At 71.7% G+C, this 57,671-nt stretch carries 47 protein-coding genes, 2 tRNA genes and 1 riboswitch (2 of these 50 running past the window's edge); of the genes, 30 read left to right on the forward strand and 19 right to left on the reverse strand.

Annotation, left to right across the window (positions count from 1 at the left end; all coding sequences use genetic code 11):
- Positions 1-469, forward strand: partial view of a PQQ-binding-like beta-propeller repeat protein gene (locus FHS39_RS18915; protein ID WP_184350517.1) — the end only. Its footprint begins 1,388 nt before the window's first position; 469 of the gene's 1,857 nt are visible here — the last part of the coding sequence; its start codon lies off the left edge, out of view; the stop codon is at positions 467-469.
- A 249-nt stretch (positions 470-718) separates the two neighbouring features.
- Entirely contained in the window at positions 719-1,435 is a 717-nt protein-coding gene (locus FHS39_RS18920; RefSeq protein WP_184350518.1) for a response regulator transcription factor, read from the forward strand.
- Here the strand turns inward: FHS39_RS18920 and FHS39_RS18925 are convergent.
- Together FHS39_RS18925 and FHS39_RS18930 are read right to left on the reverse strand one after the other, a co-directional pair.
- The gene (locus FHS39_RS18925; protein WP_184350519.1) at positions 1,392-1,673 is read right to left on the reverse strand and encodes a hypothetical protein; all 282 of its coding nucleotides are present in this window, start codon (positions 1,671-1,673) and stop codon (positions 1,392-1,394) included. The genes FHS39_RS18920 and FHS39_RS18925 overlap by 44 nt on opposite strands.
- Before the next feature lie 26 nt (positions 1,674-1,699).
- Positions 1,700-3,376 (reverse strand): sodium:solute symporter family protein, encoded by a 1,677-nt coding sequence (locus tag FHS39_RS18930; protein WP_184350520.1) that lies wholly within the window; start codon positions 3,374-3,376, stop codon positions 1,700-1,702.
- 128 nt (positions 3,377-3,504) lie between these two features.
- On the opposite strand from FHS39_RS18930, the gene galT reads away from it, so the two are divergent.
- The 4 genes from galT (at position 3,505) to FHS39_RS18950 (ending at position 7,752) form a co-directional block, all read left to right on the forward strand.
- Positions 3,505-4,551, forward strand: coding sequence for a galactose-1-phosphate uridylyltransferase (gene galT / locus FHS39_RS18935; RefSeq protein WP_184350521.1), 1,047 nt, complete (start codon positions 3,505-3,507; stop codon positions 4,549-4,551).
- A complete protein-coding gene (gene galE / locus FHS39_RS18940; protein WP_184350522.1) occupies positions 4,548-5,531 on the forward strand; it encodes a UDP-glucose 4-epimerase GalE in 984 nt (327 codons plus the stop codon). Before galT ends, galE begins: the two co-directional genes overlap by 4 nt.
- On the forward strand, positions 5,528-6,658 hold the full coding sequence (galK, locus tag FHS39_RS18945) for a galactokinase (protein ID WP_184350523.1): 1,131 nt from the start codon (positions 5,528-5,530) through the stop codon (positions 6,656-6,658). The genes galE and galK overlap by 4 nt, the downstream gene beginning before the upstream one ends.
- A gap of 305 nt (positions 6,659-6,963) precedes the next feature.
- Positions 6,964-7,752 (forward strand): response regulator transcription factor, encoded by a 789-nt coding sequence (locus tag FHS39_RS18950; RefSeq protein ID WP_343069639.1) that lies wholly within the window; start codon positions 6,964-6,966, stop codon positions 7,750-7,752.
- Here the strand turns inward: FHS39_RS18950 and FHS39_RS18955 are convergent.
- Positions 7,711-8,208, reverse strand: coding sequence for a MarR family winged helix-turn-helix transcriptional regulator (locus FHS39_RS18955; RefSeq protein WP_184350525.1), 498 nt, complete (start codon positions 8,206-8,208; stop codon positions 7,711-7,713). The two genes, FHS39_RS18950 and FHS39_RS18955, sit on opposite strands and share 42 nt — an antisense overlap.
- A 137-nt stretch (positions 8,209-8,345) precedes the next feature.
- On the opposite strand from FHS39_RS18955, the gene FHS39_RS18960 reads away from it, so the two are divergent.
- A complete protein-coding gene (locus FHS39_RS18960; RefSeq protein ID WP_184350526.1) occupies positions 8,346-9,194 on the forward strand; it encodes a trans-aconitate 2-methyltransferase in 849 nt (282 codons plus the stop codon).
- Positions 9,195-9,292: 98 nt separating this feature from the next.
- Here FHS39_RS18960 and FHS39_RS18965 read toward each other — a convergent pair whose 3' ends face one another.
- Both FHS39_RS18965 and FHS39_RS18970 read right to left on the reverse strand, forming a co-directional pair.
- Positions 9,293-9,991 (reverse strand): TetR/AcrR family transcriptional regulator, encoded by a 699-nt coding sequence (locus FHS39_RS18965; RefSeq protein WP_184350527.1) that lies wholly within the window; start codon positions 9,989-9,991, stop codon positions 9,293-9,295.
- A gap of 7 nt (positions 9,992-9,998) precedes the next feature.
- A complete protein-coding gene (locus tag FHS39_RS18970; RefSeq protein WP_184350528.1) occupies positions 9,999-11,003 on the reverse strand; it encodes an acyl-CoA desaturase in 1,005 nt (334 codons plus the stop codon).
- A gap of 207 nt (positions 11,004-11,210) precedes the next feature.
- On the opposite strand from FHS39_RS18970, the gene ppc reads away from it, so the two are divergent.
- Positions 11,211-13,934 carry a phosphoenolpyruvate carboxylase gene (ppc, locus tag FHS39_RS18975; protein WP_184350529.1) on the forward strand — a complete coding sequence of 908 codons (2,724 nt, stop codon included), beginning with the start codon at positions 11,211-11,213 and terminating at the stop codon, positions 13,932-13,934.
- Positions 13,935-14,052: 118 nt separating this feature from the next.
- Here the strand turns inward: ppc and pth are convergent, their stop codons facing one another.
- The 5 genes from pth to FHS39_RS19000 form a co-directional block, all read right to left on the reverse strand.
- Positions 14,053-14,643 (reverse strand): aminoacyl-tRNA hydrolase, encoded by a 591-nt coding sequence (gene pth, locus FHS39_RS18980; RefSeq protein WP_184350530.1) that lies wholly within the window; start codon positions 14,641-14,643, stop codon positions 14,053-14,055.
- Between the two features lie 86 nt (positions 14,644-14,729).
- The gene (locus tag FHS39_RS18985) at positions 14,730-15,299 is read right to left on the reverse strand and encodes a 50S ribosomal protein L25/general stress protein Ctc (RefSeq protein WP_184350531.1); all 570 of its coding nucleotides are present in this window, start codon (positions 15,297-15,299) and stop codon (positions 14,730-14,732) included.
- A gap of 204 nt (positions 15,300-15,503) precedes the next feature.
- On the reverse strand, positions 15,504-16,481 hold the full coding sequence (locus FHS39_RS18990) for a ribose-phosphate diphosphokinase (RefSeq protein WP_184350532.1): 978 nt from the start codon (positions 16,479-16,481) through the stop codon (positions 15,504-15,506).
- 91 nt (positions 16,482-16,572) lie between these two features.
- Positions 16,573-18,027, reverse strand: coding sequence for a bifunctional UDP-N-acetylglucosamine diphosphorylase/glucosamine-1-phosphate N-acetyltransferase GlmU (glmU, locus tag FHS39_RS18995; protein WP_184350533.1), 1,455 nt, complete (start codon positions 18,025-18,027; stop codon positions 16,573-16,575).
- 133 nt (positions 18,028-18,160) lie between these two features.
- Positions 18,161-18,232, reverse strand: a tRNA-Gln gene (locus tag FHS39_RS19000).
- Between the two features lie 163 nt (positions 18,233-18,395).
- On the opposite strand from FHS39_RS19000, the gene FHS39_RS19005 reads away from it, so the two are divergent.
- A complete protein-coding gene (locus FHS39_RS19005; protein WP_184350534.1) occupies positions 18,396-19,769 on the forward strand; it encodes a sensor histidine kinase in 1,374 nt (457 codons plus the stop codon).
- Here the strand turns inward: FHS39_RS19005 and FHS39_RS19010 are convergent.
- Positions 19,766-20,275 carry an SUKH-3 domain-containing protein gene (locus tag FHS39_RS19010; protein WP_184350535.1) on the reverse strand — a complete coding sequence of 170 codons (510 nt, stop codon included), beginning with the start codon at positions 20,273-20,275 and terminating at the stop codon, positions 19,766-19,768. The two genes, FHS39_RS19005 and FHS39_RS19010, sit on opposite strands and share 4 nt — an antisense overlap.
- A 10-nt stretch (positions 20,276-20,285) precedes the next feature.
- A complete protein-coding gene (locus FHS39_RS19015; RefSeq protein WP_045932206.1) occupies positions 20,286-20,825 on the reverse strand; it encodes a YwqJ-related putative deaminase in 540 nt (179 codons plus the stop codon).
- Positions 20,826-21,188: 363 nt separating this feature from the next.
- On the opposite strand from FHS39_RS19015, the gene FHS39_RS19020 reads away from it, so the two are divergent.
- The 3 genes from FHS39_RS19020 to FHS39_RS19030 all read left to right on the forward strand — a co-directional run bounded on the left by FHS39_RS19020 (position 21,189) and on the right by FHS39_RS19030 (position 25,931).
- Positions 21,189-22,166 carry an HNH endonuclease gene (locus FHS39_RS19020; protein ID WP_045932205.1) on the forward strand — a complete coding sequence of 326 codons (978 nt, stop codon included), beginning with the start codon at positions 21,189-21,191 and terminating at the stop codon, positions 22,164-22,166.
- A gap of 7 nt (positions 22,167-22,173) precedes the next feature.
- Entirely contained in the window at positions 22,174-24,837 is a 2,664-nt protein-coding gene (locus FHS39_RS19025) for an SUKH-4 family immunity protein (protein WP_184350536.1), read from the forward strand.
- A gap of 209 nt (positions 24,838-25,046) precedes the next feature.
- Entirely contained in the window at positions 25,047-25,931 is an 885-nt protein-coding gene (locus tag FHS39_RS19030; protein WP_343069641.1) for a coiled-coil domain-containing protein, read from the forward strand.
- Between the two features lie 62 nt (positions 25,932-25,993).
- On the opposite strand, the gene FHS39_RS19035 is transcribed toward FHS39_RS19030, so the two are convergent.
- Positions 25,994-27,769: a lytic murein transglycosylase gene (locus tag FHS39_RS19035; RefSeq protein ID WP_184350538.1), complete on the reverse strand. Its 1,776-nt coding sequence runs from the start codon at positions 27,767-27,769 to the stop codon at positions 25,994-25,996.
- A 466-nt stretch (positions 27,770-28,235) separates the two neighbouring features.
- On the opposite strand from FHS39_RS19035, the gene FHS39_RS19040 reads away from it, so the two are divergent.
- The 3 genes from FHS39_RS19040 to mfd all read left to right on the forward strand — a co-directional run bounded on the left by FHS39_RS19040 (position 28,236) and on the right by mfd (position 35,360).
- The gene (locus FHS39_RS19040) at positions 28,236-29,024 is read left to right on the forward strand and encodes an ABC transporter ATP-binding protein (protein WP_045932201.1); all 789 of its coding nucleotides are present in this window, start codon (positions 28,236-28,238) and stop codon (positions 29,022-29,024) included.
- Positions 29,021-31,588 (forward strand): FtsX-like permease family protein, encoded by a 2,568-nt coding sequence (locus tag FHS39_RS19045; RefSeq protein WP_184350539.1) that lies wholly within the window; start codon positions 29,021-29,023, stop codon positions 31,586-31,588. Before FHS39_RS19040 ends, FHS39_RS19045 begins: the two co-directional genes overlap by 4 nt.
- 211 nt (positions 31,589-31,799) lie before the next feature.
- Complete coding sequence (mfd, locus tag FHS39_RS19050; protein ID WP_184350540.1) at positions 31,800-35,360, forward strand: transcription-repair coupling factor; 3,561 nt, start codon at positions 31,800-31,802, stop codon at positions 35,358-35,360.
- Positions 35,361-35,429: 69 nt separating this feature from the next.
- Here the strand turns inward: mfd and FHS39_RS19055 are convergent, their stop codons facing one another.
- Positions 35,430-36,911, reverse strand: a complete 1,482-nt coding sequence (locus tag FHS39_RS19055) for a DUF2079 domain-containing protein (protein ID WP_184350541.1) — start codon at positions 36,909-36,911, stop codon at positions 35,430-35,432.
- A 212-nt stretch (positions 36,912-37,123) separates the two neighbouring features.
- Between FHS39_RS19055 and FHS39_RS19060 the strand changes: the two genes are divergently transcribed.
- From FHS39_RS19060 to FHS39_RS19115, 12 genes are all read left to right on the forward strand, one after another.
- Complete coding sequence (locus tag FHS39_RS19060; protein WP_246470340.1) at positions 37,124-37,726, forward strand: SurA N-terminal domain-containing protein; 603 nt, start codon at positions 37,124-37,126, stop codon at positions 37,724-37,726.
- 151 nt (positions 37,727-37,877) lie between these two features.
- Positions 37,878-38,846 (forward strand): nucleoside triphosphate pyrophosphohydrolase, encoded by a 969-nt coding sequence (locus FHS39_RS19065; protein ID WP_184350542.1) that lies wholly within the window; start codon positions 37,878-37,880, stop codon positions 38,844-38,846.
- Positions 38,847-38,910: 64 nt separating this feature from the next.
- Positions 38,911-39,342 carry a DUF6479 family protein gene (locus FHS39_RS19070; RefSeq protein WP_045932196.1) on the forward strand — a complete coding sequence of 144 codons (432 nt, stop codon included), beginning with the start codon at positions 38,911-38,913 and terminating at the stop codon, positions 39,340-39,342.
- 65 nt (positions 39,343-39,407) lie between these two features.
- Positions 39,408-40,679, forward strand: a complete 1,272-nt coding sequence (locus FHS39_RS19075; protein ID WP_184350645.1) for a cytochrome P450 family protein — start codon at positions 39,408-39,410, stop codon at positions 40,677-40,679.
- Positions 40,680-40,913: 234 nt separating this feature from the next.
- Complete coding sequence (locus FHS39_RS19080; RefSeq protein WP_343069645.1) at positions 40,914-41,837, forward strand: transglycosylase family protein; 924 nt, start codon at positions 40,914-40,916, stop codon at positions 41,835-41,837.
- Positions 41,838-42,095: 258 nt separating this feature from the next.
- Positions 42,096-42,278: riboswitch (cyclic di-AMP (ydaO/yuaA leader) on the forward strand.
- Positions 42,279-42,282: 4 nt separating this feature from the next.
- Positions 42,283-43,008, forward strand: coding sequence for a LysM peptidoglycan-binding domain-containing protein (locus tag FHS39_RS19085; RefSeq protein WP_184350544.1), 726 nt, complete (start codon positions 42,283-42,285; stop codon positions 43,006-43,008).
- A 220-nt stretch (positions 43,009-43,228) separates the two neighbouring features.
- On the forward strand, positions 43,229-44,509 hold the full coding sequence (gene eno, locus FHS39_RS19090) for a phosphopyruvate hydratase (protein WP_045932192.1): 1,281 nt from the start codon (positions 43,229-43,231) through the stop codon (positions 44,507-44,509).
- 105 nt (positions 44,510-44,614) lie between these two features.
- Positions 44,615-45,085, forward strand: a complete 471-nt coding sequence (locus FHS39_RS19095; protein ID WP_184350545.1) for a septum formation initiator family protein — start codon at positions 44,615-44,617, stop codon at positions 45,083-45,085.
- An 80-nt stretch (positions 45,086-45,165) separates the two neighbouring features.
- Positions 45,166-45,687 carry a DUF501 domain-containing protein gene (locus FHS39_RS19100; protein WP_184350546.1) on the forward strand — a complete coding sequence of 174 codons (522 nt, stop codon included), beginning with the start codon at positions 45,166-45,168 and terminating at the stop codon, positions 45,685-45,687.
- A 115-nt stretch (positions 45,688-45,802) separates the two neighbouring features.
- The gene (locus FHS39_RS19105; protein ID WP_184350547.1) at positions 45,803-46,744 is read left to right on the forward strand and encodes a Ppx/GppA phosphatase family protein; all 942 of its coding nucleotides are present in this window, start codon (positions 45,803-45,805) and stop codon (positions 46,742-46,744) included.
- A 426-nt stretch (positions 46,745-47,170) separates the two neighbouring features.
- Positions 47,171-48,559 (forward strand): NAD(P)/FAD-dependent oxidoreductase, encoded by a 1,389-nt coding sequence (locus FHS39_RS19110; RefSeq protein ID WP_184350548.1) that lies wholly within the window; start codon positions 47,171-47,173, stop codon positions 48,557-48,559.
- 276 nt (positions 48,560-48,835) lie between these two features.
- Positions 48,836-50,149: an SAM-dependent methyltransferase gene (locus FHS39_RS19115; RefSeq protein WP_184350549.1), complete on the forward strand. Its 1,314-nt coding sequence runs from the start codon at positions 48,836-48,838 to the stop codon at positions 50,147-50,149.
- A gap of 318 nt (positions 50,150-50,467) precedes the next feature.
- Here the strand turns inward: FHS39_RS19115 and FHS39_RS19120 are convergent, their stop codons facing one another.
- Together FHS39_RS19120 and FHS39_RS19125 are read right to left on the reverse strand one after the other, a co-directional pair.
- Entirely contained in the window at positions 50,468-53,005 is a 2,538-nt protein-coding gene (locus tag FHS39_RS19120; protein ID WP_184350550.1) for an ABC transporter permease, read from the reverse strand.
- 81 nt (positions 53,006-53,086) lie between these two features.
- The gene (locus FHS39_RS19125) at positions 53,087-53,869 is read right to left on the reverse strand and encodes an ABC transporter ATP-binding protein (RefSeq protein WP_343069646.1); all 783 of its coding nucleotides are present in this window, start codon (positions 53,867-53,869) and stop codon (positions 53,087-53,089) included.
- A gap of 402 nt (positions 53,870-54,271) precedes the next feature.
- Here FHS39_RS19125 and FHS39_RS19130 point away from each other — a divergent pair.
- Both FHS39_RS19130 and FHS39_RS19135 read left to right on the forward strand, forming a co-directional pair.
- Positions 54,272-54,354 (forward strand) — tRNA-Leu (locus tag FHS39_RS19130).
- Between the two features lie 184 nt (positions 54,355-54,538).
- Positions 54,539-55,405, forward strand: coding sequence for a Bax inhibitor-1/YccA family protein (locus tag FHS39_RS19135; RefSeq protein ID WP_184350552.1), 867 nt, complete (start codon positions 54,539-54,541; stop codon positions 55,403-55,405).
- A 91-nt stretch (positions 55,406-55,496) separates the two neighbouring features.
- Here the strand turns inward: FHS39_RS19135 and FHS39_RS19140 are convergent, their stop codons facing one another.
- On the reverse strand, positions 55,497-55,727 hold the full coding sequence (locus FHS39_RS19140) for a DUF4287 domain-containing protein (protein ID WP_184350646.1): 231 nt from the start codon (positions 55,725-55,727) through the stop codon (positions 55,497-55,499).
- A gap of 98 nt (positions 55,728-55,825) precedes the next feature.
- On the opposite strand from FHS39_RS19140, the gene FHS39_RS19145 reads away from it, so the two are divergent.
- Positions 55,826-56,161: a hypothetical protein gene (locus tag FHS39_RS19145; RefSeq protein ID WP_184350553.1), complete on the forward strand. Its 336-nt coding sequence runs from the start codon at positions 55,826-55,828 to the stop codon at positions 56,159-56,161.
- A gap of 10 nt (positions 56,162-56,171) precedes the next feature.
- On the opposite strand, the gene FHS39_RS19150 is transcribed toward FHS39_RS19145, so the two are convergent.
- Both FHS39_RS19150 and FHS39_RS19155 read right to left on the reverse strand, forming a co-directional pair.
- Positions 56,172-56,936, reverse strand: a complete 765-nt coding sequence (locus FHS39_RS19150) for a hypothetical protein (protein WP_184350647.1) — start codon at positions 56,934-56,936, stop codon at positions 56,172-56,174.
- Between the two features lie 248 nt (positions 56,937-57,184).
- Positions 57,185-57,671 carry the 3' portion of an acetyl-CoA C-acetyltransferase gene (locus FHS39_RS19155; RefSeq protein WP_184350554.1) on the reverse strand. The gene runs 734 nt beyond the window's last position, so only the last 487 of its 1,221 coding nucleotides appear in the window; its start codon lies off the right edge, out of view; the stop codon is at positions 57,185-57,187.

Consider the following 57,671-nt stretch of genomic DNA (forward strand, 5'->3'; position numbering starts at 1 on the left):
GTGCCCGGCGACCGACGTCGAGGGCTGCACCAAGGTCGCCATCGACAAGGACACCCTCTACCTGCCGACCGAGGAGCACCAGAGCGGCAATTCGCAGGAGGTCGGCCGCGTCAACGAGGTCGTCGGCTTCGACCTGGCCAGCGGCCAGTCCAAGGGCAAGGCGGAGGGCCAGCCGGGCTCCACGCTGACGCCGCTGTCGGTGGACAAGAACGGCTACGTCATCGGCTACCAGGCGGCCACCTACAAGGCGGGCGGCCAGGTCGTGCGGATCGACCCGAAGACGTACAAGACCGATGTGCTGCTGAAGAATCCGGCCTCCACGGCCGAGGCTGAGGGCTACCTGTCGCCCGACAGCCACCAGGCCCTGTGGGTCCAGAACCGGCTCTTCCTCGGCAACGACTTCGCCGACAAGCCGCGTTCCTACAGCCTCGGCAAGGAGTACCTGGCGATGGTCTTCGGCGGGAGCTGATACTGATCGTTTGAGGAGCGGCTCACGCCGTATCCCTGCCGTATCCCTGTCCGTCGCGCGTACATGCCTGAACGATCCGTTTCAGTCTCGAAGTACACGTGATTGGCAGGGATTTCGGCATTCCGGGGGACTTCTCACCGGTAAGGGGCGCGGAACGTCGAACAAGCGTGTAGCTTCCCGGGCAAGAGGGTGCCGGGGAGACGTGCGCGGGCGACAGTAGTCGGCGGCGGGCGACAGGGGGGAAGCGCAATGGGCGTGCGGCTCATGGTGGTCGACGACCACCGTCTGCTGGCCGAGGCGCTCGCTTCGGCGTTGAAGCTGCGCGGGCACCGGGTGCTGGCGGCGGCCGCGCCGAGTGCGGGCGCGGCCGAGCTGGTGGTGAGCCGGGCCCCCGAGGTGTGCCTGCTGGGCACGGCCGCGCCGGCCGAGCCGGGCGCCTTCGACCCGGTCGTGCGGATCAAGCGGGAGCGCCCGCAGGTCGCGGTGGTGGTGCTGGGCCCGGTGCCGAGCCCGCTGGGCATCGCGGCGGCCTTCGCCGCGGGCGCCTCCGGCTACGTCCGGCACAACGAGCGCATCGAGGGCGTCGAGCGGGCCATGATGAAGGCGCGCGCGGGCGAGGCCGCGGTCGACCCGCAGCTGCTGCAGGGCGCCTTTGCGGAGCTGCTCAACCCCGCCGCCCAGCCGGACGACGAGGGCGCGCGGCTGCTGCAGCTGCTGACCCCGCGCGAGGTCGAGGTGCTGGTGCGGGTAGCCGAGGGCGAGGACACCCGGCTGATCGCGGCGGGCATGGGGATAGCGCCGAGCACCGCCCGTACGCACGTCCAGCGCGTCCTGATGAAGCTCGGCGTGGGGTCCCGGCTGGAGGCGGCCGCGCTCGCGGCCCGTACGGGCCTGCTGGACCGGGCCGCGAGCGGTGTCGCGGCTAGTCCTGCGCGGGGGGCGGCGGGGGCGTCGGGCGGAGGATGAGCCACAGGAAGAAGAGCAGGCCGAGGGCGAGCATGCCCACGCCCGTCCAGAGGTTGAGGTTGATGCCCTGGGCCTTCTTGATGTCGGCGTCCGAGGCGGTGAGCCCGGCGATGGTGACGACCAGCCCGTAGAGCGTGAACAGCCCGCCGATGATCCGCCGCACGTCGAAGAGGCGGGCGGCGGTGGCGGAGGCGCGTTCCAGTTCCTCGACCTCGTGCTGGTACTCATACTCGCTCACGACCGGCTCCTTACGGTGCTGAAGGGTTAGAGGGAGAAGGGGATGTAGCAGGCGGCGGCGAGGATCACGGCGCCCCAGCCGAGCAGCGCGGGGCTGCGGTACCAGGCGTCGTCGCCCTCCGCGGGCGGCTCGGCCATGCCGGGCGAGACGGTCCCGTAGACCAAACCGGCCAGTGACCCGGCGGGTTTGGGCGTGGTGAAGAGCGAGACCGCGCCCATCACCACGGCGCCGACCGCGAAGGCGACGATGGAGGAGACGAAGTTGGCGCCCTGGTCGGAGGGGATGGCGATGACGCCCTGCTTGTAGAACCAGAAGTAGTTGATCATCGCGGCGACCGTGCCGGTCAGCAGCCCCCAGAAGCCCGCGGCGGCCGTGGCGCGCTTCCAGAACATGCCGATGATGAAGACGCAGAACAGCGGGACGTTGAAGAACGAGAACAGCGTCTGCAGGTAGTTCATGATGTTGGAGAAGGAGGAGGCGATGAAGGCCGTCCCCATGCCGGCCACGACGCCGACGGCGGTGACCACCCGGCCGGTCCTCAGGTAGTAGGCGTCCTCGCGGTCGCGTTTGGCGTAGGCGGCCCAGATGTCATTGGTGAAGACCGTGTTGAAGGCCGAGACGTTGGCCGCCATGCCCGCCATGAACGCGGCCAGCAGCCCGGTGACGGCCACGCCCAGCACGCCGTTGGGCAGCAGGTCGCGCATGAGCACCGGAATCGCGTCGTTGTAGCTGAGGCTGCTGCCGGGCTTGCCCAGGGCCGGCTCCATGACCGTGGCGATCAGGCCGGGCACGACCACCACCAGCGGGATGAACATCTTGGGGAAGGCTGCGATGAGGGGCGTGCGGCGGGCGGCGCTGAGGTTCCTGGCGGACAGGGCGCGCTGCACCTCGGCGAAGTTGGTGGTCCAGTAGCCGAAGCTCATCACGAAGCCCAGGCCGAGCACGATGGTCAGCCAGTTGGCGCCCAGCGGGTTGGCGTGGCCGATGCCGGTGCCGCCCCAGGCACTGAGGAAGTCCTCGCCGTGCGTGGCGGTCAGGGAGTCGGACAGCCCGCCCCAGCCGCCCACCCGCTTGAGGCCGACGACCGTCAGCGGGATCAGCGCGGCCAGGATCACGAAGAACTGCAGCACCTCGTTGTAGATGGCCGAGGAGAGCCCGCCGAGCGTGATGTAGGCGAGGACGAAGAAGCCGGCGACGACGATCGCGACCCACTGCGGCCAGCCCAGCAGCGCCTGGAGCACGATCGCCATCGCGTAGAGGTTGACGCCCGCGATCAGCACCGAGGACACGGCGAAGATGACGGACGACAGCAGGTGCGAGGCCGGCCCGAAGCGGTGCAGCAGGAACTCGGGGACGGAGCGGACCTTCGACCCGTAATAGAACGGCATCATCACCAGGCCCAGGAAGACCATGGCCGGGATGGCGCCGATCCAGTACCAGTGCACGGTGTACGCGCCGTACTGGGCGCCGTTGGCCGCCATGCCCAGGATCTCGGTCGCGCCCAGATTGGCGGCGACGAAGGCGAGTCCGGTGACCCAGGCGGGCAGCGAGCGGCCGGAGAGGAAGAAGTCCAGGCTGGTGCGGACCGAGCGGCGGGCGGCGAAGCCGATGCCGAGGACCACGGCGAAGTAGACCGCCAGGATCGCGTAGTCGAGACCGTTGACCGGGAGCCGGAGCCCTTGGGCCAGGGAGTGGGCGGGCATGGGTCACCTCATCGTTCGATGTTGACCGGGCTGTTGAGTCATGATTCCTTGTGTTTGATCGTGTGTGAAGGTGTGTGATGTGAGAAGGCGTTAAGTGCCGTGCCCGGCGTGGTGAGGAGAGGCCCCGCATGAAGAAGACGGCGACCCGGCTGGCGGACGGCCGCGAGCTGGTCTACTACGACTCCCGGGACGACGCCGTGCGCGACGCCGTCGACCGGCGCCCGCCGGCGCCGACCGTGACCACCGGCGAGATCCGCCGCGACGCCCTGCTCGGCGACAGCGTCGCCATCGCCTCGCACCGCCAGGACCGCACCTACCACCCGCCGCCCGACCAGTGCCCGCTGTGCCCCTCGCGGGCCGGGCGCCTCACCGAGATCCCCGCCGCGGACTACGAGGTCGTGGTCTTCGAGAACCGCTTCCCCTCCCTCGCGGGCGACGCGGGCCGCTGCGAGGTCGTCTGCTTCACCGCCGATCACAACGCCTCCTTCGCGGACCTGGGCGAGGACCGGGCGGCCCTGGTGCTGGCGGCGTGGACCGACCGGACGGCCGAACTGGCCGCGCTCCCCGCCGTCGAACAGGTCTTCTGCTTCGAGAACCGGGGGAAGGAGATAGGCGTCACCCTCGGTCACCCGCACGGCCAGATTTACGCCTACCCGTTCGTCACACCGCGCACCGAACGCATGCTCGCCTCGGCCGCCGCGCACCGCGAGCGCACTGCCGGGCGCAACCTCTTCGACGACACCGTGGAGGCCGAGCGCACGGACGGCCGCCGCATCGTCCTCGAAGGCGAGCACTGGACCGCCTTCGTGCCCTACGCCGCCCACTGGCCGTACGAGGTGCACCTCTACCCCCGGCGGCGGGTGCCCGACCTGCTCGCCCTGGACGACGCGGCCCGCACAGAGTTCCCACAGCTCTACCTGGAACTCTTGCGGCGCTTCGACCTGATCTTCGGCTCCGGCGAACCGCCCACCCCGTACATCTCGGCCTGGCACCAGGCGCCCTTCCACCACCCCCACAGGAGTGAATTCGCCCTGCACCTCGAGCTCTTCACCGTCCGCCGTACTCCCGGAAAGCTGAAGTTCCTCGCCGGTTCCGAATCCGGCATGAGCGTGTTCATCAACGACGTGCCGCCCGAGGCCGCGGCCGCGCGACTGCGAGAGGTGGCGAGCGCATGACCAGCACCACGACGGGCGGTTCGTATCTGGTGACCGGCGGGGCGGGCTACGTAGGGAGCGTCGTGGCGGCGCACCTGCTGGCCGCCGGGCACGCCGTGACCGTCCTGGACGACCTGTCCACCGGCCACCGCGACGCCGTGCCCGAGGGGGCGCGCTTCATCGAGGGCCGGGTGCAGGACGCGGCCCGTCACCTGGACGGCTCGTACGACGCCGTGCTGCACTTCGCAGCCTCCTCCCAGGTCGGCGAGTCCGTCGCGCACCCCGAGAAGTACTGGCGCAACAACGTGGGCGGCTCCCTCGAACTCCTCGCCGCGATGCGCGGGGCGGGCATCCGCAGGCTCGTCTTCTCCTCCACCGCCGCCGTCTACGGCGAGCCCGCGGCCGGTCCCCTCACCGAGGACGCCCCGGCCGTGCCCACCAACCCCTACGGCGCCACCAAGCTGGCTGTCGACCACATGATCGGCGCCGAGTGCACGGCCCACGGCCTGGCCGCCGTCTCGCTGCGCTACTTCAACGTGGCGGGGGCGTACGGGCGGCACGGCGAGCGGCACGACCCCGAATCGCACCTGATCCCGCTCGTCCTCCAGGTCGCCCTCGGCGAGCGCGAGGCGGTCTCCGTCTTCGGCGACGACTACCCGACCCCGGACGGCACGTGCGTCCGCGACTACATCCACGTCGCCGACCTCGCCGAGGCCCATCTGCTCGCCCTCGGCGCCGCGCGCCCCGGCGAGCACCTGATCTGCAACCTCGGCAACGGCAACGGCTTCACCGTCCACGAGGTCATCGAGACCGCCCGCAAGGTCACCGGCCACGCGATCCCGCAGCTCGCCGCCGCCCGCAGGCCGGGCGACCCGGCCGTGCTGGTCGCCTCCGCCGAGCGGGCCCGCGCCGTCCTCGGCTGGCGGCCCACCCGGTGCGACCTCGCCGGAATCGTCGAAGACGCCTGGGAGTTCGCGCGGCGGGACCGGGGGCGCGGATGAGCGCCGCGGAGGCCGCGGCCGGCTTCGCGGCCGTCTACGGCACCGCCTGCGAGGGCGTGTGGGAGGCGCCCGGCCGGGTCAACCTCATCGGCGAGTACACCGACGTCAACGACGGCTTCGTGCTGCCGATGGCACTGCCGCACCGCACCCGGGTCGCGGCCGCCGCCCGCACGGACGGGCTGCTGCGCCTGCACTCCGCGGCCGCGCCCGGCACGGTGAGCGAGCTGGCGGTGGCCGACCTCGCACCGGGCGCGGTGCCGGGTTGGGCGGCGTACCCGGCGGGCGTGGTGTGGGCCCTGCGCGAGGCGGGGCACGACGTGTCCGGCGGCGCCGACCTGCACGTGGAGAGCGAGGTGCCGGTGGGGGCGGGCCTGTCCTCCTCGGCCGCACTGGAGGTCGCCACCGCCCTCGCGCTGGACGGGCTGTACGGGCTGGGGCCGGCCCGTCCGGAGCTCGCCCGGCTTGCACAGCGGGCCGAGAACGCCTTCGTCGGCGTCCCCTGCGGGATCATGGACCAGATGGCGTCCGCCTGCTGCACCGAAGGCCATGTGCTGCACCTGGACACCCGCGACCTGTCGTGGCGGCAGATCCCCTTCGACCCCGCCGCCTGGGGCCTTCGGCTGCTGGTGGTCGACACGGGCGTCAAACATGAGGTGGGCGACGGCGAGTACGCGCGCAGGCGCGAGGGCTGCGAAGCGGCAGCGCGTGCGCTGGGCGTGCGCGCCCTGCGGGACATCGCGTACGAGGAGCTGGACGCCGCCCTGGCAAGGCTGCCCGGCCCCGGGGCGCGGGCGCTGGTGCGGCACGTGGTCGGTGAGAACCACCGGGTCGAGCAGGTGGCGGCGCTGCTGGACGCGGGCGATCCACGGCTGGTCGGGCCGTTGCTGACGGCCGGGCACGCCTCGCTGCGGGACGACTTCGCGGTCTCGTGCGCCGAGTTGGACCTGGTGGTCGCGGCCGCCTGCGGGGCGGGCGCGCTGGGGGCCCGGATGACGGGCGCGGGCTTCGGGGGCTCGGCGGTCGTCCTGGCCGAGGAAGCGGACGCGGAGGCGGTGGAGAAGGCGGTGCCGGCCGCCTTCGAGGCCGCCGGGCTCCGGGCGCCGCGGATCTTCGCCGTGCCCGGCTGAGACCGGTGGATCCGGACAACATCACGTCGTTTCCGGACCGTTCACCGCCTCAATACCGAACACAAAGCTCACCATAAACACCCGGGTCAGGCAGTTTTGCCAATCGCCTCCCGTTGTCCGGGCCCCGCCGTACGCTGATGCACAGTGCCGGTGGGGGCCGGCGCTGATCAGGGGGCGAGACAGGCAGGTACGACGCCCGGGGCGGGGCGGTTGTCAGGGCACGGCGGCGGCCGTGCGCGCGTGGCGGCCCCAGGTTCGGGCGCCGTACCCGCACTGCCTCCGCCTACCGGGACATGGGGGTGGTTGTGGCACGTATTCGGGTATTGGTGGTCGACGACCACCGCATCTTCGCCGAGTCGCTCGCCGCCGCCCTCGCGGCCGAGCAGGACGTGGACGTCTCGGCGGCCGGCAGCGGGCCGGCGGCGCTGCGCGCGGTGGAGCGTGCGGCGAGTGAAGGGCGGCGCTTCGACGTCCTGCTGATCGACGCCGATCTCGGCGCGGTCGGCTCGGACGTGGTGCACGTGCCGGGGCAGCTGCGCGCCCCGGGCCAGGACGGGCCCGCGGGCGGCGAGGGTGCCGTCGACGGGATCTCGCTGGTGGCGAGGGTGCGCGCAGGTCACCCGGCCGTCCGCACGGTGGTGCTCGCCGAGCGCGACGACCCGCGGCGGGCGGCGGCGGCGCTGCAGGCCGGAGCGGGCGGATGGGTCGCCAAGGACTGTTCGCTCTCGCGACTGCTGTCGGTCATACGAGGCGTGCTGAGGGATGAGACGCATCTGCCGCCCGCCCTGCTGACCGGGGTGCTGCGGGAGCTGACGGCCGCGCGCAAGCACCGCACCGAGAGCGAGCGGCTGGTGGAGTCCCTGACGCCGCGTGAGCGCGAGGTGCTGCGCTGCATGGTGGCCGGGCTGGGCCGCAAGGCCGTCGCCGAGCGCCTCTACCTCTCCCCGCACACCGTGCGCACCCACATGCAGAACGTGCTGGGGAAGCTCGGCGTGCACTCCACGCTGGCCGCCGTCGCGCTGGCCCGCCGGGCCGGGGTGGGGCCGGCGGACTTAGCCGGGGACGTTGTCGAACGGGGCGGTCAACTGGCGTAGCAGGGCGGCCAGTTCGGCCCGCTGGGCGGCGGACAGCTCGGCGAGGATCGCGCGCTCCTGGGCGAGCAGCCCGGCGAGGGCCTGGTCGGCGCGGTCCTGGCCCTCGCCGGTGAGGCGCACGAGCACGCCGCGCCGGTCGCTGGGGTCGGGCTCGCGCTGGACGAGGCCCTTCTTGGCGAGCCGGTCGATGCGGTTGGTCATGGTGCCCGAGGTGACCAGGGTCTGAGTGAGCAGCTGCCCGGGAGAGAGCTGGTAGGGCGCGCCGGCGCGCCGCAGCGCGGTCAGGACGTCGAACTCCCAGGGCTCCAGCTCGTGCTCGGAGAAGGCGATGCGCCGCGCCCGGTCGAGGTGGCGGGCCAGCCTGCTGACGCGGCTGAGCACCTCGAGTGGTTCCACGTCGAGGTCAGGGCGCTCCCGGCGCCACGCTGCGACCAGCCGATCGACCTCGTCCTCCATGCGATCAGTGTAGTTGGTCTGTCGACATGAAGTCTCTTGACGTCAAGATAAATATGTGGAGATCCTGGGGTGCCGGCGGGGGAATGTCTCCCGCAGCGGCCGATCCCGCACGTCCGCACCCTCCGGGAGGCTCCACCGTGCACCGCTCACCCGCCTGGGACCCCGGGCAGTACCTGCGCCACTCCGGGCACCGGACCCGCCCCTTCCACGACCTGCTCGCCCGCATCCCCGAGCCGCCCGGCCGCGGCCGCCCGCTTCGCATCGCCGACCTCGGCTGCGGTGCGGGCAATGTCACCGCGCTGCTCGCCGAGCGCTGGCCGGCCGCCCGCATCACCGGGCTCGACAACTCGGCCGACATGCTGCGCGAGGCCCGCGCCCACGCCGGGCCCACGCCCGGTGGCGGCCGGCTGGACTTCGCCCCCGCGGACCTCACCGACTGGGTCCCGGACGAGGCGTACGACCTCATCGTCTCGAACGCGGCCCTCCAGTGGGTGCCGGGCCATGCCGAGTCCTTCCCGGCGTGGCTGGCGGCGCTGGCGCCCGGCGGCACGTTCGCCTTCCAGGTGCCGGGCAACGGGGACGCGCCGAGCCACGCCCTGCTGCGGGAGCTGTGCGCCTCGCCGCGCTGGCGCGACCGGCTCGGCGACGCCGGCCGCCGTACGGTCGAGGTCCTCGACCCCGCCGACTACCTGGCCCGCCTTGCCGCGCTGGGCTGCGCGGTGGATGCCTGGGAGACGACGTACGTACACGTGCTGCCGGGTGCGGACCCGGTCCTCGACTGGGTCAAGGGCACGGGCCTGCGCCCGGTGCTGACGGCTCTAGCCGACGACCCGGAGGCGACGGAGGAGTTCCTGACCGCTTACCGGGCTCGCCTGCGCGAGGCGTACCCGGCCGGCCCGCACGGCACGGTCTTCCCCTTCCGCCGAGTCTTCGTGGTGGCCGTCACGCCGAGCGGTGCCCGGCATGCGGGGCACCCCACGGCTTGAGGCCGGTCCGGCACCGCCGGACTCCGCCGTCATGGCCGGTCGCCGCTGCGGCGGAAAGAAGGGTGCGGACCGCACCCTTCACCCCGCGGGACGGGCCGTCAGGCCTTGCGGTGGCCCACCAGGCGTGGCTTCGCCTCCAGGCCGTCCAGGCCGTGCCACGCCAGATTCACCAGGTGCGCCGCCACCTCCGCCTTCTTCGGCTTGCGGACGTCCAGCCACCACTGGCCCGTCAGGGCCACCATGCCGACCAGCGCCTGGGCGTAGAGCGGGGCGAGCTTGGGGTCGAAGCCGCGGGCCTTGAACTCCAGGCCCAGGATGTCCTCGACCTGGGTGGCGATGTCGCTGATCAGAGAGGCGAAGGTGCCCGTCGACTGTGCGACGGGGGAGTCGCGGACCAGGATGCGGAAGCCGTCCGTGAACGTCTCGATGTAGTCCAGCAGGGCGAACGCCGCCTGCTCCAGCAGCTCCCGCGGGTGCCCGGCCGTCAGCGCGCCCGTCACCATGTCCAGCAGCTGCCGCATCTCGCGGTCGACCACCACCGCGTACAGCCCCTCCTTGCCGCCGAAGTGCTCGTAGACCACCGGCTTGGAGACCCCGGCCTTCGCCGCGATCTCCTCCACGGACGTGCCCTCGAAGCCCCGCTCGGCGAAGAGCGTGCGACCGATGTCCAGCAGCTGCTCCCGGCGCTCCGCACCCGTCATCCGCACCCGGCGGGGCCGGGAGCGTCTGGTACCCGGCTTCGGGGCCTGGTTCTTGTCACCGGTGGTACTGCTGTCGATCGCCACGCCGTCAATCATGCCTCCCTCAGCTGCCACCGGGGGCACCAGCGGCAGCTTCCCGCTTCCCTGCGGGGGTGCGGCGGGACTCGATGCGGCCGGCGTCCGGCCAGCGCACGTCGTACGCCCAGCCGGCCCGTTCGAACCAGCGGATGAGGCGGGCGCTGGAGTCCAGCTGGCCCCTCAGCACGCCGTGCCGGGCCGAGGTCGGGTCGGCGTGGTGGAGGTTGTGCCAGGACTCGCCGCAGGAGAGCACGGCCAGCCACCACACGTTGCCCGAGCGGTCGCGGGACTTGAAGGGGCGCTTGCCGACCGCGTGGCAGATCGAATTGATCGACCAGGTCACGTGGTGCAGCAGTGCCACCCGCACCAGCGAGCCCCAGAAGAAGGCCGTGAGCGCCCCCTGCCACGACCAGGTGGCCAGGCCGCCGACCAGCGGCGGGACCAGCAGCGAGACCGTCGTCCACAGCACGAACTGCCGGGAGACCGCCCGGATCGCCGGGTCCTTGATCAGATCCGGGGCGTACTTCTGCTGCGGCGTCTGCTCCTCGTCGAACATCCAGCCGACGTGGGCCCACCACAGGCCCTTCATCAGCGCCGGAACCGTCTCGCCGTAGCGCCACGGGGAGTGCGGGTCGCCCTCGGCGTCGGAGAACTTGTGGTGCTTGCGGTGATCCGCCACCCAGCGCACCAGGGGTCCTTCCACCGCCAGCGACCCCATCACCGCCAGCGCGATCCGCAGCGGCCGCTTGGCCTTGAAGGAGCCATGGGTGAAGTAGCGGTGGAAGCCGATCGTGATGCCGTGGCAGCCGATGTAGTACATCGCCACCAGCAGGCCGAGATCCAGCCAGCTCACACCCCAGCCCCAGGCCAGCGGGACGGCGGCGAGCAGTGCGACGAACGGAACGGCGATGAAGAGCAGCAGCGTGATCTGCTCGACCGAACGCTTGCTGTCACCACCCAGCGTGCCGATGGGCAGCGGGGTCTCCTGGGCCTTCGGCGCAGATTCGATCACGTCGGGGCTTGCAGTCATGGGTTCCCTCAGGGGGGTCGGGACATGGCTACGGTTCCGTAACCTACGGCTTCGTAAGTATGGCAGGGCGAAGCCCATGGGCAAGAGGGCTGCGGCACAGGCTGCGCGTCGGTCGCGCGGACGGGGGAGACCTATGCTGGTGCCGTCGGACAGCGCGGTCCGCCACCCCTCCAGACGTGCTCGGAAACACCGCAAGGAGCCGCACCTGTGAGCAGTGCCGACAACACCAACGCCGCCCTGCGCGCCGACATCCGCCGCCTTGGTGATCTCCTCGGCGAGACCCTGGTCCGCCAGGAAGGTGACGAACTTCTCGATCTGGTCGAGCGCGTCCGCGCCCTCACCCGCACCAACGGCGAGGCCGCGGCCGAGCTGCTGGGCGCCACCGACCTGGAGACCGCCGCCAAGCTCGTACGGGCCTTCTCCACCTACTTCCACCTGGCGAACATCACCGAGCAGGTGCACCGCGGCCGCGAGCTGCACGCCCACCGCGAGGCGGAGGGCTCGATCCTGGCCCGCACCGTCGACCAGCTCAAGGACGCCGACCCCGACCACCTCCGGGAGACCGTGCGCCACCTGGGCGTACGCCCCGTCTTCACCGCCCACCCGACCGAGGCCGCGCGCCGCAGCGTGCTGAACAAGCTGCGGCGGATCGCCGGGCTGCTCGACGCGACGGCCGCCGGACCGGCGGACCGGCGCCGCTCCGACCTGCGCCTCGCCGAGAACATCGACCTGCTCTGGCAGACCGACGAGCTGCGCGTGGCCCGCCCGGAGCCCACCGACGAGGCCCGCAACGCCATCTACTACCTCGACGAGCTGCACGCCGGCGCCGTCGGCGACGTCCTGGAGGACCTCGCCGCCGAGCTGGAGCGCGTCGGCGTCGACCTGCCCGCCACCACCCGCCCGCTGACCTTCGGCACCTGGATCGGCGGCGACCGCGACGGCAACCCCAACGTCACCCCCCAGGTCACCCGGGACGTGCTGCTGCTGCAGTACGAGCACGGCATCACCGACGCCCTCGAACTCGTCGACGACCTGCGCGGCGCCCTGTCCAACTCCATCCGCAACAGCGGCGCCAGCGAAGAGCTCCTCACCTCCCTCCAGCGCGACCTCGAACTGCTGCCGGAGATCAGCCCGCGCTACAAGCGGCTCAACGCCGAGGAGCCCTACCGCCTCAAGGCCACCTGCGTCCGGCAGAAGCTCGTCAACACCCGCGAGCGGCTCGCCAGGAACACCCCCCACCAGGAAGGCCGCGACTACCTGGGCACCGGCGAGCTCCTCGCCGACCTCCAGCTCATCCAGGACTCGCTGCACGCCCACCGCGGCGGCCTGATCGCCGGCGGCCGCCTGGAGCGCGCCATCCGCACCCTCGCCGCCTTCGGCCTCCACCTGGCCACCATGGACGTCCGCGAGCACGCCGAGGCCCACCACCACGCCCTCGGCCAGCTCTTCGACCGGCTCGGCGAGGAGTCCTGGCGCTACGCCGACATGCCGCGCGACTACCGCCGCAAGCTGCTGGCCAAGGAGCTGCGCTCGCGCCGCCCGCTGGCCCCCCGCCCGGCCCCCCTCGACGCCGCCGGGGTCAAGACCCTCGGCGTCTTCGACACCATCGGCGATGCGCTCGCCTGCTTCGGCCCCGAGGTCGTCGAGTCCTACGTCATCTCCATGTGCCAGGGCGCCGACGACGTCTTCGCCGCCGCCGTCCTCGCCCGCGAGGCCGGCCTGATCGACCTGCACGCCGGCTGGGCGAAGATCGGCATCGTGCCGCTGCTGGAGACCACCGACGAGCTCAAGGAAGCCGACCGGCTCCTCGACGAGATGCTCGCCGACCCCTCCTACCGCCGCCTGGTCGCCCTGCGCGGCGACGTCCAGGAGGTCATGCTCGGCTACTCCGACTCCTCCAAGTTCGGCGGCATCACCACCTCGCAGTGGGAGATCCACCGCGCCCAGCGCCGGCTGCGCGACGTCGCCCACCGCTACGGCGTGCGGCTGCGCCTCTTCCACGGCCGCGGCGGCACCGTGGGCCGCGGCGGCGGCCCCACCCACGACGCGATCCTCGCCCAGCCCTGGGGCACCCTCGAAGGCGAGATCAAGGTCACCGAGCAGGGCGAGGTCATCTCCGACAAGTACCTGCTGCCGGCGCTGGCCCGGGAGAACCTGGAGCTGACGGTCGCCGCCACCCTCCAGGCCTCCGCCCTGCACACCGCGCCCCGCCAGTCCGACGAGGCCCTCGCCCGCTGGGACGCCGCGATGGACACCGTCTCGGACGCCGCCCACGGCGCGTACCGCCGGTTGGTCGAAGACCCGGACCTGCCCGCCTACTTCTTCGCCTCCACCCCCGTGGACCAGCTCGCCGAGCTGCACCTGGGCTCACGCCCCTCCCGCCGCCCCGACTCCGGCGCCGGCCTCGACGGGCTGCGGGCCATCCCCTGGGTCTTCGGCTGGACCCAGTCCCGGCAGATCGTCCCCGGCTGGTTCGGCGTGGGCTCCGGCCTCAAGGCCGCCCGCGAGGCGGGGCTGGACACGGTCCTGGACGAAATGCACGAGCACTGGCACTTCTTCCAGAACTTCCTCTCCAACGTGGAGATGACCCTCGCCAAGACGGACCTGCGCATCGCGCAGCACTACGTCGACACGCTCGTCCCGGACGAGCTGCGGCACGTCTTCGACACCATCAAGGCCGAGCACGAGCTGACGGTCGCGGAGGTGCTGCGCATCACCGGCGAGAGCGAACTGCTGGCCGCGAGCCCGGTGCTGAGCCAGACGTTCCACATCCGTGACGCGTACCTGGACCCGATCTCGTACCTCCAGGTCTCCCTGCTGCACCGGCAGCGGCAGGCGGCGGAGCAGGGCGAGGAGGCGGATCCGCTGCTGGCGCGGGCGCTCCTGCTGACCGTCAACGGCGTGGCAGCCGGGCTCCGTAACACGGGCTGAGGCCGGTGGGGTGGGGCCCCGGCCCCACCCCTTCGCCGTTTCCCGGGGCTGCGCCCCGGACTCCCTCATCGCGGCTCCGCCGCTCGGCCTCAAACGCCGGCCGGGCTGAAGTTGCCTCTTACGAGTTGTACGTGCCCTGCGCCCGCTCGAGCCCGTCCAGGATCAGGGACTCCACCGCGTCGGCGGCCCGGTCGACCTGGTAGTCGAGCTCCTTGCGCTCCGTGGAGGAGAAGTCCTTGAGGACGAAGTCCGCGACCGGCATGCGCCCCGGCGGCCGCCCGATGCCGAACCGCACCCGGCAGTAGTCCGGGCCCATCGCCTTGGTGATGGACTTCAGGCCGTTGTGCCCGTTGTCACCGCCGCCGACCTTCAGCCGCAGCGTGCCGTAGTCGATGTCCAGCTCGTCGTGGACGGCGACGATGCGGCCCACCGGCACCTTGTAGAAGTCGCGCAGCGCCGCCGTGGGCCCGCCGGACAGATTCATGAAGGACATGGGCTTGGCGACGACCACCCGGCGGCCGGTGGGGCCCGGGGCGCCGAGGCGGCCCTCCACGACCTGTGCGCGCGCCTTGTGTGCCTTGAACTTGGCGCCCATCCGCTCCGCGAGCAGGTCGGCCACCATGAAGCCCACGTTGTGGCGGTTGCCCGCGTACTCGGGCCCGGGGTTGCCGAGGCCCACGATCAGCCAGGGGCTGGAGTCGTCCGTCATCTGCATGTCTCCTTCATAGCCAACCGCCGCCCCGCTCCAACGGGAGCGGGGCGGCGGTTGCAAAGAAAAGCCGGGAAGGGCGAGGCTCAGGCCTCGACGCCCTCGGCCTCGGCGGCCTGGCCGGCGACGACGTGCAGCACGACGGCCTCGGCGTCAACGGCGAGGGAGACGCCGGCGGGCAGGGTGACGTCCTTGGCCAGGACGGAGGCACCGGCCTCCAGGCCCGCGACGGAGACGGTGACGGCCTCGGGGATGTGGGTGGCCTCGGCCTCGACCGGCAGGGCGGTCAGGGTGTGCTCCAGCAGGTTGCCGCCCGGGGCCAGCTCGCCCTCGGTGTGGACCGGAACCTCGACGGTGACCTTCTCGCCGCGCTTGACGACCAGCAGGTCGACGTGGACCAGGAAGCCCTTGAGCGCGTCACGCTGGATCTGCTTGGGGATGACCAGCTCGTTGCGGCCCTCGATGTCCAGGGAGAGCAGGACGTTGGGGGTCTTGAGCGCCATCATCAGGTCGTGGCCCGGCAGGGTCACGTGAACGGGCTCGCCGCCGTGGCCGTAGACGACGGCGGGGACCTGGCCGGCGACGCGGGCGCGGCGGGCGAAGCCCTTGCCGAACTCGGTGCGGACCTGGGCGGGGATCTTGACCTCGGCGGTCATGGTGCACTCCTCGTGAACAGACGGACTGTGGATCGGTTACCCGGCCCACGACAGGCCTGCTACGAAGAGCGCGTCGATAACGGACAGCCGCACAAAAGCGGACGGCCTCCCTCGCCGAGCAACTCGAGGAGTCTACCCGGCGGGGAGGCCGTCCAGAAATCGATCAGTACGTCAGTGCGAGACGCCGGTACGACCGAATGATCGTTACGCCTGCTCGTCGAAGAGGCTCGTGACCGAACCGTCCTCGAACACCTCGCGGACCGCGCGCGCGATCGTCGGCGCGATGGAGAGCACCGTGATCTTGTCGAGCTCGAGCTCGTTCGGCGTGGGCAGGGTGTTGGTGAAGACGAACTCGCTCACCTTGGAGTTCTTCAGGCGGTCCGCGGCCGGGCCGGAGAGCACGCCGTGCGTGGCGGTGACGATGACGTCGGCGGCGCCGTGCGCGAAGAGCGCGTCGGCGGCGGCGCAGATGGTGCCACCGGTGTCGATCATGTCGTCGACGAGCACGCAGACGCGGCCCTCGACGTCACCGACGACCTCGTGGACGGTGACCTGGTTGGCCACGTCCTTGTCACGGCGCTTGTGGACGATCGCCAGCGGCGCGCCGAGGCGGTCGCACCAGCGGTCGGCGACGCGCACCCGGCCGGCGTCGGGGGAGACGACGGTGAGCTTGTCGCGGTCGACCTTCGCGCCCACGTAGTCCGCGAGGATCGGCAGCGCGAACAGGTGGTCCACGGGTCCGTCGAAGAAGCCCTGGATCTGGTCGGTGTGCAGGTCGACCGTGAGGATGCGGTCGGCACCGGCCGTCTTGAACAGGTCGGCGATCAGACGGGCCGAGATGGGCTCGCGGCCGCGGTGCTTCTTGTCCTGGCGGGCGTAGCCGTAGAACGGCACGATCACGGTGATGCTCCGGGCCGAGGCCCGCTTGAGAGCATCGATCATGATCAGCTGCTCCATCACCCACTTGTTGATCGGAGCGGTGTGGCTCTGCATGAGGAAGCAGTCCGCACCGCGGGCCGACTCCTGGAAGCGGACGTAGATCTCACCGTTGGCGAAGTCGAAGGCCTTGGTCGGGACCAGGCCGACCCCCAGCTGGTGAGCGACCTCCTCGGCAAGCTCGGGGTGGGCGCGGCCGGAGAAGAGCATCAGCTTCTTCTCGCCGGTCGTCTTGATCCCGGTCACAGTGCAGTCTCCTTGAGAGCTGATTTTTCGAAGAAGGGCACTTTGTGTGCGCTTATCACGGTACGCCGTGCGCGGCCGTCCCGTGTCACGCTCACTGCTCGCCGTCGGTCTCCCGGCGAGCTTCGGAAGCGGCCTGTGCGGCGGCGCTCCCGGGGCGCTTACGAGCCACCCAGCCCTCGATATTCCGCTGCTGGCCGCGTGCGACGGCCAGCGAACCCGGGGGCACATCCTTGGTGATGACCGAGCCCGCGGCGGTGTAGGCGCCGTCCCCGATCGTGACAGGAGCCACAAACATGTTGTCCGAGCCGGTGCGGCAGTGCGAGCCGATGGTGGTGTGGTGCTTGTTGACGCCGTCGTAGTTCACGAAGACGCTGGCGGCACCGATGTTGCTGTACTCGCCGATCGTGGCGTCGCCCACGTAGGACAGGTGCGGCACCTTGGTGCCCTCGCCGATCTCGGCGTTCTTCATCTCGACGTAGGCGCCGGCCTTGGACTTCACGCCGAGCCGGGTGCCGGGGCGCAGGTAGGCGAACGGGCCGACGGTGGCGTCCTCGCCGATCAGTGCGGAGTCGGCGACGGTGTTGTCCACGCGGGCGCCGGCGCCGACGGAGGTGTCCTTGAGGCGGGTGTTGGGGCCGACCTCGCAGCCCGCCGCCAGGTGGGTCGCGCCCAGCAGCTGGGTGCCGGGGTGGACGAGCGCGTCCGGGCCGAAGGTCACGGTGACGTCGACCCAGGTCGACGCCGGGTCCACGACGGTCACGCCGCTCATCATCGCGGCGTGCAGCAGGCGCTCGTTGAGCAGCTTGCGGGCCTCGGCGAGCTGGACGCGGTTGTTGATGCCGAGGATCTCGCGGTGGTCGGCCGCCACGGCCGCCCCGACCCGGTGCCCGGCCTCGCGCAGGATGCCCAGGACGTCGGTGAGGTACTCCTCGCCCTGGCTGTTGTCGGTGCGGACCTTGCCGAGGGCGTCGGCCAGCAGCTGGGCGTCGAAGGCGAACACACCGGAGTTGATCTCGCGGATGGCGCGCTGGGCGTCGGTGGCGTCCTTGTGCTCGACGATCGCGGTCACGGCGCCGCTGTCGTCGCGGACGATGCGCCCGTAGCCGGTGGAGTCCGGCACCTCGGCGGTGAGCACGGTCACGGCGTTGCCGTCGGCGGCGTGGGTGCCGGACAGGCGCGCGAGGGTCTCGCCGGTGAGCAGCGGGGTGTCGCCGCAGACGACGACCACGGTGCCGTCGAGGGTCACGCCGTCGCGGGAGAGCTCTTCCAGGCCCATGCGCACGGCGTGGCCGGTGCCGTTCTGCTCGTACTGGACGGCGGTGCGGACGCCGGGGTCGATCTCGGCGAGGTGCGCGGAGACCTTCTCGCGGGCGTGCCCGACGATGACGACGAGGTGCTCGGGGTCCAGCTCGCGGGCGGCGGCGACGACGTGCCCGACGAGGGAGCGGCCGCAGATCGCGTGCAGGACCTTGGGGGTCGCCGACTTCATGCGGGTGCCCTCACCCGCTGCGAGGACGACGACGGCTGCCGGGCGGTTGGCGCTCACGGGTGTGCCCTTCGGCTTCGAGGGGGTGGACACCCGCAGGATACCGGGGCTTAAGAGGGGGGAAACGCGCGCGGGTCCCGGCCAGTGCGGCCGGAACCCGGTGAGGCGGTCTTCGGGCTCCCCTGCCAGGAAGCTCCCCCGCCAGGACTCGAACCTGGAAAGACGGCACCAAAAACCGTTGTGTTGCCAATTACACCACAGGGGATGGAAAAGCGGCCTAAACCGGACACCTTGTCAGGCTGTCGACCTTGCTGGCAACACTATGCCGTACCGTCGGCCCTCGACGCGACGGTATGCGGGCGGACGGCCGGTTCCGGCCCCCCGAGGTCGTCGGAAAACCGATGGCGGCCGCCCGTAGTCTGGGTGGTATGACCACAACGGGGGCAAACGCGGATGCGGGCGCGCGGGGCGCGCCCGCGGGGCCGTGGTGGTGGGGGCGGCGGCGCAGTCTGGTGCTGGATGCGGTGCTGGCCCTGGTGTCGGCGCTCGAGTGCATGGTGGAGGGGGTCTCCTTCGCCCGCGAGGTGGGGCTGCCGGGGGCGCTGGGCGGCCTGAGTGGGCTGCCCGCGGGGGCCTCGCTGCTGCTGCGGCGGCGCTGGCCGGTGGCCGTGGTGCTGGTGTCGATCGCGATCACCCCGGCGGAGATGGGGTATCTGCTCAGCATCGTCGCCCTGTACACGCTGGCCGCCTCCGAGGTGCCGCGCCGGATCATCGGGGCGCTGTCCGGGGCGTCGCTGGCGGGCACGCTGATAGTGACCTACGCGCGCTTCGACAAGGACATGGCCCAGGACGGCTACCACCCCGGCATATGGCTCGTGGCCGTCTTCTCCGTGGTGATGGCGCTGGGCCTGACCGCCCCGCCCGTGCTGCTGGGCCTCTACGTCGGCGCCCGGCGGCGTCTGGTGGAGAGCCTGCGCGAGCGGGCCGACGGCCTGGAGCGGGAGCTGTCGCTGCTGGCCGACCGGGCGGAGGAGCGGGCCGTGTGGGCCCGTAACGAGGAGCGCACCCGCATCGCCCGTGAGATGCACGACGTGGTGGCCCACCGGGTCTCGCTGATGGTCGTGCACGCGGCCGCGCTGCAGGCGGTGGCCCTGAAGGACCCGGAGAAGGCGTCGAGGAACGCGGCCCTGGTCGGTGACATGGGGCGGCAGGCGCTGACCGAGCTGCGCGAGATGCTCGGCGTGCTGCGCACGAACCCGGTCGGCGCGGTCGGCACGGACGGCGGTTCCGCCCAGTCCGAGCGGCTGGCGGCGGTCGCCGCGGCGGCCTCGGCCCGGGTGCGGGCCTCGGCCGGCGGCGCGGAGGCGGAGGCGGAGGCCGTGGACGGGCCGTGCCTGGACGGCCTGGAGGACCTCGTGGGCCAGTCCCGGGCGGCCGGGATGGCCGTGGAGCTGCGCGTGCAGGGCGAGGAGCGCAGTTACGGGGCGAAGGTGGAGCGGACGGCCTACCGCGTGGTGCAGGAGGCGCTGACCAACGTCCACAAGCACGCGCCCGGCGCGAAGGCGGTGGTGCGCGTGGCGCACCGCGAGGGCGAGGTCGCGCTCCAGGTGGAGAACGGCCCGTCGGACCTCGGGGCCGGGGCGGGCCCCGGCCTGCCGAGCGGGGGCAACGGCCTGGTCGGCATGCGCGAGCGCGTGGCCGCGCTGGGCGGGGTTTTCGTCTCGGGGGTGACGGACGCGGGTGGATTCCGGGTCTCCGCGGTGATCCCGGACGGAAGATCCGGCCTGCCCGCGGCGGGCTAGCCGCGGGCCGCGCCCGCCGAGAGGCGGGACGGCCGGACGCCGGTCACCAGCGTGCCGATGGCGTGGTCGATGTCCGAGCCCAGGTACCAGTCGCCGGTGTGGTCGAGGCTGTACACGCGCCCGTGCACATCGATCGCCAGCAGGGCCTGGCCGTCCAGCTCCTGCCCCAGGGGGCAGACCTCGGCGCCGAGCGCCCGCCCGAGGTCGGCCACGGTCCGGGCCAGGTGGAGCCCGTGCAGCGGGTCGACCTGGAACGGCGTCGGCGCGATGTGCCGCCCCGGCCCGGCGGACGCGATGTGCAGCCCGCCGAACTCCGCCCACGCCTCCACGGCGGCGGGGAAGACGGTGTGCCGGTGCCCGGCGGGCGAGACGTGCGCCCGCAGCGTGTCGGCCCAGCCCTCGGCGGTCTTGATGTCCCAGCGTCCGGGCTGCCACCCCGCCTCCCGCAGGGCGGCGTCGACGGCGACGGGGAAACGGGTGGCGGCGGTGCGGTCGAATGCGCGCATGAGAGGGCGATCAGCTCCTGCCGGGGGTCGGGGCGCCGGAGTCGACGGACCGCACCCCGAAGTGGGACAGGAGCGCGGTACAGGAGCGGCAGGGCGGTGCGTAGCTGCCGTGGCGGGGGTCGCCGTCCTCGCGGATGTGGCGGGCGGTCAGCTTGGACTGCTTGAGGGCGCGCCGCGCATCGCCGTGGGTGAGCGGTTTGCGGGCGGCGCGTTTGCTGCGGCCCCCCTCGAAGCCGGTGAGGAAGCGCGACAAGAGGACGGCCTCGGGGCAGCGGCCGGTGAAGCGCTCGCGCCGTTCGTGGGTGAGGGTGTCGAGGAAGTCCTGGACGAGGGGGTGCAGCCGGGGCGGCTGCTCGGCCTTGCCCGCGGTGCAGGTGAGGGTCTCGCCGCGCACGGAGAGCGCGGCGGCCACCGCGGGCAGTATGCCGTCGCGGCGGTGGAGCAGGGCGGGCGGCCGGTCGGCGTCCTCGGTGGAGCTCCAGGTGAGACGGGGATCGCCGGGCGCCGCGGCGCTCTCGTCGACCGGTCGGCGGTCCTGAGTCGTGTGCATCGTCGTTCTTCCCTCCCGTGCAATCCCCCTGTTGCGGGGATCAGCCTGCCAAATGGGGTGGCGGGTGTGGAAGGCAGGTCGGTGTTGCGTGGGCTTTCTGTGACGAATGGTCACAGTGGGGTGATCGGTTGTCGCACGTTTGCCGCCGCCAGGCCGGGATATTGCCGCGGGGCGGCGATTTCCGGGCGCCGGCGCACGCCGGTCCAGTACGCACCTGCAAGCGCGCGCATGTGCCCCTGGGACGGGCGCGAGCCCGCGCCTTGCGGCACCGCATAGGCTGTCGCCCACGAGGTGTTCCCGGCGTCGGCCGCATGTCCGGGGCTAATCAGTCCTGTAGGAGACAGTCAGCAGGGGGCTTCCGCCATGACGACAGGTCGGCTCGGGCAGCAAGCCGCGCCACCGAACGCGGCCTATGCCGGGCAGGTCGTGCACTTCCCGGACCCGGTCCGCCACACCCGCCACCCCAAGGGCGTGCGGGTGGACGACGAGGGCTATCCGGACTTCTCGCCGTACGCCCGTGCGGCCGCGGAAATCGCGGAGCCGCCCGAGGGGTTCGGCATCGACGAACTGCGGCTGACCGACTACGTGTCGGCCAACGCCGCCCTGCACGCGGCCGGGCACGAGCTGTGGGCCAGCCTCTCGCCGGTGGCGACGCCGCACGGCTGGACCTGGCATCACGTCGCCCGCACCCGCCGCCTGGAGCTGATCCCGACCGAGGTCAAGGCGCTGCTCCGGCACCATGCCGGGCTGGCGACGGCGGCCGTGGAGCAGGACAAGCGCGGCACGCGGCCGCTGCAGGAGACCCGGCCGGTGCACTTCGTGCTGCCCCAGCGGGATCTGGCGGTCACCGAGGAGCAGGTGCAGGGCGTCGAGGAGGACCTCGGCTACCGGCTGCCGGGCGCCTACCGCGCCTTCCTCAAGGCCGCGGGCGGCTGCGCGCCGGTGGGCGCCGCGCTCGACGCCGAGCTGGGACTGCTGCTCGACCAGCCGTTCTTCACCGTGCGCGACGAGGCGGCCGTCAACGACCTCGTCTACATCAACAAGTGCCTGCGCGACCACTTCACCAAGGACTACCTGGGCGTCGCCTTCGCTCAGGGCGGCGTGCTCGCCGTCAAGGTGAAGGGCGAGGCCATCGGTTCGGTCTGGTTCTGCCCGTACGACGACGCGCGCGACCGGGACGGCCGGACGGTGCAGGACCGCGTGGAGCAGCTGCTGCTGCCCTGTGGCGAGGACTTCGACGACTTCCTCTCCCGCCTGGCGGGCGGCCCGCCGGAGCTGGAGACGGTGGCGAACCTGATGGTGGACGGCGGCTTCGCGTACGCCGTCGCGGTGGAGGGGTGAGCGGCGCATGGTGACGTTCGCGCAGGCGCAGGAGCGCGCGGAGCGCTGGGTCAACGGAGACGTGCCGGCCTACCTCCAACGCGAGGTGCGGGTACGCGAGTTCGACCTGGGCTTCGTGGCCTGGTCCGAGGACCGCGATGGGGGTACCTCCCAGGCGTCCAGCTCTGGGGGAGGCCCGACGGGCGACGGCGGCCGGGTCCGGCTCGTCATCGCCCGGGACAGCGGCGAGACGACGCTGTGGCCCGGACTGCCGGTGGGCGAGGTGATCCGGCGGTACGAGGAGGAGTACGGGGCCGTGGACGATTCGGTGTCGGAGGCGGCGGAGGCGCCGCCGCGACGGGTGGACCTGGAGGCGACGTCCTTCTTGCTGAGCCCGCCGCAGTGGCTGCAGGACGCGGCGGATGCGATGGGCATCCCGGACCGCAGGCCGGGCTCTGACGCGGGCTCGGCAGCCGTCGGCGCGGCACCCTCCGACGCCCCCGCGGCGTCGGCGGCAGCGCCCGCACCCGTCGACCCGGCACCGCCCGCGGCAGCAGCACCGGCACCGGCAGCAACACCAGAGCCCGCCGCGCCCGCGGCCTCAGCGGCTCCCGTTGCCGAGCCGGTTGCCGGCCCATCGCTGGTCAAGGCCGAGGCCGTGTCCGAGCCCGAGCCCGCGCCTCCGGCTGCCGCGCCGTGGGCGGATGTGGACACGAACGTGGCCGCGGACGGGCCGGCCGAGCCGGAGCCCGAGGCCGCGCCCTGGGCGGGTGCCGACGCCAACGTGGCCGCGGACGCCGCCGACGACCGTTCCGTCGGCCTGCCCGCCACGGTGCTGGCGCCGGCGCTCTCGGGCATGGACGAGGAGGACAAGCCCCGTCCGGGCATCCACGCGGACGCAAAGACCGAACTGATGCCGCAGGGCAGCGCACTGCCGCGCACGACGGTCGCTCCGGCACTCGACGTCCCGGCAGCGCCGAGCGGGCCGCCTGCGGGCGGGTACGTACGGACGCAGATGATGCCGCAGACGAACGGCGCCGGCGTTCCGGGTGCACCGGGTCAGCCCCCGGTTCCGGGTGCCCCTGCGGCGCCTGGCGTTCCGGGCCAGCCGCCCGTTCCGGGTGCGCCTGTGGCTCCCGGTGCTCCGGGTCAGCCTGGTGCTCAGGTTCCGGGTGAGCCTGCTCAGCCGCCGGTTCCGGGCGCGCCCGCCGCCCCCGGTGTTCCGGGTCAGCCGCCGGTTCCGGGCGCGCCCGCCGCCCCCGGTGTTCCGGGTCAGCCGCCGGTTCCGGGTGCCCCCGCGGCCCCCGGCGTCCCGGGTCAGCCCGGTGCCGCTCAGCCGCCCGTTCCGGGAGCCGCCCCCGCGGCCCCCGGCCAGCCCGGCACCCCCGCCGGTGGCGTCCACGCCGCCGCGACGATGCTCGCGGGCCCCGGCACGCCCGGTATGCCGCATGCCCCGGGTCAGCCCGGCACGCCCGGTATGCCGCACGCCCCCGGCCAGCACGGCCAGCCCGGCACGCCCGGCCAGCCCGGCATGCCCGGCGCTCCGGCACAGCCGCACGCCCCCGCTGCCCCCGGCCAGCCCGGCACCCCCGCCGGTGGCGTCCACGCCGCCGCCACCATGCTCGCCGGACCCGGCACCGTCGGCCCCCCGGCCCCCGGCCCCGCAGCCCCCGGCATGGGACCCGGCTACCCCCAGCCCCCCGCCGTGCCCACCGTGGGACCCGGCTACATGGCCGTCCTGCGGTACCGGGCCCAGGACGGGTCCGAACAGCAGATCATCCGGCGCAGTGCCCCCGGCACCCCGCACCCCGAGTGGCAGATACTGCACGAGCTGCGCGCCATGAACGTGCCGCCGCAGCAGGTGCTGGAGCTGCACACCGAGCTGGAGTCCTGTGAGCTGCCGGGCGGTTACTGCGCCCGGATGGTCCGGGAGACCTGGCCGCAGGTGCGGATCAGCCACACCGCCGCGTACGGGCGCGACCTCGCCTCCCGTCAGCAGGGCATGCGGCACCTGGTGGAGCACCAGGGCGAGCTGCACCAGGTCGCGGACGGGCCCGCACGGCCCGCCCCGAACCGGGCGCCGCTGCCGCAGCCGGGCCAGGTCCCGCCCGCCCAGCCGGTGGGCCCGGATGTGATCGGGCGCGAACTCGCCGAGTGCTTCGGCCCGCAGGGCGTCTTCCGCTTCGACCAGCGGGCCGTCTCCCGCCAGGGTGTGCCGGACGTCGTCGCGCAGACGCTCGTATGGGCCGGTCTGCCCGTCGATTTCGGGCCGTTCTTCTGGGGCCAGGCCCAGCCGGGCCGCCCCGTGCCCACGCTGGCGGAGCTCGCGGCCGAGCGCGGTGTGCAGCCGGCGCCGGACGCCGGCTCGTACCTCGTCGTGGGCAGCGACTACGGACGCCAGCTCTGCGTCCAGTACGGCACGGCGCACATCGTGGCCGTACCCCTGGAAGCCGGGCCGGACGGCCGCCCCGCGGTGCCGCAGTTCGTCAACACGAGTCTTCCCCAGTTCGTACGCTCTTTGGCGCTGCTCGGCAAGATGTGGCGGTGGCGGTACGGGCTGACGCCGGAACAGGCCGGGCGCTGGACCGTGGACTTTCAGGACCAGCTGGCGTCACTGGACCCGGTGGCACTTTCGTCTCCGGAGAACTGGTGGGCCGTACTGCTGGAGCAGATGTGGGACGGTCTCTTCTAGCGGCCGGCCGAGTCGTGGTGACGGCACAGGGCGCTCGACCCGAGGACGGGGGTCGGGCGCCCTGCGCCGTCGGCGGCCGCGCGCTGGAGCAGGAGGCGCGGGCGGAGTGTCGCGTCATGGTCACTTCGCCTCGTCCGGGAATGATGTACGCCGGACCGCGTCGCATACCGGATTTCCGGATATAAGGGGCTACAAGGATGAGTTCATCGGTGTCTCCTGACGGTTTCGCTGTCGTGCGGGGCCGCGGCTACCGACCCGAGCAGGTCGACCGCGCCCTCGCGGAGTTCGCGCGCCAGCGCGATTCCGCCTGGGAGCGTGCAGCCCGGCTCACCGTCCTCGCGCGCGAGATGGAGGACGAGGTGCGACGCCTCGCCCAGACCGTCGCGAAGCTTCCGCCGCAGACGTACGAGTCCCTCGGGCCGCGCGCCCAGGGCCTGGTGACGACGGCCGAGCTGGAGGCGGCGGGGCTGCGCGAGCGGGCCGAGGCGGAGGTCGCGGAGCTGCAGGAGGCCACCGACGGCTACTCCCGGGGGCTGCGCGACGAGGCGCACGCGTACTCGGTGGCGGTCCGGGCGGAGGCGGAGGAGTGGGCGCGCCAGGCGCTCCTCGCGGCCCAGACCGTGGCCGACGACCTGTGCACGACCGCGGGCCGCGAGGTGAAGCAGCGACGCGAGGAGTCGCTGGCGGCGCTCCAGGAGATGCGCCAGCGCACCTCGATGATCCTGGCCGAGCAGGAGAAGGACCACACGGAGCAGTGGGACGCGGCGGGCCGGGAGATCGCCGAGCGGGAGGCCGCGATGGACGCCCGGGTGGCGGCGCTGGAGGAGTACGCGCGCACGGCCCTGGGCGAGGCGCGGCGCCGCTACGCGGACACCGAGGAGGCCGCCCGGCACGGGCAGGAGGACGCCGAGGCGCAGGCGGCGGCGGTGATCGCCCAGGCGCGGGTGCGCGAGGAGCGCATCGCGCGGGATACCGACCGGGTGCTGCGGGAGCACGAGGAGCGGCGCGAGGAATTGCGTTCGCACATGGCACATGTGCGGCACAGCCTGGCGGCGTTGACGGGCAAGCCGGTGGCGGAGGACGCGGCCGACTGACGGGTGGGGCGGGCGCCGCGGCCCGCCCCACTCGCCCGGACCTTGGTCGTCCGGGGTGCCGGTTACTTCTGCGGTGCGGCTTGCTCGACGGTCAGTTTCAGCGTGAGCGTGACGCCGTCCTCGGTGGTCAGACGGAGCGTGTAGCTGCCGGTCTTGGCGTCCGTGAACAGGTCCGGCAGGGTGACCACGCCGTCCTTGCCCGTCCGGGGGAGGGCGAGGGTGCGCAGCGGCTTGCCGTCCTTGTCCTTGAAGAACGGGCCGTCGACCGCCGCGGTCTTGCCGTCGGCGGCCAGCAGCGTGGCGGTGAGCGCGGTGTCCGCGACGGGCTTGTCGCCGTCCGTCGCCTTGATCTGGATCTTGTCGGTGAACCGGCCCTGCGGCGCGGCCTTGAGGTCGCCGTCGCCGACCCGGACGAGGGTGTCCGCGTGCGGGGCGGGCGCGGCCTTGACGGTGGCGGCGAAGTCGACGGGCGCGATCTTCGAGCCGTCGCGTCCCTCGACGCTCGCACGCACGGTGAACGTGCCGGGCTTGTCGCCCGCGAGGAGCTTGGGCGCGGTGGCGGTGCCGTCCTTGCCGGGCGTCACGATGGCGGTGCGGGTGCCGTCGGCGAAGCGGGCGGCGGTGTCCAGGCCGATGACCTCGAAGCGGACCCGTGTGCCGGCGGGTGCGGGCTTCCCGGCGGAGTCCAGGGCCCTTACACGCAGTTGCCGGTCGAAGGATTCGCCCGCGGTGGCCTCCAGCTTCTGGTCGCCGATGCGGTCCAGGCGGGAGACGGGTGCGGACGGAGCGGGCTTGTCGCCGCCGTGGTCGCCGCCGGGCTTGCCCGGGTTGTCCGGCTTGCTCGGCGGGGTGGTCTTGCCACCGCTCGGCTTGCCGGAGTTACCGGTGTTGCCCGAGCCGTTGGAGCCACCGGAGTTGCCGGAGCCACCGGAGTTGCCACCGGTGTGCGACGGCTCGTGGGAGCCGGGCGTCGGGCTGGTCGAGGGAGCGGGCGTGGACGAGCCCGGCGTGGGCGTACCGCCGCCTCCGGTCGGCGCGCCCGGCAGGGTGTCGGGCGTGGAGCCGACGTCGCCGCTCTGGTAGGCGTGCATCCAGGCGGTGACCGCGTTCACGTATTCGCGGGAGTTGTTGTAGCTGAGGATCGCCTTGTCGAGATCCCCCTTGTCGCTCAGGTCCTTGCCGCCCGAGCAGAGGTAACGGGCGGTGCCGGCCGTGGCGTCGAAGATGTTGTTGGGGTCCTTCACCCCGTCGCCGTTGCCGTCGGCGCCGAAGCTCTCCCAGGTGGAGGGTATGAACTGGGTGGGTCCGACGGCCCGGTCGTACTCCTTGTCCCCGTCCCAGCGCCCGCCGTCGGTGTCCTTGACGAGCTCGAACTGCCCGCCGGTCAGCCGGGGGCCGAGGATCGGTCTGAGCGTGCTGCCGTCGGTGTTGAGGCCGCCGCCCATCATGCCGTGGTCCGACTCGACCTTGCCGATGCCCGCGATGAGCTGCCAGGGGATGTGGCAGCCGGGGTAGAGCTTGGCGGCGAGGCTCTCGGCGTTCTTGTAGGCGGCCAGGGCGGTCGCCGGAATGTCCGCCGTGCCCCCGGTGGGGTCCACGGTGCTGCCGGGCGAGCCGGTCGGGGCCGGGCGCTTGGGCCGGAGGTCGGGCAGGGAGAGGTTGGGGACGCCGTGCGGGTGCCGCTGCGGGTCATCGGTGCCGGGTGAAGGATCCCCGGTGCCACCGGCGTTGTGCGGCGGGCTGGCGCCCACCGCGGCCGTGGTGAGGCTGGCGACGAGCAGGGCAGTGCACAGTCCCTGGCGGGAGACGCTGGCAGCTCGAGTTGGGAGTATCTTCACGGATGCTGCTTCCTCGGGAGACCGGCGGCCGTACGAGGGGGTCGCACGTCAGCCCCCCTCGGCCATAAAGCCGAACACTAATTCCCTGTGGCCCCAATTGTCTTGCCCGGGGGCCGCCTTCACGCATTCTTCGCCGTCCATTTCCCGGCAAGCGCCCGAATGTCGGCCGATGTGCGTACCGGATGCGTACCTTCCGCTGCCGTGCGCCCGGTGAACCCCGAGACGGGGGCGGCCTTCGACGCCGTATCCCTTAGGGGTCGTTCCGTACGTTCTCCTACCTGCGGTTCGTACCGCAGCAGGAGGAGTGGGTGGACGGGCGCTTACTAAGTTCTTATGGGCGGCCGGGGGGTGGCGGTAGGGCTACCACCACCGTGAAGACACTGACCAGCACCCTCGTGGTGCGTGCCGGTGGACCGGCAGTCTGAGGGCCGCCCGGAAAACACGCTTACCTAGGAGAGAACCCACCGTGACAACGGCTGTATCGATTCCCAAGACCGGGGGCAGTGGAGGGCATGCGGCCGTCGCGGCGAAGGCCCGGCAGGTCCTCAAGGCGTACGGCACCGGGGAGACCCGGGTCGTGGCGCTCGACCACGTGGACGTGGACATCGCCCGCGGGCAGTTCACCGCCATCATGGGCCCCTCCGGCTCCGGCAAGTCGACCCTGATGCACTGCCTGGCCGGTCTCGACACCGTCACCTCCGGGCAGATCTTCATCGACGACACCGAGATAACCGGGCTCAAGGACAAGAAGCTCACGCGGCTGCGCCGGGACCGGATCGGCTTCATCTTCCAGGCGTTCAACCTGCTGCCGACTCTCAACGCCCTCGAGAACATCACGCTCCCCATGGACATCGCGGGCCGCAAGCCCGACCAGGCGTGGCTCGACCGCGTCGTGGAGACCGTGGGCCTCGCGGGCCGGCTCAAGCACCGCCCCAACCAGCTCTCCGGCGGCCAGCAGCAGCGCGTCGCCGTCGCCCGCGCCCTCGCCGCCCGCCCCGAGATCATCTTCGGTGACGAGCCGACCGGAAACCTGGACTCGCGGGCCGGTGCCGAGGTGCTCGGCTTCCTGCGGCGCTCGGTGGACGAGCTCGGCCAGACCATCGTGATGGTGACGCACGACGCCGTCGCCGCCTCCTACGCGGACCGCGTGCTCTACCTGGCGGACGGCCGGATCGTCGACGAGATGTACGAGCCGACCGCCGACGCGGTCCTCGAGCGGATGAAGAGCTTCGACGCGCGCGGGCGGGTCTCGTGACCGTCCTCAAGACCTCGATGCGCAACTTCCTCGCGCACAAGGGGCGGATGGCGCTCTCCGCCGTCGCCGTCCTGCTGTCGGTGGCCTTCGTGTGCGGCACGCTGGTCTTCACCGACACCATGAACGCCACGTTCGACAAGCTCTTCGCCTCCACCGCCGCCGACGTCTCCGTCGCCCCGCACAAGGACGACAAGGCGCAGGAGACGGGCAAGCCCCAGACCGTGCCCGCCTCGCTGGAGGGCAGGCTGGCGAAGGTGCGCGGCGTCGCCAAGGTCGAGCCGCACGCCACCAGCCAGCAGCTCACCGTCGCGGACTCGAAGAACGAGAGCATCAGCCCCGACTCCGGCGCCCCCACCGTGGGCACCAACTGGGACGAGAGCCAGAAGAAGTCCGTAGAGATCACCACCGGCCACGAGCCGCACGGTGCGGGCGAGGCCGTCCTGGACGCCGACACCGCCGACAAGCACCACCTGAAGGCCGGTGACACCCTGCGGGTGATCGCCGCCCCCGGTGACTTCACGGTCAAGATCGTCGGCATCGCCACCTACAAGACCACCAACCCCGGTGCCGCGGTCGTCTACTTCGACACCGCGACCGCGCAGGCCAAGCTGCTCGGCAGCGCCGGCGAGTACAGCAGCTTCGGGCTGACCGCCGCGCAGGGCACCAGCAACGAGCAGCTCAAGCGAAACGTCACCGAGGCTCTCGACGGCGCCGCGGCCTACACCGTGCACACCGCCGCCGAGACCAAGGAAGAGAACAAGAAGGACCTCGGCTCCTTCCTCGACGTGATGAAGTACGCGCTGCTCGGCTTCGCCGGCATCGCCGTCCTCGTCGGTGTCTTCCTGATCGTCAACACCTTCTCCATGCTCGTCGCCCAGCGCACCCGCGAGATCGGCCTGATGCGCGCCATCGGCTCCAGCCGTCCGCAGATCCTGCGGTCGGTGCTGGTGGAGGCCGTGCTGCTCGGCATCACCGGCTCGGTGCTCGGCATCGGCGGCGGCGTCGCGCTCGCGGTCGGCCTGATGAAGCTCATGGGCTCCATGGGCATGAAGCTGGACACCTCCGAGCTGACGATCAAGGCAGCGACGCCCATCGTGGGTCTGCTCATCGGCGTGGTCGTCACGCTGCTCTCCGCCCTGCTGCCCGCCATCAAGGCCACCCGGATCTCCCCGATGTCCGCCCTGCGCGACGCGGGCAACCCCGCCGACGGCAAGGCCGGCAAGGTGCGGGCCGTGATCGGCCTGGTGCTGACCGCCGCCGGTGCGGCCGCGCTGCTGGCCGCCGCGGGTGCGAAGAGCGCCTCGGCCGGCGCGGGCATGCTGGGCCTCGGCGTGCTGCTGTCGCTGATCGGCTTCGTGGTCGTCGGACCGCTGCTGGCCGGGTTCGTCGTCCGCGTCCTGAGCGCGGTCGTGCTGCGGGTCTTCGGCTCCGTCGGCCGCCTCGCCGAGCGCAACGCGCTGCGCAACCCGCGGCGTACGGGCGCCACGGCGTCGGCCCTGATGATCGGCCTCGCGCTGGTCGCCGGGCTGTCGGTGGTCGGCTCCTCGATGGTCGCCTCGGCCACCGACCAGCTCGACAAGTCCGTGGGCGCCGACTTCATCATCACGGCGGACAACGCGCCGCTCACCCCCGCCGCGGTCAAGTCCATCGAGTCCGCCGGGCACGTCGCGCACTTCACCCACTACACCGGTGTGCAGGCCAAGGTCGTCACGCCCGACGGCAAGTCCGTCACCGACAGGCTGACCGCCGCCGACCCCACCTACGCCGAGGACCTGCGCATCGACGCGGTCCAGGGCAAGCTGGCCGAGGCGTACGGCAAGGACGCCATGTCGGTGCCGGAGGGCTTCGCCAAGGACCACGGGGTCAAGCTGGGCGACAAGCTGACCGTCACGATGATCGGCGGGCGCGAGGCCAAGCTCACGGTCAACGCCATCACTTCGGACGACACCAGCTTCGACAAGGGCGCGATGTACATGAACATCGCCACCGCGCGCAGCTACCTGCCCGCCGACAAGATGCCGCTGACCGGCATGATGCTCGCCAAGGCCGACAGCGGCCAGGCGAAGGAGGCGGCCGCCTCCCTCAAGGCGGCGGTCAAGGACTACCCGCAGATCAAGGTCCGCGACCAGGCCGACTACAAGGAACTCATCAAGGGCCAGGTCGACCAGCTGCTCAACATGATCTACGGCCTGCTGGCCCTCGCGATCATCGTCGCGGTGCTGGGCGTCGTGAACACCCTCGCCCTGTCGGTCGTCGAGCGCACCCGCGAGATCGGCCTGCTGCGCGCCATCGGCCTCTCCCGCCGCCAGATGCGCCGCATGATCCGCCTGGAGTCCGTGGTCATCGCCCTCTTCGGCGCCCTCCTCGGCCTCGGCCTGGGCATGGCCTGGGGCGCGACCTCCCAGAAGCTCCTGGCCCTGCAGGGCCTGGGCGTCCTGGACATCCCCTGGCCGACGATCATCTCGGTCTTCGCCGGCTCGGCGGTGGTCGGCCTGCTGGCCGCCCTGGTCCCGGCGTTCCGGGCGGGACGGATGAACGTCCTGAAGGCGATCGCTACGGATTAGCAGCCTGCTGCCCGGGGAAACAACGGCCCGGACTCGCCACGGGGGTGCGAGTCCGGGCCGTTCGGCATCCCCGGCCCTGCGCCGGAGGCCCAGCGGGTGTCGGCCCGCCGTCGTAGGCTGGAGGCGCCCCCGGCCCGTATCCCACACGTGTCGGGCGATTCGCGTTGTCCATCGGCCCACCGGCCGACCCCCCGGGACGGGAAATCTCTCCATGAGCCTGCACGGTCTGCTCGACGCCGTCGTCAAGGATCCGGCGCTCGCCGAAGCGGTGAAGGCCGCGGGCGACGGCAACCGGCCGCACATCGACCTCGTCGGGCCGCCCGCCGCGCGGCCCTTCGCCGTTGCCGCGCTCGCCCGTGACGCCGGGCGGCCCGTGCTCGCCGTCACCGCCACCGGGCGGGAGGCGGAGGACCTGGCGCAGGCCCTGCGCTCCCTGCTGCCCGCCGATGCCGTCGTGGACTACCCCTCGTGGGAGACGCTGCCCCACGAGCGGCTCTCCCCGCGCTCCGACACCGTCGGCCGCCGCCTCGCCGTGCTGCGGCGGCTGGCCCACCCGAGCAAGGACGACCCGTCGGCCGGGCCCGTCTCCGTCGTCGTCGCGCCCGTACGGTCCGTGCTGCAGCCGCAGGTCAAGGGGCTCGGTGACCTGGAGCCCGTCAGCCTGCGCTCAGGGCGGAGCGCCGACCTCGAAGAGGTCGTGGACGCCCTCGCCGCGGCCGCCTACGCCCGGGTCGAACTGGTCGAGAAGCGCGGCGAGTTCGCGGTGCGCGGCGGCATCCTCGATGTGTTCCCGCCCACCGAGGAGCACCCCCTGCGCATCGAGTTCTGGGGCGACGACATCGAGGAGATCCGCTACTTCAAGGTCGCCGACCAGCGCTCCCTGGAGATCGCGGAGCACGGCCTGTGGGCCCCGCCCTGCCGTGAGCTGCTGCTGACGCCGAGCGTCCGCGAGCGCGCCGCCGCGCTCGCCGAGGAGCACCCGGAGCTCGGCGAGCTGCTCGGCAAGATCGCCGAGGGGATCGCGGTCGAGGGCATGGAGTCCCTCGCCCCGGTCCTGGTCGACGACATGGAGCTGCTGCTGGACGTCCTGCCCGCGGGCAGCATGGCAGTCGTCTGCGACCCCGAGCGGGTGCGGACGCGCGCCGCGGACCTCGTCGCCACGAGCCAGGAGTTCCTGCAGGCGTCCTGGGCGGCCACCGCCGGCGGCGGCGAGGCCCCCATCGACGTGAACGCCGCCTCCCTGTGGGGCATCGCCGACGTCCGCGACCGCGCCCGCGAGCTCGGCATGATGTGGTGGTCCGTCAGCCCCTTCGCCGCAGGCGAGGACGCTCTGACATTTGCCGCTGGCGCGGCGGGCGACGGCGACACCCTCAAGCTCGGCATGCACGCCCCCGAGACCTACCGCGGCGACACCGCCCGCGCCCTGGCCGACACCAAGGGCTGGCTCGCCGACGGCTGGCGCACCGTCTTCCTCACCGAGGGCCACGGCCCCGCCGCCCGCACCGTCGAGGTGCTCGGCGGCGAGGGCATCCCCGCCCGCCTGGACGCGGACCTGGCGGAGATCGCCCCGTCCCTCGTGCACGTCTCCTGCGCCGGCATCGACAACGGCTTCGTCGACCCCGGCCTCAAGGTCGCCGTGCTGACGGAGACCGACCTGTCCGGCCAGAAGTCCGCCAGCAAGGACCTGGGCCGCATGCCCGTCCGCCGCCGCAAGACCATCGACCCGCTCACCCTCCAGGCCGGCGACTACATCGTCCACGAGCAGCACGGCGTCGGCCGCTACGTCGAAATGGTCCAGCGCACGGTCCAGGGCGCCACCCGCGAGTACCTGCTCGTCGAGTACGCCCCCGCCAAGCGCGGCCAGCCCGGCGACCGCCTCTACATCCCCACCGACCAGCTGGAGCAGGTCACCAAGTACGTCGGCGGCGAGGCCCCCACCCTGCACCGGCTCGGCGGCGCCGACTGGACGAAGACCAAGGCGCGCGCCAAGAAGGCCGTCAAGGAGATCGCCGCCGATCTGATCAAGCTCTACTCCGCCCGGATGGCCGCCCCCGGCCACTCCTTCGGCGCCGACACCCCCTGGCAGCGCGAGCTGGAGGACGCCTTCCCCTACGCGGAGACGCCCGACCAGCTGACCACCATCGCCGAGGTCAAGGAGGACATGGAGAAGTCCGTCCCCATGGACCGCCTGGTCTGCGGCGACGTCGGCTACGGCAAGACGGAGATCGCGGTCCGCGCGGCCTTCAAGGCGGTGCAGGACGGCAAGCAGGTCGCGGTCCTGGTGCCCACCACGCTCCTCGTGCAGCAGCACTTCGGCACCTTCTCCGAGCGGTACTCCCAGTTCCCCGTCGTGGTCAAGGCGCTCTCCCGGTTCCAGACCGACTCCGAGGCGAAGGCGGTGCTGGAGGGGTTGCGCGAGGGCTCCGTCGACATCGTCATCGGCACCCACCGCCTCTTCTCCTCCGAGACCAAGTTCAAGGACCTGGGCCTGGTCATCGTCGACGAGGAGCAGCGCTTCGGCGTCGAGCACAAGGAACAGCTCAAGAAGCTCCGGGCCAACGTCGACGTCCTGACCATGTCCGCCACCCCCATCCCGCGCACCCTGGAGATGGCGGTCACCGGCATCCGCGAGATGTCCACGATCACCACCCCGCCGGAGGAGCGGCACCCCGTGCTGACCTTCGTGGGCCCCTACGACCAGAAGCAGATCGGTGCCGCCATCCGCCGCGAACTGCTGCGCGAGGGCCAGGTCTTCTACATCCACAACCGGGTCGAGTCCATCGACCGGGCGGCCGCGAAGCTGCGCGAGTTCGTGCCCGAGGCGCGCATCGCCACCGCGCACGGCCAGATGGGCGAGAGCGCGCTGGAGCAGGTCGTCGTCGACTTCTGGGAGAAGAAGTTCGACGTGCTGGTCTCGACGACGATCGTCGAGTCCGGCATCGACATCTCCAACGCCAACACGCTCATCGTCGAGCGCGGCGACAACTTCGGCCTCTCCCAGCTGCACCAGCTGCGCGGCCGCGTCGGCCGCAGCCGCGAGCGCGGCTACGCCTACTTCCTCTACCCGCCGGAGAAGCCCCTCACCGAGACCGCCCACGAGCGCCTGGCCACCATCGCCCAGCACACCGAGATGGGCGCGGGCATGTACGTGGCGATGAAGGACCTGGAGATCCGCGGCGCGGGCAATCTGCTCGGCGGCGAGCAGTCCGGCCACATCGCGGGCGTCGGCTTCGACCTCTACATCCGCATGGTCGGCGAGGCCGTGGCGGATTACCGCGCCTCGCTGGAGGGCGGCGAGGAGGCGCCCGAGGCACCGCTGGAAGTGAAGATCGAGCTTCCGGTCGACGCGCACGTCCCGCACGACTACGCCCCCGGCGAGCGGCTGCGCCTGCAGGCCTACCGCGCCATCGCCTCCGCCACCACGGAGGAGGACATCAAGGCCGTCCGCGAGGAGCTCACCGACCGCTACGGCAAGCTGCCCGAGCCCGTGGAGAACCTGCTGCTGGTCGCGGGCCTGCGGATGCTGGCCCGCGCCTGCGGGGTCGGCGACATCACGCTGCAGGGGCCCAACGTGCGATTCGGCCCGGTGGAGCTGCGGGAGTCGCAGGAGCTGCGGCTCAAGCGGCTGTACCCGCGTACGGTCCTCAAGCCGGCGACGCAGCAGGTGCTGGTACCGCGGCCGGCCACGCGACCGATCGGCGGCAAGCCGCTCGTTGGCCGCGAGCTGCTCGCGTGGACGGGTGAGTTCCTCACCACGATTCTGGGGGCGTGAGGTCACCCCTTATCCGCGCTGACGCGCGTCGTCCTCAAACGCCGGACGGGCTGAAATCAGCCCGTCCGGCTACGGCACCCGCTTCAGCACCGCGTACCCGCCGTCGCTGCCCAGCACCGCGTACCGCGCTTCCGGATGCATGCGCTGCGCGTCGGCCACCAGATCCTGCGGCACCCGGCCGTCGCCGATCCGCAGGGCGACGTAGTCCGGGTCGATGCCCCGCGTGTCCCCTATCCAGAACACCCGGCACCGGTTCACCAGCCGGCTTATCGGGCCCACGTCCGATTCCACCGTCGACCCGTCGGGGATCCGCTCCAGCAGGCGTTCGGCGGCCTTCACCGAGGCCGGTATGCGGTACGTCTCCGGCAGCGTCAGCCCGTACAGCGGCAGCGACGCGCTCAGCGCCAGGGCCGCCGCGAGGACGGCGGCCGGCAGCTGGTGGGCGTACGAGCGCAGCCACGGCCGCCCGCTGCGCCGCGCCGTCTCCAGCGCGTCGGTGAGGGCGATGAAGACGACCGGCATCAGCACGGCGCTGTAGTGCCAGTCGGTGCCCCAGTAGTGGTCGTCGTGGGAGAGGAAGCGCCAGCCCAGCGTCGGCAGCGCGACGATCAGCAGCGGGGAGCGCAGCGCCAGCAGGCCGGTGGTGGGCAGCACCGTCCACAGCAGGGTGCGGACGGCGGTGTCGAGGGGGATGACGGGCGCGGGGCCGCCGCCCTCGCCGTCGAGCTTGTTCCAGTAGTCGTAGGAGCCCGTGCTGTTGAAGCCCGGGATGACGACGCCGAGCGCGACCGCGGTCGCGGCGAGCCCGAAGGCCACCAGTCCGCCGCCCCACACCACCACCCGCCGGTCCCGCGCGCCGCTGCGCTGCCGCAGCAGGATCAGCACGCCGACGGCCGCCGCCGTGACCCCCAGGTCCTCCTTGACCAGGACCAGCGGCGCCGCCCACAGCACCGCCGCCCGCCACCGGCGGCAGACCACGGCCTCCAGGGCGAAGGCCAGCAGCGGCATGGCGAAGGCGATCTCGTGGAAGTCGAAGTCGACCGCCCGCTGGACGCCCCACGACAGCCCGTAGGCCACGCCGATCGCCAGACCGCGCCCGCGGCCCAGCCGGCGGGCGGCGAGCCGGGTGACCGGCACGGCGGAGACCGCGAACAGCGCGGCCTGCACGACCAGCAGCGTCACGGGGCTGGGAAAGGCCCGGTACACGGGCGCGATCAGCGCGGTGACGGGGCTGAAGTGGTCGCCGAGGATGTTGGTGCCGGGCCCCTTGAGGTCGGCCACGGGTGCCTGGAGCCGGGCGTAGGCCTGTATGGCCTGCTCGAAGATGCCCAGGTCCCAGGACATGGTGAGCATCCGGCGGTGCCGGCAGACGGACAGCGTGGTGTAGAGGACGAAGAGGACGCCGCTCACCCAGTACGGGTCCAGCCGTGGCGCGCGCAGGGCGGCGGCGGCCCGGGCCACGGCGCCGATGCCCGGCCGGTCCCGCACCGCGCCGGCCCCGGCCGGGCGCGTGCCGGGCTGCGACACGGTGTCGGCTGCGGCCGAGTCCATGGAGCGTCCTTTTCTCTGCGGGGCCGGCCGGCGGGGTGCCGGTTCGGCCAAAGGGTGGATATCGAAAAGATACGCGCCGAGCGGGGGCCGAAGGGTCCCGCACCTCAACCGGCCGCGAATCGTTGGTCGAACCAGTGGCCCAGGCCACGCGGACTCCCTAACATCGATCACCGCCAGATCGATGCCGTGCACGATCCATGCCGGGAGGCTTCATGATCCGCATGATCCGCCGCAGGACAGCGCTCTCCGTCTGTGCCGCCGGGCTCCTCGCCGCGGCCCCCCTCCTCACCGCGTGCGGCTCCGCGCCGCATCCGGGAGCCGCCGCCGTCGTGGGCAAGGACCGCATCACCGTCTCGCAGCTGCAGAGCCAGGTGGAGGACGTACGCCGGGCGCAGCAGGCGGCGCCGCAGGGTCAGCAGCTGCTGGCGGGCAGCGCGCGGCTGAGCCAGGACACGCTGGTGCGGCTGATCCAGTACCGGATCGTCGAGCGGGCCGGGCAGGACAACGGCGTGCAGATCACCCGGCGGCAGCTGCAGGAGCAGCGGGCGCGGGTGGAGCAGTCGAACGGCGGCGCCGACGCGGTGCGGGACAGGTTCCTGGCGCTGGGCGTCGCGCCCGACCAGATCGACCAGGCGCTGGCGATGGACCTGGTCCGCAGCAAGCTGGACGACAAGCTGGGGGCGGCCCGGACCAACGAGGTCCTGATGCAGACCTCGGACCGGCTGCGGGTGGACGTCAATCCGCGCTACGGGACGTGGGACGCCAGGCGCGGCACCGCGCGGCCGGTGCAGGAGCCGTGGCTGCGGCCGGCGTAAGCCGGGATGACGGGCGGGGCGCCGGTTCAGGGGGTGTCCGATGGGTCGGCACAGGCCCCGCGACTCCCCCAGCTACCGCTGGGAGGTGCCCCCAGCACCAGACGCCGCGGGACCCTCACTGACCCATCGGACACCCTCTAGGCTCGACGGCATGAACGACTCCCACGGCCGCATCGTCCTGCTCACCACCAGCCACCGCGTCGCCCCCGGGCTGCTGTCATGGCCCGCCTGGCAGGTGCTGCGCGAGGCCGACCGCGTGCTGTGCTCGGACGACCGCCACCCCCAGCTGCCGTATCTGCGGGAGGCGGGCGTCGAGGTCGAGCACGCGCAGGCCGGTGCCCGGGAGCTCGTCGACTACTGCGTGGGGGAGCGGCGCACCGCCGTGGTGATCACTTCGGTGGAGGGGGAGTCGTCCCTCACCGACGGGCTGGCCCGGCTGGCGGGCTCGGGGCGGGAGGAGATGCCCGCGCTGGAGCTGCTCCCCGGCTCGTACGACCTTCCCGGCGCCCGCTTCCTCGACCTGGTGCAGGTGATGGACCGGATCCGGGCCGAGTGCCCGTGGAGCGGCATCCGCACCCACCAGGACCTGGGCAAGTACGCGCTCGAAGAGATATACGAGCTGCTGGAGGCCATCGAGACCGGCGACCGGGAGGCGCTGCGCGAGGAGCTCGGGGACGTACTGCTGCAGGTCGTCTTCCACGCCCGCATCGCGCAGGACGACCCGGACGAGCCGTTCTCGGTCGACGACGTGGCGGGCATCATCGTCGACAAGCTCATCCACCGCCACCCCCATGTCTTCGGCGAGGAGTCCGCCGCGACCCCGGAGGAGGTCAAGGAGCACTGGCTGCGCACGAAGGCGGCGGAGAAGGGCCGCGAGTCGGTCACCGAGGGCGTCCCGCTGGGCCAGCCCGCCCTGGCGCTGGCCGCGAAGCTCGGCTCCCGGGTGCGCACCGAGGGCCTGGACGTCCGGCTGCCGGCCGGGGAGGGCGTCGGCTACGAGCTGCTGGCCCTGGCCGTACGGGCCGAGGCGGAGGGCACCGAGCCGGAGACCGCGCTGCGCGCGGCGGCGCGCACCTACCGGGATGCGATCCGGGCGGCGGAGTCGGCGCGGGCGGAGTAGCGGCTGCACACCCGTTCGGCCCAGTGGCGGTCTTGACGGCGCCGCCGCCGGGTACCCGACATCCATGCGTATTGAGCACACGGACCTCGCCCTTCCCAGCTACCTGGGCGGCATCGCTCCGTTCATCGTCGGGCTGTGCGTCGGCGGGCTGCTGATCGCCGCCTTCTTCTTCGGCCAGCGCTACCGCGCCCAGGAGCCGCCCCCGCCGAGCCAGCCCCAGCGCCGGTCCGGGGCGTGGCAGACGCGGGAGGAGCACGAATCCGGCCCGAGCTCCCCCGACCACGGGCCGGGGCACGACGACAACGACGACGCGGTCGGCTATGTGACCGAGCACCACGAGTCGGACCGGCTGCAGCCCGAGGCCGACGGCGAGCGCGTGCTGCCGCACGAGATCAGGAACCCGGGCGCCCACCCCGAGGAGCTCTCGGACGAGCGCAAGAAGTGGCCCCCCGGCAGCAGCGGGTCCTTCGGCAGCGGCGGCAGCGGCCGCCACTGACGGCCGCCCCGGCCGGCTGCCGGCAGCGCTAGTAGCGTCGGGGCGTGCACGACTCGAACGACAGCATGAACACGCCCCCCGCCCCTCCCCTCTTCACCTGGGAGTTCGCCTCCGACCCCTACCCGGCGTACGCCTGGCTGCGCGAGCACGCGCCCGTGCACCGCACCGAGCTGCCCAGCGGCGTCGAGGCATGGCTGGTCACCCGCTACGCCGACGCCCGGCAGGCGCTCGCCGACCAGCGGCTGTCGAAGAACCCCGTACACCACTCGGAGAACGCCCACGGCAAGGGCAAGGTCGGCATCCCCGGCGAGCGCAGCGCCAATCTGATGACGCACCTGCTCAACATCGACCCGCCGGACCACACCCGGCTGCGCCGCCTGGTCTCCAAGGCCTTCACCCCGCGCCGGGTGGCGGAGTTCGCGCCCCGCGTGCAGGAGCTGACCGACCAGCTGATCGACGCCATCGTGAACAAGCAGGGCGTCGCGAAGGGAGCGGCGGACCTTATCCACGAGTTCGCCTTCCCCCTCCCCATCTATGCGATCTGCGACCTGCTCGGCGTCCCGCCCGAGGACCAGGACGACTTCCGCGACTGGGCCGGGATGATGATCCGCCACGGCGGCGGACCGCGCGGCGGAGTGGCTCGCTCCGTCAAGAAGATGCGGACCTACCTCGCGGAACTGATCCACCGGAAGCGTGAGGATCCGGGAGAAGACCTCATCTCCGGACTGATCAGGGCGAGCGACCACGGCGAACACCTCACCGAGAACGAGGCCGCCGCGATGGCCTTCATCCTCTTGTTTGCCGGTTTCGAAACAACTGTGAACCTGATCGGTAACGGAACCTATGCGCTGCTGCGCAACCCGGATCAACGCGAAAGGCTCCAAAACGCCCTGGCCGAGGGCGACGAGAGCCTGCTCGCCACCGGCATCGAGGAACTCCTGCGCTACGACGGTCCCGTGGAGCTGGCCACCTGGCGGTTCGCCACCCAGGACCTGACCATCGGCGGACAGCGCATCGCCGAGGGCGACCCGGTGCTCGTCGTCCTCGCCGCCGCCGACCGCGACCCCGAGCGGTTCGCCGACCCCGACACCCTCGACCTGGCCCGGCGCGACAACCAGCACCTGGGCTACGGGCACGGAATCCACTACTGCCTCGGCGCCCCGCTGGCCCGGCTGGAGGGCCAGACCGCGCTCGCCACGCTGCTGCGCCGCCTGCCCGACCTGCGCCTGGCGGCCGACCCCGACGAGTTGCGCTGGCGCGGTGGGCTCATCATGCGCGGACTGCGCACCCTGCCGGTGGAATTCACCGTTCCGGCACCGGAACAGACGGTTCCGTAAGGCCCGGCAAGCACCCTCACGCGATAACAGATGACGCCGGGTCAGCCCGCGTGACCTTCGCGTGACCTCCGCTACACCGGCTTGTGACGGCCGGGACCCGTCGCTATGTTCGACGACCACATCAGCCGCCACATGAGAGGTACGCGTATGCGCCCAGGGAACGGTAGACATCGCCGCCCCCGTCAGATCCCCGCCATCGTGGTCGCAGCGGGGGTAACGGGGGCGGGTATCGCCATGCCGCTGCTCGGAGCCACCGGAGCCGTCGCCGCGGACACCGGCACCTGGGACCAGGTCGCCCAGTGCGAGAGCGGGGGGATGTGGAGCGCCAACTCCGGCAACGGATACTTCGGCGGGCTCCAGCTCACCCAGGAGATGTGGGACCAGAACGGCGGCTCGGCCTACGCGCCCCGTCCGGACCTCGCCAGTCGCTCCCAGCAGATCGCCATCGCCGAGAAGATCCTCGACGGCAAGGGCCCGGGCACCTGGTCGAGTTGTGCCGCCGGACCGGGCCTGTCGAAGGGCAGCGCGGCGCCCGAGGTGGACCCCGGACGCGCCACTCCCGAACCGCAGCCGAGCCACACCGACGAGCCGGAACACACCACCCCGGCCACCCCCGCACACGGCGGCACCACGCCGTCCACCCCGCACGCCGGGTCGGACAAGCCGGCGCCCGGCAAGAGCGAAGCGCCCGGCACCGCGACGCCGTCCCCCTCCGCGCCCGGTGCGTCGGAGCAGCCGGGGAGCGGCAAGCACCGCAAGGACCCCTCGGCCGACCCCACTGACCCCGCGTCACCGTCCGCCACGCCCACCGACATCCCCTCCGGCCTCCCCTCCGGCACCCCTTCCGCCGGTCAGAGCGCGCCCCAGGACGCGCAGACGCCCGGCGATGCGGGGACGACCGGGGGCGCGGGCAAGCACCGCGCCGATCCGTCCCGTTCCCCCTCCGACGGCCGCGCCTCGCGTGACGGCGGGAACGCCCGTACGGATAAACCGCTCGGCGGCGACTACACGGTGCGTCCCGGTGACAACCTGTCAGTCATCGCCCAGGAGCACTCAGTCGAGGGCGGATGGTCCTCGCTGTACCAAAAGAACGAAAAAGTGGTCGGAACCGATCCGGACCTTATCCAGCCTGGTCAGCGCCTTGAACTCCACAAGTAGCGCGGCATAAACGCCGAATGTCCGTTCCAGTCGAAAGTGAGACATGGCTCTCGTTGACTTTGGCCTGGATGGTCTCGGTCCGTTCGCCATGAACCGTCCCTCACCTGCGGAAACAGGAGGTATCTGGGGGTAACAACCCATGCTGGTGGCTGAAAAGTGGGGTTTGAACCCGTCGGCCGCCTGTGTTTAACGTCGTCACCGCTCGCCACCGCGAGCACCGCGATCGCACGCCGAATCCTGCCGGCGATCGGGGGAGTCGTCGCGCAAGCGCCGTAGGCAGGAGCGGGGGAACCAAGGTAAGTTGCCGGAACGGACCGGGGGTCGGTTGGCCTCGGGGACGGGACGGCTAGGGGTGAAGCCGGGTACGCGCAAGCGGACCGGCCGGGCAAACTCACAGCCCGAACCCGACAGCTCACCTCGTAGGCGTCGGTGAGGAAACCGACTTATGTCCAAGGGCAAGCACCGTCGTCCGTCCAAGGCCGTCCGCATCGTCACGCTCGCCGGCGTCACCGGCGCAGCGGTCGCAGCCCCGCTGATGGTCGCGACCTCCGCCAACGCCGCCTCCGTCGACCAGTGGGACAAGGTCGCCCAGTGCGAGTCCAGTGGTGACTGGCACATCAACACCGGCAACGGCTACTACGGTGGCCTCCAGTTCTCCCAGTCCTCCTGGGCCGCCGCCGGCGGCACGGCCTACGCCCCGCGCGCCGACCTGGCCACCAAGGGCCAGCAGATCGCCGTCGCCGAGAAGCTGCTCGCCATGCAGGGCCCGGGTGCCTGGGGCTGCGCCGGTGCGGGCAACCTGAGCTCCGGCGGCGCCAAGGCCGACGTCGACACCTCCGGCGGCTCCTCCTCCGGCCGCGTCTCCGGCAAGAGCCACGCCGACCGCAGCGAGCGCTCGTACACGCCGAAGCACGCCAAGCCGCAGGTGGAGACCGACGACGAGCAGGGCGACGATGCCCCGGCGCCGAAGCCGTCGGCGCCGAAGCACGCCGCTCCGAAGTCCGTCCAGAAGGGCGACGGCGAGTACCAGGTCAAGGAAGGCGACACCCTCGCCAAGATCGCCGACGCGCAGAAGGTCAAGGGCGGCTGGGAGAAGCTCTTCGACCTCAACAAGAAGGTCGTCGAGCACGCCGACCTGATCTACCCGGGCCAGCAGCTGCACCTCAGCTGACCGTCCGCCCCGCGGGACCGCCCCGCTCCGATGCGCCTTCCCCCCGAGCCGCATCGGAGCGGGGCTCCGCTGTTTTTTATGAGTTTTCTGCATTTTTCTGCGCTTGCGTCAGTTTTTGTGGCAATTTTCGGTCCGCTGACCGGATCCAACGGCAGGCGCAGCCCCCGGCGCCCGTTAGGCTCGTGCTGCAGAACTCCAGACACACACGAAGGAGACCCTCGTGCCGTCCATCGACGTCGTCGTAGCTCGCGAGATCCTCGACTCGCGAGGCAACCCCACGGTCGAGGTCGAGGTCGGCCTCGACGACGGCTCCACGGGCCGTGCCGCCGTGCCGTCCGGCGCCTCGACCGGCGCCTTCGAGGCCATCGAGCTCCGCGACGGCGACCCGAATCGCTACCTCGGCAAGGGTGTCGAGAAGGCCGTCCTCGCCGTCATCGAGCAGATCGGCCCGGAGCTCGTCGGCTACGACGCCACCGAGCAGCGCCTGATCGACCAGGCCATGTTCGACCTGGACGCCACCGACAACAAGGGCTCGCTCGGCGCCAACGCCATCCTCGGCGTCTCCCTCGCCGTCGCGCACGCCGCCTCCGAGGCCTCGGACCTGCCGCTCTTCCGCTACCTCGGCGGCCCGAACGCGCACCTGCTGCCCGTTCCGATGATGAACATCCTCAACGGCGGCTCGCACGCCGACTCCAACGTGGACATCCAGGAGTTCATGATCGCGCCGATCGGCGCGGAGTCCTTCTCCGAGGCGCTGCGCTGGGGCACCGAGGTCTACCACACCCTCAAGAAGGTGCTGAAGGCCAAGGGCCTGGCCACCGGCCTCGGCGACGAGGGCGGCTTCGCCCCGAACCTGGGCTCCAACCGCGAGGCCCTCGACCTCATCCTCGAGGCCATCAAGGAGGCCGGCTACACCCCCGGCCAGGACATCGCCCTGGCGCTCGACGTCGCCGCCTCCGAGTTCTACAAGGACGGCGTCTACAGCTTCGAGGGCAAGGACCGCTCCGCCGCCGAGATGACGGAGTACTACGCCGAGCTCGTCGAGGCGTACCCGCTGGTCTCCATCGAGGACCCGCTGTTCGAGGACGACTGGGCCGGCTGGAACACCATCACCGCGCAGCTCGGCGACAAGGTGCAGCTGGTGGGCGACGACCTGTTCGTCACCAACCCCGAGCGCCTCGCCCGCGGCATCGAGGAGAACTCCGCCAACGCCCTGCTGGTCAAGGTCAACCAGATCGGCTCGCTGACCGAGACCCTGGACGCCGTCGAGCTGGCCCAGCGCAACGGCTTCAAGTGCATGATGTCGCACCGCTCCGGCGAGACCGAGGACGTCACCATCGCCGACCTGGCCGTCGCCACCAACTGCGGCCAGATCAAGACCGGCGCCCCGGCCCGCTCCGAGCGCGTCGCCAAGTACAACCAGCTGCTGCGCATCGAGGAGATCCTCGACGACGCCGCGGTCTACGCCGGCCGCAGCGCCTTCCCGCGCTTCAAGGGCTGACGCACGCACAGAGGCTGACAAAGTCCCAAGCCTCACCCCGTCCTCGGCCGCGGTCCCGTACCGTGGCCGAGGACGGCTTTGCGGACGAGACCAAGGGGAGGCGACGTGGCGGCGGATCGGTTCTCCACCGCGACCCGGCTCAAGGCGCTGGGCACGGCGCTCGTACAGGGGCCGGCCGTCGCGCGCGTCTACCGCTCCCGGCCGCCGCGCCGCTCCCGGCTCACCGGCCGCGCCGCGCTCCTCGCGCTCGTGGTCTGCTCCCTCGTCGTCGCCCTCGCCTACCCGATGCGCCAATGGGTCACCCAGCGCTCGGACATCGCCGACCAGCGCCGCCAGTCGGAGAACGCGCGCAAGCAGGTCAAACAGCTGGAGGACGAGAAGGTCCGGCTGGAGGACCCTGCGTACGTCGAGCAGCAGGCGCGCGAGCACCTGCACTACGTGCGCCCCGGCGAGACCGGCTACACCGTGGTGGACGGCAGCGGCGAGGCCAGGCGCCCCAAGGACGAGGGCGTCGCGGACCGGCCCTGGTACAGCAACCTCTGGGACGGTGTGGACTCCGCGGACGGCCGCCGCTGAGCGAGCCGCCGCCCGCACCCCCACCCCCCCGCACCCACTGACCTGAGATCACCGAGTTACGAGCGAGCGAGCGCGAGCACATGGACACCCCTCCTCCGATGACCGAGCCCACCGAGCCGACCGACGCGGACATCGCCGCCTTCAAGGAGCAGCTGGGCCGGCCGCCGCGCGGCCTGCGCGCCATCGCGCACCGCTGCCCGTGCGGCAACCCCGACGTCGTGGAGACCGCGCCGCGCCTGGAGGACGGCACGCCGTTCCCGACGCTGTACTACCTGACGTGCCCGCGCGCCTCCTCCGCCATCGGGACGCTCGAAGGCTCCGGGCTGATGAAGGAGATGCAGGACCGGCTGGCGACCGACCCCGAGCTCGCGGCCGCGTACCGGGCCGCGCACGAGGACTACATCGCCCGGCGCGACGCCATCGAGGTGCTGCAGGGCTTCCCGAGCGCGGGCGGCATGCCCGACCGGGTGAAGTGCCTGCACGTCCTTGTCGGCCACTCGCTGGTGGCGGGCCCGGGCGTCAACCCCTTCGGCGACGAGGCACTGGCACTCCTGCCGGAGTGGTGGTCGAAGGGCCCGTGCGTAAACCCCTGCGGCGACTAGCCCCGCCAGGGTTGTGAGCAATCGTTCCGCAGGGCTGGGGGCACCTCCCAGCGTAGCTGGGGGAGGGTGGGCACAACCCGACCACCGGCCCACACCCGCACCCCAGGAGCAACCCATGACCCGCGTTGCAGCCATCGACTGCGGCACCAACTCCATCCGCCTGCTCGTGGCCGACTGCGACCCCGCCACCGGCGACTTGGTCGAGCTCGACCGCCGCATGACGATCGTCCGCCTAGGCCAGGACGTCGACCGCACCGGCCGCCTCGCCCCAGAGGCGCTGGAGCGCACGTTCACCGCATGCCGTGAGTACGCCGAAGTCATCAAGGCGCTCGGCGCGGAGCGCACCCGCTTCGTAGCCACCTCCGCCTCCCGCGACGCCGAGAACCGCGAGGACTTCGTGCGCGGCGTCATGGAGATCCTGGGCGTGGAGCCCGAGGTGATCAGCGGTGACCAGGAGGCCGAGTTCTCCTTCACCGGCGCCACCAAGGAGCTCACCGGCCGCGCGGACCTCACCAAGCCGTACCTGGTCGTGGACATCGGCGGCGGCTCGACGGAGTTCGTCGTCGGCGACGACCATGTACGGGCCGCCCGCAGCGTCGACGTCGGCTGCGTACGGATGACGGAGCGCCACCTCGTCGTGGACGGCGAGGTCACCGATCCGCCGACGCCCGGTCAGATCGCGGCGATACGCGCCGACGTGGAGGCCGCGCTGGACCTGGCGCAGGAGACCGTGCCGATCACCGAGGCGCACACCCTGGTGGGGCTGGCCGGTTCGGTCACCACGGTCGCGGCGATCGCGCTCGGGCTGTCGGAGTACGACTGGACGGTCATCCACCACTCGCGGATCCCGGTCGAGCGGGTCCGGGAGATCACGCACGAGCTGCTGGCCTCCACGCACGAGCAGCGCGCCGCGATCCCCGTGATGCACCCCGGCCGCGTCGACGTGATCGCCGCCGGGGCGCTCGTCCTGCTCGCCGTCATGGAGCGGACCGGCGCCCGCGAAGTCGTCGTCAGCGAGCACGACATCCTGGACGGGATCGCCTGGAGCGTCGCCTGAGCCGGGCTGCCGGAGCAGGCCGCCGAAACGGCCCGCGAAGGGCCTTCGAAGGGCCTTCGAGAGGCCACGGCGAAGAAAGTTCGTGAAATCCTTCACATGAAAAAGCGCTCCTGAAACCGCGGAAGGGGGCCTCCGGGCCCCCTTTCGGGTCTCACAAGGCGGTTGCGGCCCCCCGGGCAGACGGAACGGGCCGGTTTCGGTCGTCTTAAAGAAACGCTTATGCGGGCCCTTGACGGACGGTGGTCCAGCCGCCGAAATCGCCACAAGGCCAGTTCAGCAGGGGTGATCAACGCCCGCGCCGGTGCCGTGGTTCCCTCCGGGCGCTATGGCGTCCGTCACGAGGGCCGCGGAGTGTAGCAGACACCCCCCGGCGCCTTGTGAAGGGGCGCACGAGCAACCCGTGTGAGAGTGCTGGATACTCGAAACATGAGCACCACGGAGCGTCCACGGATCCTCGTAGTAGGCGGTGGGTACGTCGGCCTGTACGCGGCGCGCCGCATCCTCAAGAAGATGCGGTACGGCGAGGCGACCGTCACGGTCGTCGACCCGCGCTCGTACATGACGTACCAGCCCTTCCTCCCCGAAGCAGCTGCCGGCAGCATCTCCCCGCGCCACGTCGTGGTGCCGCTGCGACGCGTGCTCCCCAAGGCGGAGGTCCTCACCGGCCGCGTCACCACCATTGACCAGGACCGCAAGGTGGCCACGATCGCGCCGCTCGTCGGCGAGGCGTACGAGCTGCCCTTCGACTACCTGGTCATCGCGATGGGCGCGGTCTCGCGCACCTTCCCGATCCCCGGCCTTGCCGAGAACGGCATCGGCATGAAGGGCATCGAGGAGTCCATCGGCCTGCGCAACCACGTCCTCGAGCAGCTGGACAAGGCCGACTCGACGAAGGACGAGGAGATCCGCCGCAAGGCGCTGACCTTCGTCTTCATCGGTGGTGGCTTCGCCGGCGCCGAGACGATCGGCGAGGTCGAGGACATGGCCCGCGACGCGGCCAAGTACTACCCCAACGTGAAGCGCGAGGACATGCGCTTCATACTCGTCGACGCCGCCGACAAGATCCTCCCCGAGGTGGGTCCCAAGCTCGGCGAGTACGGCAAGAAGCACCTGGAGAGCCGCGGCGTCGAGATCTACCTCTCGACCTCCATGGACTCCTGCATCGACGGCCACGTCGTGCTGAAGAACGGCCTTGAGGTCGACTCCAACACCATCGTGTGGACCGCGGGCGTCAAGCCCAACCCGGCGCTGGCCCGCTTCGGCCTGCCGCTCGGTCCGCGCGGCCACGTCGACACCGCCGAGACCCTCCAGGTCCAGGGCACCGACTACATCTGGGCCGCGGGCGACAACGCCCAGGTCCCGGACGTCGCCTCCCGCAAGGCCGGCAACGAGAACGCCTGGTGCCCGCCCAACGCCCAGCACGCGCTGCGCCAGGCCAAGATCCTCGGCGACAACGTGGTCTCCGGCATGCGCGGCTTCCCGCAGAAGACGTACTCGCACTCCAACAAGGGTGCGGTGGCGGGCCTCGGCCTCCACAAGGGCGTCGCGATGATCGTCATGGGCAAGACGAAGATCAAGCTCAAGGGCCGTCTCGCCTGGTACATGCACCGCGGCTACCACGGCATGGCCATGCCGACCTGGAACCGGAAGATCCGCGTCTTCGCGGACTGGACCCTCGGCATGTTCCTCAAGCGCGAGGTCGTCTCGCTGCGCGCCATGGAGAACCCGCGCGAGGAGTTCTACGAGGCCGCCAAGCCCGCGCCGCAGGCGCAGAAGACCGACGGGGCCCCGGCCCAGAAGGCCAAGGCGAGCTGACCTCAGGGTCCGCAGGCACACGTTTCACACCGAGGGCGTCCACCAATCCGTGGGGTGGGCGCCCTTCGGCGTACCCGGACACGCACCCGGACGGCGGCTGTTCGCACCCCGGCGGGTTTCCCGCGGCCGCGGCCGGGAGAACCTTCGCTGCGGAGCACCGTGCCGGAAATCCGAAGGTGACCTAATCCGTGCGGTAAGGACTATGGCGCGGCCCGTAAGTGTTTAGGTGTCAGGTGAAACGATCTGCTGACACTTCATCACGGAGGTGTGTGCGACATGGCCGAGGCCGCCCGACGGCTTACTGCGCTGGCCGAACAGGTGCTGGGGGCCCCGCCCCCGGTGCGCCTGCGCGCCTGGGACCGCAGTGAGTCCGGCCCGCCCGGCACCCCCGTCCTCGTCATAAGGCGCCGCCGCGCGCTGCGCAGGCTCCTGTGGAAGCCCGGAGAGCTCGGCCTGGCCCGCGCCTGGGTCGCCGGGGACATCGACGTCGAGGGCGACCTCTACGAGGCCCTGGAGCTGCTCGCCGGCTACTTCTGGGAGCGCGGCGAGGGATCGGCGCGGCACTCCGGCCCCGCTGCCCTGCTGCACGCCGTGCGCGACCCCTCGCTGCGCGCCGCGGCCCGCGAGCTGCTCAAGCTCGCCGGGCCCTGGGCGCCGCCCGCGCCGCCCGTCGAGGAAGCCCGCAGGACCGGCGGCCCCCTGCACACGCTGCGCCGCGACAAGCAGGCCATCAGTCACCACTACGACGTCGGCAACACCTTCTACGAGCGCGTCCTCGGCCCGTCGATGGTCTACTCGTGCGCCGTCTGGGAGAGCCCGGAGGCGACCCTGGAGGACGCCCAGCGGGCCAAGCTCGACCTCGTCTGCCGCAAGCTGGCCCTGGAGCCGGGCATGCGGCTGCTGGACGTCGGCTGCGGCTGGGGCTCGATGGTGCTGCACGCCGCCCGCGAGTACGGGGTGGGCGCCGTGGGCATCACCCTCTCCGAGGAGCAGGCCGCGTACGCCCGCAAGCGCGTCGCCGAGGCCGGTCTGACGGACCGTATCGAGATCCGGGTGCAGGACTACCGCGAGATCGCCGACGGCCCCTTCGACGCGATCTCCTCGATCGGCATGGCCGAGCACGTCGGCTCCGCGCAGTACGCGGAGTACGCCGCCGATCTGCACGCCCTTCTCAAGCCGGGCGGGCGGCTGCTCAACCACCAGATCGCGCGGCGGCCGCTGCGGGACGAGGAGGAGTACCGGGTCGACGAGTTCATCGACCGGTACGTCTTCCCCGACGGCGAACTGGCCCCCGTCGGCCGGACGGTGGCCCAGCTGGAGCGGGCCGGCTTCGAGGTGCGCGACGTGGAGGCGCTGCGGGAGCACTACGCGCTGACGCTGCGCGGGTGGGTGGCCAACCTGGAGGCCCACTGGGACGAGGCCGTGCGCCTGACGTCGCCGGGCAGGGCCCGGGTGTGGCGGCTGTACATGGCGGCGTCCGCCTTGTCCTTTGAACGCAACCGCATTGGGGTCAACCAGGTGCTGGCGGTCCGGACGCCGGAGTCGGGGGCGTCGGGCATGCTGCTGCGTGCGCGGGAGTGGCGGGGCTAGGGCGTGTCCGATGGGTCAGCACAGGCCCCGCGACTCCCCCAGCTACCGCTGGGAGGTGCCCCCAGCACGGCACCTCGCCGCGTTGTCGCATAACCCGAGTACGCCCAGTACGCGGGTCATGCTCCGCCTTGCGATGCTCCCCCAGCTACCGCTGGGAGGTGCCCCCAGCGCCAGACGCCGCGGGACCCGCACTGACCCACCGGACACGCCCTAGGGCCGTCGTCCCTGCAACACGGCTTCGCCGCGTTGTCCTCAATCGCCGGACGGGCTGATTTTGGCTGAGCTCAGCCAAAATCAGCCCGTCCGGGTCCCGCGGAGTTACTCCGCCTTGATCGCCGCCAGCATGTTGAGCTTCGCCGCGCGGCGGGCCGGCCAGAGCGCCGCCAGGACGCCGACCAGCGCTGCTATCAGCAGGAAGACGGCTATCCGGCCCCACGGCAGGACCATCTCGTACGTGCCCAGGCTCTTGCCGATCAGTTCACCGGCCGCCCAGCCGAAGAACACGCCGAGGCCGACGCCGAGCACTCCGCCGAAGAGCGAGATGACCAGCGACTCCAGCCGCACCATCCGCTTGATGCCCTTGCGGTCCAGGCCGATGGCACGCAGCATGCCGATCTCCTGCGACCGCTCGAAGACGGACATCGCGAGGGTGTTGACGACGCCGAGGACGGCGACGATCACGGCCATGCCGAGCAGCCCGTAGAGCATGTTCAGCATCAGGCTGATCGCCTTGGCGATGTCGTTGGAGATGTCCTTCTTGTCCTGGATCTGGATGGCCGGGTTGTCACCGAGGGCCTTGCTCAGGGAGTCCTTGGCCGACGCGCCCGTGCCCGCCTTTGTCTTGACCATGACCTGCTGGTCGTTGACCACGCTCTGGTGCGGGGCGAGGGTCGTGGTGTCGACCATGATGCCGCGCATCAGCTCGTTGCCCTTGTAGATGCCCGAGACGGTGATCTTGCCGTGCTTGCCGTCCTCGAAGGTGGCATCGACCGTCGAGCCGAGCTTCCAGCCGTGGGACTTGGCGGTGCTCTCGTCGACGACCGCCTTGCCGGCGGTGAGGCCGTCGAAGGAGCCGGCCGTGAAGTCGAGCTTCGTGAGCTCCTTGATGCTCTTGCCGTCGACGCCGGTCAGCGACTCGTGGTCGCCGTCGATCCGGGAGGCGGACATGCGCAGCGGGCTGCTGGCGGTGACGCCGGGGGCGCTCGCCAGCTTCTTGGCGACCTCCGGGGAGAGCGGGGTGTGGGACGCCATGGAGACGACGTAGTCGGCCTTGATGGCGGACGTGGCCATCTTGTCGATGGCCTGCTGCACGCTGCCCGCGATGACCGTCAGGCCGGTGATCAGGGTGAGGCCGATCATCAGCGCGGAGGCGGTGGCCGCGGTGCGGCGCGGGTTGCGGACCGCGTTCTGCCGGGCGAGCTTGCCGGAGATCCCGAAGAGGTTCAGGACGGGCGCCGCGGCGGCGATCAGCGGGCGGGACAGCAGCGGGGTGAGCACGAAGACGCCGATGAGCAGCAGGCCCGCGCCGATCCCCAGGACGGTCTTGCCGTCCTTCATGCCGGTGGCGGCGAGCACGGCGGCGATGCCCGTGCCGGACAGCAGCGCGCCGATGGTGTTGCGCACTACCAGGGAGCGGGTGGTGGCGACGGCGTGCACGCTGTTCATCGCGGCGACCGGCGGGATCTTCGCGGCGCGGCGGCCGGGCAGCCAGGCGGCCAGCATGGTCACGACGATGCCGACGACCAGGGAGGTGACGACGGTGCCGGGGGTGATCACGAGGGGGCCGTCGGGGACGGTGGCCCCGGCGCCGTTGAGCAGGGAGCGCAGCCCGGCGCCGATGCCGATGCCGGCGAGCAGACCGGTGACGGCCGCGACCGCGCCGACGACGAGGGCTTCGAGGAGCACTGAGCGGGTGACCTGGCGGCGGCTCGCGCCGACCGCGCGCATCAGGGCCAGTTCCTTGGTGCGCTGGGAGACCAGCATGGTGAAGGTGTTGGCGATGATGAAGATGCCGACGAAGAGCGAGATGCCGGCGAAGACGAGCATGCCGGTCTTCATGCCGTCCATGCCCTGGGCGATCATCGTCGCCTGGTCGTCGGCGAGCTGCTTGCCGGTGGTGGCCTCGGCGTCGCGCGGCAGGATCTTGTCGATCGCGGTCTTCAGCGCGGCCTGGGAGGTGCCGGGGGCGGCCTTGACGTCGATCTCGCCGAACTCGCCGGGCGTGGCGTAGAGCTTCTGGGCGGTGGCGGTGTCGAAGAGGGCGAGGCTGCCGCCCGCGGAGACGTTGCCGTCGTCGGTGGTGAAGACGCCGGTGAGCTTCTTCTCCAGCACCGGGCCGTCGACCGAGAGCCGGACCGTGTCGCCGATCTTGTAGCCGCCGCGGTCGGCGGTCTTGGCGTCGAGGGCGATCTCGCCCGCCGCCTGGGGCGCGCGGCCGTCCTTCAGCGGGTAGCGGGCGTCCTTGCCGCCGGGGCCGGGGTAGTAGTTGGCGCCGGTGGAGTTGAAGCCCTCGCCGACGAGCTTGCCGTGCTTGTCGGCGACCGCGGCGAAGCCGCTGACCGAGCCGGTCGCGGAGGCGGCGCCGGGCACCTTGCCGGCCTGGTCGAGCAGGTGCTGGCTGAGCTTGGGGGCGTGGCCGGGCCGGCGCTCCTCGCGGTCGCGGTCCGCCGTGTGGGGCTGGATCGCGACGTCGACGTTGTCGAAGCCCTTCTGCGAGCTCTTCTGGAAGGCGTCCGAGATGGTGTTGGTGAAGACCAGGGTGCCGGAGACGAAGGCCACGCCGAGCAGCACGGCGAGGACGGTCATCAGCAGCCTGGCTTTGTGCGCGAGCACATTGCGCAAGGCGGTACGGAACATAAGTCAGTCCTGGTTGAACTCTGAGAGTCGCTTTTCGCCGTTTTTCGGCGTCGGGCAGGGCGGTTCGCTAGCAGGTGACGGTCAGCTCGTACGGCCCTTGGCGTCGAAGCGCTTCATGCGGTCGAGTACGGCGTCGGCGCTCGGCTCGTACATCTCGTCGACGATGCGGCCGTCGGCGAGGAAGACGACGCGATCGGCGTAGGAGGCGGCGACGGGGTCGTGGGTGACCATGACGACGGTCTGGCCGAGCTCGCGCACCGAGTTGCGCAGAAAGCCGAGCACCTCGGCGCCGGAGCGCGAGTCGAGGTTTCCGGTGGGCTCGTCCGCGAACATGATTTCGGGGCGCCCGGCGAGGGCACGGGCGACGGCGACGCGCTGTTGCTGGCCGCCGGAGAGCTGGTTGGGGCGGTGCTTGAGCCGCCCGGACAGGCCGACGGTCTCGACGACCGTGTCCAGCCACGCCTGGTCGGGCTTGCGGCCCGCGATGTCCATGGGGAGCGTGATGTTCTCGAGGGCGTTGAGGGTCGGCAGCAGGTTGAAGGCCTGGAAGATGAAGCCGATCTTGTCGCGCCGCAGCCGGGTGAGCTTCTTGTCGTTCAGCGCGGTCAGTTCGGTGTCGCCGATCCGGGCCGAGCCGCCGGAGACGGTGTCGAGACCGGCCATGCAGTGCATCAGGGTCGACTTGCCGGAGCCGGAGGGGCCCATGATCGCGGTGAACTCGGCCTGCCGGAATTCGACGGAGACCGCATCCAGGGCGACCACCTGGGTCTCGCCCTGTCCATAGACCTTGGTGAGATCCGTGGCGCGGGCGGCGACCGCGGTCGTGCGGACGGCGGTCGATGCGCCGGAGGGTGTGGTGGTCACGAGGGAGAGCTCCTGTCGGGACGGCGGTGCGTTCAGGACGTACTCCATCGTCCCCGCGGCGGTACCCCCGACGGATCAGCCGAAGCTCCGGTTCCCGGGACAGCCTTCGGAGGTATGTAGCGCACTCCTGTCATCCCTGGGTAGTAGGGAACCTCCTTACACACAGCGACGAGATTGCGACAATTCCAGTTGGCAAGGGGGGTGGGGTGGTGAACGGGAGAGATCGGCCTCTGGCATGTGCCAATGGCGTCACCCCTGCACTGATGGGGCCTCAGTTACCAATAAAATAAGACAACCTCCGGCCACCGTTCCGCTGTTCGGGGGGCGCACCCCGGCTAGGCTCGTCCTGCTCTCCTCGAGGGAAGCTCGCGCGCCTCCCTGCTGTGCGGCCCGAGAGCCCCCGCCCGGATGGTGGAATGCAGACACGGCGAGCCTAAACCTCGCTGGCCCTTCGGGCCGTGCCGGTTCAAGTCCGGCTCCGGGCACCTCTCTGCTTTAACGCAATCGCTCTCCATTCCCGCCTTCTCAGCGGAACCGAGTCCCGGTGGTTCGCGTTCTCAAGGACGTGGGCATGTGGAAAAAAGATCGTCCCGTAGCAGGAGAGCCATTCCTTTGCCTACCCATTACCCTTAACGGCAAGGCCGCGCAGGGTGGCCATGGAGGAGTGAGATGAGGAGCAGCAACCCGGTCTTCTCGCGACGGGGGTTCAGCCGCGACAACGGCTACGCGGGCTTCAACGCGGGGCCGCAGGCCGGGGCCGCGGCCCACGGAAACCCCTACGCGAACCCCTACGCCGGAAATCCCTACGCGGAGCCCGTCAACCCGTACGCCCAGGGCGGCCCCGATCTCCAGCAGGGCTACCCCCAGGCGCCGGCCCAGACCGGCCGGATGACGATGGACGACGTCGTCGCCCGCAGCGCCATGACGCTGGGCGCGCTGATCGTCGCCGCCGGCGCCGCCTGGGCGCTGGAGCTGCCGCTCGGCGCCGGCATCGGTGCGGCCTTCGTCGCGTTCGTCCTCGGCATGATCCAGACGTTCAAGGCCAGGCCGACCCCGGCGCTGATCCTGTCCTACGCCGTCTTCGAGGGCCTCTTCCTCGGCGTGATCAGCCAGGTCTACAACCAGGTCGCGCAGGGCGCCGCGATGCAGGCGGTGCTGGGCACGATCGCCGTCTTCGTCGGTGTGCTCGTGGCCTACCGCACCAAGCTCATCCGGGTCGACCGGCGGTTCGCCCGCTTCGTCACGGCGGCGGCCATCGGCTTCGTCCTGCTGATGATGGTCAACATGCTCTTCGCCGCCTTCGGCGGCGGTGACGGCCTGGGCTTCCGCACCGGCGGTCTGGGTATCGCCGTCGGCGTCGTCGGCGTGCTGCTGGGCGCCGCCTTCCTGGCGCTGGACTTCAAGCAGATCGAGGACGGCGTCCGCTACGGCGCCCCCCGCGAGGAGTCCTGGCTGGCGGCCTTCGGCCTGACCCTCTCGCTGGTCTGGATCTACACCGAGATCCTGCGGATCATCGCGATCCTGAACAACGACTAGTCCCGAGCGGCCGGCAGGGGCCCGGGGAGGCAATGCCTCCCCGGGCCCCTTTGGCTTTCGCCGTTATGGCACGTTCCCCCGTCGATCTCGGTTACCGGAGCTTGCGCGCGGCGCGCTGCAGGTCGTACTCGTGGACGATTGCCTTCGCGTGGCCGTATGCGAGGTTGTGCTCCCCACGCAGCCAGCTGACCTTCTCCTCGAAGCGGGAGAGGGCCGGACCGTCCTCGACCGTGCGCAGCCAATCGGCGACTTCACGGCCGGTGCAATGGGGGATTCGGGAGAGCAGGTTCCGGTGGGTCTCGTCGGAGAAGACGTGGGACATCGGCGCCTCCGGACGCGTCGAATGATGGTCCTTCATGTCACCGTGCCCGAGTGTTCAATCGTTGGCAACAGTCGGTGGACGGCGCATAGTCTCGTGACGTGGATGATGTGACGCCTCTTCTGGCCGCCGTGGACGCCTTCGCCGACCGTCTGCGGGCCCTGCCGCAGTCCCGACTGAGCCGGGGGGCGGCGGCGGAAGCGCTGACTTTGGCGCGAGAGTTGGCCGCGTGGACCCAGCGCATCGAGGAACCCGACGTTCCGGCGGTGCGGGAGATGCCGGAGGCCGGGATGTTCGCGGTGGCCGACCAAGTGGCAGTGGCCGGCCATGATTTGGCCGAGGCGCTGGCCGCCTGTGGCGGGCGGGTGCCGGAGGGTGCGGGCGTGCCGGAGGCCGTGGCCCTGGTCGAGGCGGCGGCTCAGCGCTGCGGGCTGTGACCCGCGGGGGTCACAGCGAGGCGATGACACGGTCCGCCAGGGCGTAGACCGTGCCCGTCGCGCAGCGGAAGGTCAGGGCGTAGGCGCCGGAGACCCCGGAGCCGCCCAGGAGGACGGGCGCGTCGCCGACGCGCAGCGCCTCCGCCAGCTGCTCGGCCGTCTCCCGGTGGCCGGGCGTCATGCACAGCGTGGTGCCGTCGGCGAAGACGTACACGTCCAGGGTCCCCAGCGGGCCCGGCCGGACGTCCGCCAGCGGCACCGCCGCGTCGGCCAGCTCCTCCAGACACAGGGCCGTCTGCTCGTGGTCGCCGATCGCGGGGACGGGCGAGAAGTCAAGGTGCGAGGGGTGCCTGCGGCGCGCGGCGGCGAGCTCGGGGGAGTCCTCGGCCTCGGGCTCGGCCGGGGGCTCGAGTCCGGCCAGATCGGCCGGGCGGGGGAGGAAGAGACCGCCGTACGGGCCCTCGGCGAGCGGCTCGTCGCCCAGCCCCGGCAGCCCGGCCAGATCCCGGGCCTCCTGAGCGGCCCAGAACGCCCGGGCCTCGGCCAGCTCCCGCTCCCGCTCCTCGGCCAGCGCGTCGGCGACGGCGGCACGTATCTCGGAGAGGTCGGCGCTCTCGGCGCTGCGGGCGGCGGGCACCGTGGCGCGCTCGGCGGTGGCGGCCGCGATGTCGGCGCGCAGGGCGGTGATCTGGCGGCGCAGACCGCGAGTGCTGTACAGGGCGGCGGCGCCCGCGGCCGTGGCGGCACCCGCGGCCAGCAGCAGGGCAAGGGACATGGCGCTCACTGACGTACTCCCGGTTGCTATGGATCCCCCGAATTCCTACCTCAGCTTTCCGTGTGCCATCCGCGATCCCCAGTGCAAAACGTCATGTAACGGACGGGACCTAAGCCCCGGCCGTTGTCCTTTCAACATCTCTGACCTGCGGAAACGAATCTCCCCCGGGACGTTGGTCACATCCTGGGGGAGATTAGGTCACGAACGAGCAAGGCCCCGGCACCGTGCCCCGGGCAGATGCCGCAGGCTCAGCTCAGCCGCTCAATAACCATCGCCATACCCTGACCGCCACCGACACACATGGTCTCCAGCCCGAACTGCTTGTCGTGGAACTGGAGCGAGTTGATGAGCGTGCCGGTGATGCGGGCGCCGGTCATGCCGAAGGGGTGGCCCACGGCGATGGCGCCGCCGTTGACGTTGAGGCGGTCCAGGTCGATGCCCAGGTCGCGGTAGGAGGGGATGACCTGCGCCGCGAAGGCCTCGTTGATCTCGACGAGGTCGATGTCGCCGATGGTCAGCCCGGCCCGCTTCAGCGCCTGCTTGCTGGCCTCGACGGGCCCGTAGCCCATGATCTCGGGGGAGAGCGCCGAGACGCCGGTCGAGACGATCCGGGCCAGCGGGGTCAGGCCCAGCTCCCGCGCCTTGGTGTCGGACATGATGACCAGGGCCGCCGCGCCGTCGTTGAGCGGGCAGCAGTTGGCGGCCGTGATCAGCCCGTCCGGCCGGAAGGCGGGC

This window comes from Streptomyces olivoverticillatus (genome assembly GCF_014203555.1).
Lineage (GTDB): Bacteria > Actinomycetota > Actinomycetes > Streptomycetales > Streptomycetaceae > Streptomyces > Streptomyces olivoverticillatus.

Bases quoted from the DNA above. Each gene is read 5' to 3' on its own strand.
- FHS39_RS19120 (WP_184350550.1), bottom strand. From the start codon at position 53,005: ATGTTCCGTACCGCCTTGCGCAATGTGCTCGCGCACAAAGCCAGGCTG.
- FHS39_RS19080 (WP_343069645.1), top strand. From the start codon at position 40,914: ATGCCGCTGCTCGGAGCCACCGGAGCCGTCGCCGCGGACACCGGCACC.
- FHS39_RS18930 (WP_184350520.1), bottom strand. From the start codon at position 3,376: ATGCCCGCCCACTCCCTGGCCCAAGGGCTCCGGCTCCCGGTCAACGGT.
- FHS39_RS19015 (WP_045932206.1), bottom strand. From the start codon at position 20,825: ATGCACACGACTCAGGACCGCCGACCGGTCGACGAGAGCGCCGCGGCG.
- FHS39_RS19140 (WP_184350646.1), bottom strand. From the start codon at position 55,727: ATGTCCCACGTCTTCTCCGACGAGACCCACCGGAACCTGCTCTCCCGA.
- FHS39_RS19025 (WP_184350536.1), top strand. From the start codon at position 22,174: ATGGTGACGTTCGCGCAGGCGCAGGAGCGCGCGGAGCGCTGGGTCAAC.
- FHS39_RS19150 (WP_184350647.1), bottom strand. From the start codon at position 56,936: ATGTCCCTTGCCCTGCTGCTGGCCGCGGGTGCCGCCACGGCCGCGGGC.
- FHS39_RS19065 (WP_184350542.1), top strand. From the start codon at position 37,878: ATGAACGACTCCCACGGCCGCATCGTCCTGCTCACCACCAGCCACCGC.
- FHS39_RS19110 (WP_184350548.1), top strand. From the start codon at position 47,171: ATGAGCACCACGGAGCGTCCACGGATCCTCGTAGTAGGCGGTGGGTAC.
- galT (WP_184350521.1), top strand. From the start codon at position 3,505: ATGAAGAAGACGGCGACCCGGCTGGCGGACGGCCGCGAGCTGGTCTAC.
- FHS39_RS18965 (WP_184350527.1), bottom strand. From the start codon at position 9,991: ATGATTGACGGCGTGGCGATCGACAGCAGTACCACCGGTGACAAGAAC.
- FHS39_RS19055 (WP_184350541.1), bottom strand. From the start codon at position 36,911: ATGGACTCGGCCGCAGCCGACACCGTGTCGCAGCCCGGCACGCGCCCG.
- FHS39_RS19010 (WP_184350535.1), bottom strand. From the start codon at position 20,275: ATGCGCGCATTCGACCGCACCGCCGCCACCCGTTTCCCCGTCGCCGTC.
- FHS39_RS19005 (WP_184350534.1), top strand. From the start codon at position 18,396: ATGACCACAACGGGGGCAAACGCGGATGCGGGCGCGCGGGGCGCGCCC.
- FHS39_RS19070 (WP_045932196.1), top strand. From the start codon at position 38,911: ATGCGTATTGAGCACACGGACCTCGCCCTTCCCAGCTACCTGGGCGGC.
- galK (WP_184350523.1), top strand. From the start codon at position 5,528: ATGAGCGCCGCGGAGGCCGCGGCCGGCTTCGCGGCCGTCTACGGCACC.
- FHS39_RS19020 (WP_045932205.1), top strand. From the start codon at position 21,189: ATGACGACAGGTCGGCTCGGGCAGCAAGCCGCGCCACCGAACGCGGCC.
- FHS39_RS19060 (WP_246470340.1), top strand. From the start codon at position 37,124: ATGATCCGCATGATCCGCCGCAGGACAGCGCTCTCCGTCTGTGCCGCC.
- FHS39_RS19135 (WP_184350552.1), top strand. From the start codon at position 54,539: ATGAGGAGCAGCAACCCGGTCTTCTCGCGACGGGGGTTCAGCCGCGAC.
- FHS39_RS19100 (WP_184350546.1), top strand. From the start codon at position 45,166: ATGGACACCCCTCCTCCGATGACCGAGCCCACCGAGCCGACCGACGCG.
- FHS39_RS19105 (WP_184350547.1), top strand. From the start codon at position 45,803: ATGACCCGCGTTGCAGCCATCGACTGCGGCACCAACTCCATCCGCCTG.
- FHS39_RS18920 (WP_184350518.1), top strand. From the start codon at position 719: ATGGGCGTGCGGCTCATGGTGGTCGACGACCACCGTCTGCTGGCCGAG.
- pth (WP_184350530.1), bottom strand. From the start codon at position 14,643: ATGACGGACGACTCCAGCCCCTGGCTGATCGTGGGCCTCGGCAACCCC.
- FHS39_RS19075 (WP_184350645.1), top strand. From the start codon at position 39,408: ATGAACACGCCCCCCGCCCCTCCCCTCTTCACCTGGGAGTTCGCCTCC.
- FHS39_RS18955 (WP_184350525.1), bottom strand. From the start codon at position 8,208: ATGGAGGACGAGGTCGATCGGCTGGTCGCAGCGTGGCGCCGGGAGCGC.
- FHS39_RS19115 (WP_184350549.1), top strand. From the start codon at position 48,836: ATGGCCGAGGCCGCCCGACGGCTTACTGCGCTGGCCGAACAGGTGCTG.
- galE (WP_184350522.1), top strand. From the start codon at position 4,548: ATGACCAGCACCACGACGGGCGGTTCGTATCTGGTGACCGGCGGGGCG.
- FHS39_RS18985 (WP_184350531.1), bottom strand. From the start codon at position 15,299: ATGACCGCCGAGGTCAAGATCCCCGCCCAGGTCCGCACCGAGTTCGGC.
- mfd (WP_184350540.1), top strand. From the start codon at position 31,800: ATGAGCCTGCACGGTCTGCTCGACGCCGTCGTCAAGGATCCGGCGCTC.
- FHS39_RS18970 (WP_184350528.1), bottom strand. From the start codon at position 11,003: ATGACTGCAAGCCCCGACGTGATCGAATCTGCGCCGAAGGCCCAGGAG.
- FHS39_RS19085 (WP_184350544.1), top strand. From the start codon at position 42,283: ATGTCCAAGGGCAAGCACCGTCGTCCGTCCAAGGCCGTCCGCATCGTC.